Origin of the sequence: Bradyrhizobium macuxiense, assembly GCF_001542415.1 — a bacterium.
Classification (GTDB): Bacteria; Pseudomonadota; Alphaproteobacteria; order Rhizobiales; family Xanthobacteraceae; genus Bradyrhizobium; species Bradyrhizobium macuxiense.
The window spans coordinates 328,990-386,660 of record NZ_LNCU01000039.1 but is presented as its reverse complement, the minus strand read 5'-3'; the positions used below and the strand labels follow the sequence as shown (position 1 = coordinate 386,660).

Sequence of the window (57,671 nt, the reverse complement as noted above, 5' to 3'; positions counted from 1 at the left end):
GATGCGGTCGCGTTTCGCGCGAGCAATCGTTTGCTGGAACGAGCGTTCGAGAACTCGATAGAGGCGATCAAATACCTCCCCTTCCTCCCAGAATAACCTCTGGAGATCTTGCACCCACTCGAAATAGCTGACGATGACCCCTCCTGCGTTGCAAAGAATATCTGGTAATACAAATATCTCATCGCCCCGTTGCTGCAGGATAGAGTCAGCTTCGGGCGTCGTTGGGCCGTTGGCTCCCTCGGCTAGAACATGACATTTGAGGTGGGAGGCATTTTCGCCGGTGATAACCCGCTCGATTGCGGCGGGGACGAGAACATCGCACTTCTGGATCAATAGCTCCGATGGGTCGATGAGAACCTGAGAAGAGAATCCGACAAGTTGGCCACACTTGCTAACGTGGCGTTGTAGCCCGGAAATATCTAGACCCGCGGGATCGTAGTATGCGGCCGTGTGATCGCTAACGCCGACGATTTTGACGCCTCTCTGGGCGAGAGAATAGGTTGTCACAGACCCAACGTTGCCAAAACCCTGAACAATTGCTGTTGCGTTACCCGCGGCAATCCCAAGGCACTCAAGCGCGCGCCCCACGAGATAAGCTACGCCACGCCCGGTCGCTTCGCGGCGGCCGAGTGTTCCTCCCGTTGATATCGGTTTACCAGTGACGATCTCGTTGATCGTCTTCCCCTGATACATGGAGTAGGTGTCCATAAACCAGGCCATAACCTGCTCGTTAGTCCCCATATCAGGGGCCATGACGTCGGTGTGCGGACCGACGAAAGGAATCATCTCCTGCATGTAGCGTCGCGATAGAGCCTCAAGCTCGCGTGGTGATAACGTGAAAGGATCGACGGTAACACCGCCTTTTGCTCCACCATAGGGGAGTCCCGCGAGGGCGCATTTCCAGCTCATCCAAATGGATAAGGCGGCGACCTCGCCAATGTCCACCGAGGGCGCGAACCGCGTTCCGCCCTTGGTTGGACCCAAGGTCAGATGATGCTGTACGCGGTAGCCCTGATAAACTCTTGTGCGGCCGTCATCCGTATGAATCGGACACGACACGGCGATCGCGCGCTTTGGATACAGAAGTCGGTCTCTGTCCATTTCCAGGATTTGCAAATGATCGGCAACCCGCTCAAACTGCTCCCTGGCCATATCGAACACAGGACCATTGTATATAGATTTGCTCATGCGCCAGTCATCCAGGTCGATTTGCGTGTGTGTGTCCAATTGGGAGGTCCAAATCTGAAGAGGAAAAGCGGCCGCCCCGCAAAAGGGGGCGGCCCAGTGCCGTTCGTCGGGAGGGAAATTTCGACGAACAAAGTCAGAAGATCGAAAGGGGCACAACTCAGTCCGGCATTCGCGTCCGACCTTAAGCCAGCAGTCTGGATAGCCAATCGAAAGGGCGTACATCGATGTTAAGTTAACCTGCGCGCCGCAAGGGCAATCCGCCTGCAGGCTTCCTCGAGCTCCGAAACTGAAGTGGCGTAGGAAATCCGGAAATAGGGAGCTAGCCCGAACGCCGAACCTGGCACCACAGCAACGCCAACGCTACGCAAGAGATATTCGGCGAAATCGCTATCACTGCAGATGCGTTGCCCATCCGGCGTATGCCTGCCGATCAGTCCCCCACAGCCGGCGAAGGTATAGAATGCGCCCTCGGGCACCCGACAGGTGACGCCCTCGATCTTGTTTAGGGCGGCAACGACAAGATCACGCCGCGCCTGAAAGGAGCAGCATCGCTCCCTCACGATTTCCGCAGGTCCATCAAGCGCGGCAATAGCGGCAGCTTGGCTAATCGACGATGGGCACGACGTCGATTGGCTCTGGACGATTGCCATCGCTCGGATAAGCGCGCTAGGTCCTCCCGCGTACCCGATCCGCCAACCCGTCATGGCATACGCTTTGGAGACGCCGTTGATCGTCAGGCTGCGCTCACGAAGCGACGGTTCAAGCGCCGCGGGCGTCGCAAAACGAAAACTGTCGTAGATGATGTGCTCGTAAATATCGTCCACCATCAGCCAGACATGCGGATGCGCCATCAGCACGTCGAGGAGGGGCCGGTAATCTGCCTCCGAATAGGCTGCTCCCGACGGATTTGAGGGTGAGTTCAACATCACCCATCGCGTGCGCGGCGTGATTGCCCGCACGAAATCCTCCGCCGCCAACCGAAAGCCGTTGCTTTCCCGACATGGGACCAGCACCGGCTTGCCCCCCATCATCAGGACAATATCCGCATAGGTCACCCAATAGGGCGTCGGGATGATAACCTCGTCGCCGGCTTCCAGCGTCGCCGCCATCGCATTGAAAAGGACCTGCTTGGCGCCGGCCGACACCGTGATTTCGTCGAGCCCGAAGTCCAGGCCGTTGTCGCGCATGAACTTCAGGCGGATTGCAGCCTTCAGTTCAGGCGTGCCGTCGAGCGCCGTATACTTCGTGGCACCGGCGTCCATCGCGCGTTTCGCCGCGTCCTTGACATGATCCGGCGTGTCGAAATCGGGCTCGCCCGTCCCGAGAACGATGATGTCCTTGCCCTCCCGCTTGAGGTTGGTCGCAAGTCCCGTGATCTTCAGGATCTCCGAGACACCGATCGGTGCAAGACGGCTTGCCGGCCGGAACAGAGACGATCGCGCTTGAAGGGGAGCGTTCACGCTTGATCCTCCATCAGACCACGTCGAATCTGACGCCCTGGGCGAGCGGCAGCGTCCGGCCAAAATTGATGGTGTTGGTTGCCCGGCGCATATACGCTTTCCACGAATCGGATCCGGACTCACGCCCGCCGCCGGTCTCTTTCTCACCGCCAAATGCGCCACCGATCTCCGCACCGGACGGTCCGATGTTGACGTTGGCGATGCCGCAATCCGAACCACGGGCGGACAGGAAGGTTTCCGCTTCCCGCAGATCATTCGTGAAGATGGAAGATGAAAGGCCCTGCGGAACGGCATTATGTAGTTCGAGCACAGCGTCAAAATCATTGTACTTCAGAATGTAGAGGATGGGCGCGAAGGTCTCGTGCCCGACCGGCCCGGTCTGCGAGGGCATCTCGACCAGGGCCGGGCGGACATAGTAAGCCTCGGCTGCTCCCTCGATCGGCAAGCGCTCGCCTCCATGGACGATACCACCCAGGCCTTTTGCGGCCTCAAGTGTGCTTTGCATCGCGCGATAGGCCGAACCATCGATCAGCGGACCGACCAGGGTGCCGGCTTCGAGGGGATCTCCGACCGTCACCGATGCATAGGCCCGCTTCAGGCGCGGCACAAAGGTGTCGTAGACACTTTCATGGACAAAGAGGCGGCGCAGCGTTGTACAGCGCTGGCCGGCTGTTCCCATGGCCGCAAAGGCAACACCGCGCAACGTCAGATCGAGGTCGGCCGTCGGCGTAATGATCGCGGCATTGTTGCCCCCGAGCTCGAGAATCGCCCGCGCGAACCGCTTGGCAAGCTTCGGCCCGACGGCGCGCCCCATCGCCGTCGAGCCGGTCGCCGAAATTAATGCCACCTTCGGGTGGTCGACGAGGAGTTCGCCGATGTCGCGACCGGAAAGCAGCACCGAAGAGAGTCCATCGGGGGCCGTTCCGCCCTCCTCCCTGAAGCGCTTCATCGCGCGTCCAAGGAGCGCTTCAGTTGCAAGCGCGGTCAACGGCGTCTTCTCCGACGGTTTCCAGACGATGCTGTTGCCACATACGAGCGCGAGCGCCGCATTCCAGGCCCACACCGCGACCGGGAAATTGAAAGCCGAGATGATTCCGGTCACGCCAAGCGGATGCCAGCTCTCGACCATCCGATGCTCGGCCCGTTCGGTTGCGATCGTGAGGCCATAGAGCTGGCGAGAATGCCCGACTGCGAAGTCGCAGATATCGATCATCTCCTGAACTTCGCCAAGGCCCTCCGACGTGATCTTGCCAACTTCGATCGAGACCAGCCGGCCCAAGGCCTCCTTGTTGGCACGCAATTCTTCCCCAAGCAGCCGGACAAGTTCGCCGCGCTTTGGCGCCGGCACCAGCCTCCACGCACGGAATGCCGCGTAAGCCGCTTCGATCGCTGCGACAGACTCGCTCGCATTCGTCAGCCGGACATGTCCGATGATCTCGCCCGTAACAGGCGTATGCACCGTGAGCTCACCATCTCCATAGCGAGATCGGCTCACGCCGAGGTCGGTGAGCAGCCTGTCGACCTCACCTGAGAGATTGCGCCTATGGGATTGCGTTTGCACTTTGGTTGAAGTTGACATGACAGTTTTCCAGGTACGGGTTCGGGTAATGGCCGGCACGTGTTGAGGAGGATGGCAGGGAAGCGGTGATCAGGCGAAGCAGAGCCTCAAGCGCATTCCTCTCCTTGCGTGAACTCAGTCTGTGGACACCCAAGCCGCTCCAGCGCTTGTTCCAGCGAGATTCTTTCCGCCCGCGCGTACAACTCAAATTCATCGCGAACCGGTTCCCCAAGGGCCGCTTCGAACTGATCTCGGTTGGATCGTTCGCCGTAGCTCTTCCGCTCATCGGCGCCGAGGTTTGACTGGAATATGCCGGCCGCGCTGACAGGCAGAAAATCTTCATAAACGATCGGATCAAATCGCAGGAAACCTTGCGCGATCAGTTCGTCGATGGAGGTCGACGCACCAGCGCGGCGAGACGTCAGGCTGGCCGCCGTTGTCGAATAGCGGAAGAACGCAAGTCCCCTGGAACGCAGCTCCGCCCAGTCATCCGGAAATGACCGAAACCTCTCCGAGAGCTCGGATTCGTAAGTTATCGACCCCGAACCCACGGCGCCGGGCTGGATAGCACGACGGGCAGAGGCGAGCAGCCCGTCATATAATTTACGTCCCCTCGCCGTAAGCGCGACACCGCGCTGCTCGATCTCGCCGAAACGCGCAGTGTGTGTCCCCGACGCAGTTTCGCCCGCAGGCTGCCTGAAGCCGATCGACTCTTCCAGTGCCTTGAAACTGGTCTGCCGAAGGAGAATCGGACAGTTGCGCCGCGGTGGCCCTTCGATCATCGCCTTGGCCGCAATACCACATGCCGGCATGGCCGCCTGGACGGCGTCGATATCGAGAGTGCGCGGTGTGAGATGATTGATGTGCGGGCCCTTGAAGCTGACGATATCAGCGACCAGCCGGTGAGCGCAATGCAGCCTTCGATAGGTCGCAAGGTCGACGGTCGCATCACCGTGCCAACGAAAGGTTTCGAGTGCCTCGCAAACGAACTCTTCCGCTTCCAGGCGCGTCAGGCCGCCCTCCGTTTCAGAAAAGGTGACAAGCTCGAGAACACGCGGTGTGAAAATCTGGCGAGCGGCAAGGATCGCTTCAGCCTCGGCGCGCAGCGCAGGCTCTTCGATCAGGTCGAGGCGAAGCAGCGACGTAAACACCCGAAACGGATTACGGCTAAGCGCCTGCTCGGTGATCGGGCGAAAGGCGGTCGAATGAACCGGCACCCCGGCGAGCGACAGATCATAATAGCCGACGGGGTACATGCCCATGACCGCGAAGACGCGGCGAATGTCAGACAGCTCGCGCGGCGTGCCAAGCCGGATAGCACCGTGACGTTCAACGTCCAGCCTTTCGATTTCGCCGCCCTGTTCGAGCCGCGCACGTAACCGGGGATCGGCGCGCAATGTCTGGGCGTTTATGTCGGCAACAAGCTCCAACAGGGTCCCGTATTGCGGAACCTCCGCGCGATACATCTCGGACATCGCACACGAGAACAGGTCACGGATGTCGTCTGGTTGAGCATGCCGCCCGGCCATGAAATTACTCCGTTGCTAATCCTCCGGCGGCAAGGGGTCACCAGATCATACCAACCCGGTATGGCACCTGAGAGATTAGGCTTGTCTTTTCAAAGCCGGCAAACGATCTTTTATCAAGAGGTCATTCTCCAGCGGAATGCAGATGCACACACCCCGCCGATTTCTTCCATCGACCGCACTGCTCGCAGCTTTCGAGGCAGCCGCAAGGACTGGCAGTGTCACTCTGGCCGCGAGAGAGCTCAGCCTCACTCAGAGTGCGGTCAGTCGGCAGATCAGGCTGCTCGAGGAGCAACTTGAGGTGGAGCTCTTTACGCGTGAACGCCAGTCCATCCGCCTAACCGCTGCCGGCGACGCCTACGCGCGCGAAGTTCGCGAGGCGTTGCGCAAGATCAGCACGGCCTCGTTCAACATTCGCGCCAACCCCAAAGGCGGCACACTCAATCTTGCGATCCTGCCGACTTTCGGCACACGTTGGCTGGCACCTCGACTTCCAAAATTTCTGGCGCAGAATGCCGGCATCACGATCAATCTGGCAACACGCCTGACCTACTTTGATTTCCGGACCGAAGCGCTGGATGCGGCAATTCATTTCGGGCCGCGAGACTGGCCGGGCGTTGAGATGATGTTATTGCGTTCTGAAGAGGTTGTCCCCGCCTGCAGCCCCGAGCTAAAGAAGCAGTACGGATTTAGTGCAGCAAGTGACTTGCAGAAGTCACCGCTGCTCAGCATCTCAACGCGTCCCGATGCCTGGGACCAATGGTTCTCGATCCAGAACATAGCCGGCGAATCCGGACAGACAATGTACTTCGATCAATTTGCGACCGTCACTCAGGCAGCGATGGTCGGCATCGGTGTTGCGCTGCTGCCGACGTTCCTGATCCAGGACGAGTTGGCGAGCGGAAAGCTCGTTCGCGCCCTCAATCTGCCGATGGAAAGCACCGAGCGATATTACCTGGTATGGCCGCCCGAACGATCGACCCACCCGCCCCTCGCCGCGTTTCGCGACTGGCTGCTCGAGGAAATCGCCGCAGACCAATGATCATCCATGTCGTACTGAATGACCTTCTCGCACCGGATTTCGCACAGGTTTACCGGCACCGCCTAATCTTTTCAGCGTGGTCGCCGTTCGCTCGCCCCGTCCTCCCGGCTGTTCGCCAGATCATTGTTCCGCAGAATCGATAGGGCACACTGCTGGCCTCGACCGGCTCACATCGATGATTGAGGTAAGCCGGATAAGTCCCAGCGCAAAATATAGAGGCTATTTGCCAGGGGCTGGCGACTGAAATTGTTGCGCGAGCAAGTGACATGCGCGTGCCACGGCGCACCCTGCGCGTCTCGCTGAGCCGCAGCCCGGCCTCATATGATCCTAAGTAAGGATCCACTCCTTAAAACGCTTGTTGAGCCCGACGAAGCGTGGCTGGCTATTGAACACCAACGATGGCTTCACGTCTCGGTCGGAGACAACATGCCAGTCCGAGGCTTCTGATCAAAGCCGCGACATGAGCAAGCTGGCCAAGATCTCCAACAAACCCGCGTTTCCCCTTCACCCGACCTGCCGATGCTTGTGGCCGACACAATACCGCATCGAGAAGCACTGCAACCTCCCTCTGCGCGGAGATAACAGCGATCACCGCGCCCGCCCGGTCGATAAAGCGTCAACCGCGACTGCCTCAAACCTCCACAGAACCTTGCGCCGCACTTTACTGAATCCTGTCGAGACTATGGGAGCCATTGCGCATTCTCGCATCCAGCATTGCTACGATCGTTCTCCGCATATTGTCGGCGCACCATCGTGCCGGGACGTGGATCGCGGTTTGCGACATCAAACTTCGCGGGCATGTACGGATACGGCGCGCAAGGGTCTAAGTCTGACGCGTCCCGCCTGAAAAGCGGCGCACTCTGGAGGCGGCGCCTTGCCAAGGTTGCGCACGATTTACAACCGCAACAACAATTCGATCCTCATCAATACAATGAGCCGCTGGCCACCGATCAGAATCCCTTAGTTGCCGCATTCCCTGATTGCGAACGACCGGGCCAGTGGGCAACGCCAACCACCGCATGTCTCGTACGATCGCCATTCGCTTTACCTGATGACGCCACTGCCGATCGCTGGTTCATGCTGAAGGCTTTCGGCCTCGACGCCGATCGCAAGTGTCTCCTTGAGCGAAAGCAACGCCTTATCGCACATGCGTGCGTGGCTCACTTTGAGAAGCGCTCGCGCAGCTTGACTTTCCAAAACTTTCCGGTCGAGTTTCGTGGTATGCTATCGATGATCTCGTACCGCTCGAGCAATTGCCACCTTGCGAAGCTCTTCGCCAGCAGATGCTCGTTCAACTCACTTTCTTCGAATTGTTCGCCAGGCTCGAGTACGACACAAGCAAGCGGCCGCTCGCTCCATTTATCGTCGGGGATCGCGATCACCGCCGCTTCAGGGACTGCCGGATGCTCCATCAATGCATTCTCAAGATCGGCTGAGCTGATCCACTCACCGCCGGATTTGATGAGATCCTTCGTGCGGTCTGTGATGCGCACGAAGCCGAGCTGATCGATGGAGGCGACGTCACCGGTGCGCAACCAGCCGTCCTCCGTGAATTTGTCCCGCGTTACAGGTACCTCGTGGTAGGAGCCGGCAATGAAAGGCCCGCGCACCTGGATCTCGCCGACGCTCTTGCCGTCCCACGGACGTTCGCCTTCATCATCCCATAGGCGCAAGTCCACAAGCGGCAATGGCACGCCGGCCATGCGGCGCGGCGGTACTTCTCGTCTTCGTCCGCGTCGCGCAGTTCGGCCCGACGATATGACCTGGTGCAAACCGGCGATGTTTCAGTCATGCCCCATCCTTGCTCGAGCCAGACGCCGTGCTTGCTGAATTCGCGGATGAGAGACTCAGGGACCGAAGCGCCGCCTGTTATTCCATGCATTGCTTTGGGCAACTGCCATCGAGCCTTGTTGGGCGAACCTTCGGCTTGCGACGCCTCGAAGGTCTGCATCAAGGTCGTCCAAATGGTTGGCACGCCGATGGCCAGGGTAGGCGGTTCGAGTTGCATCAGATCAAGAAGGTCGTCCGCATGCAAATGCGGCCCCGGGAACACGAGTTTCGCACCAAGATTCACCGCGCCGTACGGGATGCCCCAGGCATTTACGTGGAACATTGGTGTGGCTGGCAGCACGACATCCGTGCTGCGCAAGGCCCAGAACTCCGCGAGGCTTGCCGCCAGCGTGTGCAAAACCGTCGAACGATGCGAGTATACGACACCCTTCGGCCGTCCCGTCGTGCCGGACGTGTAGCACGGATCCGCACCTCGCCGGCCGCGACCGTTACCGCCACGCGCTCACCAATTAGGCGCCACGTCACCGAGTAACTGTTCGTGTCGATCTCGATGGCGCAATCGTTGCCGACGACCCGGGTTAGTTCGCGCAATGATCCGAACGAGGGCTGCCCGCCGAGCGGTTTTAACCGGTGTGCCTCGTCACGCACGAAGCGGACGATCGGCGCCTCGCCCGTCGTGCCGTGGATACGCACGTTCGCCACCTCACGCTCCCACTTGGCGAGATGCGCCTCGAATGCCTCCCAACTTACGAAGCAATGCCCCGCGATCGCGTTCTTCTTCACGTAGCCGACGCCATTCTCCGTCTTGCCCTTCGTGGATGCCCGATACGGTGCGCAGGCGCGAGGACGGAAGCCCCAATGCTTCGCAAACGCGATGAGTTTGTCGTTGAACTGAACCGACCGGCTCACCGCGTCGTGACGCACGACGAGCGCGCGTGGATTGTCCATCAGCACTTCCTCCGGCACGCCGCCGAAGGTCGTAAATGCGCTCTCGAGCCCAGCGAACCAGTGCTCTTGCTTCTCCGTCCGGTACGCACGCACACGCAGCCGGCGCGAATGCCCGAGCGTTGCCACGAACACGAATGCTTTGACCTTCACCCTGCCGATCTCGACCAGACGCTCCCCGAAGTCGATCTGCAGCTGTCGGCCAGGGGCGTCTCGAACCTCGTCGTCGCCAGCGCCTCCGCTTTCAGCGCCTGGCGATAGGGCTGCACGGCGCGTTGCAGCGTTCGTCGGCTCACCTCCACGCCTTTCTCGGCCAACAGATCCTGGCGAACCACGTCAGCATTGCCGCGATGCCGACTGAACCTCTCGCGCAGCCAACCCTCAAGGCCGTCGAGCCGCTTCGGCCGCTCAGGCGACTCGAACGGCTTCCCCCCCTCCCGCCGCCACGTAGTGCTTCATCGTGTGATGGCTGCAGCCTAGCTGGCGCCCAATCCGCTTCAGACCCCATCCGCACGCCCTCAGGCGCAACATCTCCGCCACGTCATCCGGCGTCTTCATCACCTGCCCCCGTGGATCGCTCCACGGCGAGCCTCTAGTGATTCGTTCCTCGTTCATTCGCTCTCTCATCGGCTATCCGAGGAGGGGGCAATTCCTCATGACGCCGAAGGGGCAGTTTTCCATGGCGCGCGACACCATTGCTGCTACACGGATCGCAGGAGGATTCAGCGCGTCGACGAGGATACGCACGGCCGAACGCAGATCGAGACTGCAATCGGTTGAGCATCCCCGAGCACGCCGTTTTCACCAGCCCGATGTCGCGCCTTGGCTCCAGACTCCGAGCCCGTCCGGATGATTGTTGCGGTCAGTCATACGACCCTGGCCTGCTCCAATGTCTCGGTCAGAGATACTTCGAATATGTCAATGCCTTGATTTAATGTCTCCAGGTCGATCGTGAGCGCGGGCAGGAACTTTACGACCTGATCACTGGGGCCGCATCGTTCGATAACTAATCCCTTCTCAAATGCCTTGCGTGCCGTCGCATCCGCGATTTCAGCAATTTGGCAGTCAAATCCCAGTGCCATGCCTCGTCCGCGAACAGCAAAACTGTTTCCATGCTCGGATGCAATGGAATCAAGCCGGCGACGCATAAGATCTCCAGTGCGCTGGACCCCTTCTGAAAACGTCCGGCTGCGCCAATAAACGTTGATAGCTGCGGTAGCGGATACAAGCGCAAGGTTATTTCCCCGAAACGTAGCTGTATGTTCTCCTGGCCGCCATGCGTCGCGTTCCTCCTTGATCAATAGCATCGACAATGGCAAGCCGTAACCACTTAGTGACTTCGACAGCACAACGATGTCCGGCGACAACCCGGCGAACTCGAAACTAAAGAATTCGCCTGTGCGGCCGCACCCCATCTGGATATCGTCTACGATGAAAAGGGCACCAACGTCCTTTGCTATGGCCTGAAGTGATTGCAGCCATTCCTTGCCGGCTACATTTATTCCCCCTTCTCCCTGGACAGTTTCAACGAGAATGGCTGCTGGAGCATCGACGCCGCTGCTCTCGTCAAGCAATACCTTCCGCAGGTAGTCGGACGTATCAACCGCTGGCCCGAGATAACCATCATAGGGCATGAAAGTTGCACCGGACAAAGCCACGCCACTGGCTACGCGAAAAAGACGACCACCGGTCGCCGCGGCCGCCCCTAAACTGAGACCATGATATCCATGCGTGAATGAGATGACGTTCTGACGTCCGGTGATTTTGCGTGAGAGCTTTAAAGCCGCCTCAACCGCATTGGCACCAGTTGGCCCTGTGAACTGAAAGCGATAGTTCTGCAGACCTCGTTCGCGAAGTATGACAGAATCGAACGTCTCCATGAATTCGCGCTTTGCAGGAGTAGCCATATCAAGCCCGTGGACAACGGCATCCGACGCTAGATACTCCGCAATGGCCGCCTTGATCTCATGATTATTGTGGCCATAGTTCAGCGCTCCGGCACCGGAGAGGAAGTCAATGACCTCTCGGCCACCGTCCGTTAACATAATAGAGCCGCGGGCCCGACTGAAGACATCTGGAAGCGAACGAGAATACAAGCGGACGTTCGATTCTAACGCTGCGAAAGCTCGCAAGTTGGCCGGCTCGCCAATTGCCTCGCCCATCGTGTTTCCTTTCCAAGTGAGAGGTCATGCACAAGCGGCTTTCGTCAGATTGCGCTGACTGTGGACCAGCGATTGAATGCGCGCGGGTCTGGACCCGCGTCAGGATGTGTTGCGCGACGCATGGCCCCAAGCACATCCATGTACTTACATGAGAACTAAGAGCCGGGAACCTACCAGGGTGGGCAGTATCCCTGAGGAAGCCGCGCGCGGTTGACGCCACGGCCAGAACAAGATGCGGCGCGTCTACCGCAATGGTGTGCCAAAGCATACAAGCCTTGATCGATTCGATCGGCTTGGGTCTCAATGGCGCATCAATGGACCGCCTTCGACGAAGGCTCCCCAATGCACGCCTGACCGAGCGCGCTGGGAGTCCTATATTCGTGCACCCCCTATACCTAGCGGCTTCAGCACGAAACGCACGTTCATGAAGCGACTAGGATACACCGTGGAACGCTTACCCACGCTAGTCCGTTGCTACCAAGTTTGCACCCGGTATTGAACGCCATCTGTCAACGTGAGGTGCGAGGGACAGAATATTCCGGACCGCGATATCACGGGATCAAGCTATCAGCTGTCGTTTCGACTACTCCCATGAATTTTGATAGGAGGCTTTCCAGGCGGGAGCCTGCCGAATGAAAAATGCCCGCCTCGCGGCAGGCCCAATTCAGAAAGAAGCTGAATGATGAACATCACCGCACCAGTCCGTCACACCAATTATAGCTTGAACCCCGGGGACGAACTGAACGACCTTCGCATGTCTGAGCAGGTGCGGCCATTGTGTGACCGCGTGCGCAAGTTCATCCGCGAAACCGTGCAACCAATTTCGGCTGAGATCGAGAAGCTACCCGAGAACAAAGCCGACCGCTGGAGCTTCACCCCAGCGCATCTCGAATTGATCGAGAAGGCGAAGTCAAAGGCCAAGGCGGAGGGCTTGTGGAACTTCTTCTTACCCAATGCTCACACCGGCGAAGGAATGAAGAATTTGGACTTCGCCTACATCGCCGCCGAGCTTGGCAAGGACCTACTTGCACCTGAGGCCATGAACTGCGGGGCGCCCGACACCGGCAACATGGAGGTGCTGGAGCGCATTGGCACACCAGAGCAGAAGGAGAAGTGGCTGAAGCCGCTGCTCAACGGGCAAATCCGCTCGGCTTATGCCATGACCGAGCCAAACGTGGCCTCATCTGACGCCAAGAACATCTCGACAACCGCCAAACTTGTCGGTGACGAGTGGGTGATCAACGGCGAAAAATACTTCATCTTCGGCGCGGGCGACCCGCGCTGCAAGATCATGATCGTGATGGTGAAGACTAGTCCGGATGCACCACCGAGCAAGCAACAGTCGCAGATCCTGGTGCCGAAGGACACGCCCGGCGTCGAGATCATCGGGCCCATGCACGTTTTCGGGCAGGATCATGCACCGCGCGGCCACATGCACCTGCGCTTTAACAATGTCCGGGTGCCGAAGGAAAACATCCTGTTCGGAGAGGGCCGCGGCTTCGAGATCTCGCAAATACGCCTCGGCCCGGGCCGCATCCATCACTGCATGCGCATCATCGGCAAGGCGGAGAAGGCACTCGACATGATGGTACGACGCGGCCTCACCCGCGAGGCCTTCGGCAAGAAGATCGCCCGTCTCGGCGTCAATCTGCAAATGATCGCGCTGGCGCGCTGCGAAATCGAAGCCATGCGGCTGATGGTCCTGAAGGCGGCGAAAGCCATGGATGTGCTCGGTAACAAGGAAACGCGGGTCTGGGTCAGCATGATCAATGCTATGGTGCCGGAGCGTGCCTCTCGAATCATCGATCAGGCGATCCAGATGCACGGCGCAACCGGCATCTCGAATTGGACGCCGCTCGCCGAGATGTACACGGATGTCCGCCAGTTGCGCATGACTGATGGCCCCGACGAAGTCCACTGGATGGTCGTCGGCCGCCACGAACTGAGCATGGAGTAGGAGGACGAAACGCGCGGCCGAATTCGACCTGCTACGCGCCGTTCTCGGCAGGCTGCCATGGCAGGCGCAAGGAAGCCGCGTCCCTTCGACTCCCGCCAGGCAACAGAACTTCTCTGTCCTCGGATGGACGAAGAGTGACCCAAGTCATCGTCTTTGAGTTGAGCTTTCGAGGCATGTAAATCGGCCGAGCAAAGAGCAATTCAGGCTAAGTTGTTTTACCGAGGCGGATCGCCCTTGAACTACCAGCGCATGCGAGCCATCGATCCGAGAGATCGGCCAGCCTTGCCGCTGTCCGTTCGAGAGTTTGCGTGAGCTACGTACGCGGATCGACGTCGCATTGACGAGATCGTCGGTCGGCATTTGAAGCCGAGCCAGCCGTGGCCGGCGGCAGAAACAAGCAGAAACGCGTGACGCGTGCCCGGTAAAACAATTCAACCGTTGTCAGCCATCGTGACGACCGCACCTGGAGGTGGCGGCGCTTCAAGCCGAACCGCGGCAATCGCTCCGATGGCCGCAGGCGAAGTCCCTCGACGCGTTTCGGGGCGGCATCGCGGTATTTTCCTCATTCCGGCCTGTCGGGATCACGAGGCAGGTGCGTTACGCCTACCAGTGTAATGCGCTTTTTGCGCCGCGCGCCTCTTCCAATTTTGCTCGAGTGTCACCGGCAGACGGATGCCAGGCCCGGTTCGGGCCATGCCACGCGCGGGACGCCGCCTTCTCATGTTCGCTTACGGAAGATGCCGGGGCTGTTGGCTCGTGGAATGAGTCTCGACAACCCCGGGTGTTGGATGCCATGTGTTCTCTTATAGAAAGAGAGGATATAATGGCTTCACCACTTTCAGCGCACGAACAGCCGATCTCGAAAATTTTCGGTGGCGACTACGTTTTTGAGATTCCTGGTTTTCAGCGCCCCTACGCATGGACAGTCGAGCAGGCGCGCGATCTTCTGGATGACCTATGGGACGCCGCCAGGGCCAAAGACCCGGGCGAAGAGCAATCCCCCTATTTTCTGGGAAGCATCGTCCTGATCAAGCCCGAGACCGTTCCCGACTGCCAGGTGGTGGACGGTCAGCAGAGACTGACCACAATTACGCTCCTTCTTTCAGCGATCCGGGCAAACCTGTCTGCGGACGAGGGCCGCGACATAACGCAGTTGATCTATGAAAAAGGCAGTCAGATCCTGGGAACACAGGATCGATTTCGTCTGGCTCTGCGGTCCCGAGACCTCGAATTCTTTCAAACTTACGTTCAACGCGAAGGAGGGTTCACCAGTCTCGTCGCCCTTGGCGAACAAAACTCCGACAGTCGCCAGAACCTCCGCCGGAACGCCCTTTATTTTGATGAACGGCTGAAGGAAATGACAGTCGCGGCGCGCCTGACTCTCGCTCAGTTCATGGTCACACGATGCTTCCTCGTCGTGGTCTCGACCCCGGACCTTGACTCCGCTTATCGCATTTTCTCGATACTGAACAGCCGTGGCCTGCCGCTCGCACCGGGCGATATCCTGAAGGCCGAGATCGTCGGCGCGATCGAAGACAGCCAGCGCGACGCCTACACCAGGAAGTGGGAAGATTTGGAAGAGTCTCTGGGGCGCGATCAGTTCAGCGAGCTTCTGAGCCTCATCCGCATGATCTATCGCAAAGCGAAACCAAAAGGCACCGTCCTCAAGGAGTTCCGTGAACACGTTGCGCAGGCTTACAAGCCCAGGCAACTGATCGATGAAGTCATCGTCCCCATCGGCGACGTTTTTGCCGAGTTGACCGATTCCGCTTACGTCAGTTCGGAAAAGGCGGAAATCGTCAATGAGCATCTGAAATGGCTGAATCGTCTCGAATTTAACGATTGGCTGCCGCCCGCCCTCGCCTTCGCGGTGCGCCACCGCAGCCAGCCCAGGAAGATGGAGACGTTCTTCCGCGATCTGGAGCGCCTTGCGTACTCCATGTTGATCCGCAAGAGCAGCATCAATGACCGCATCGAGAAATTCTCACGGCTCACCAGGGATATCGAGAACGGCGACGATCTGAGCGGCACGAAGTCCGCATTGCAGCTTTCGCAGGCTGAGCAGGCGGCAACATACAAGGTTCTGAGCGGCCCCCTATACGATACTCTGGCGGCCCGCGCACGATCCGCAGTATTGCTTCGTCTCGATGCGCTCATGTCCGGGGGTGGCGCAAGTTACGACTACGACACCATCACCGTCGAGCACGTGCTGCCGCAGAATCTCAAGGCGGACAGCAAATGGGCCGAGTGGTTTCCGGACGCGCAGAAGCGGCTCGAAGTCGTTCACTCGCTGGGAAACCTGGCCCTCCTGACAAGAAAGAAAAACGCCTCGGCGAGCAATTGGGAATTCGATCGCAAGAAGAAGGCCTACTTCGCAAAGGACGGCGTATCGCCGTTCGTGCTCACGACACAGGTTCTCGAACACAACGATTGGACTCCTGCCGTCGTTGCCGCTCGCCAAAAGCAGCTTTGTGACAAGCTCGAAGCCCATTGGCGCCTGGAGAGCCGGAAAGCGGCGTGATCCAGCCGATATGTGCGATTAAGCGGAATGTCGTCCGGTCGGGCGTACTTGAGCGCCCAAAGAGCGGCACAGCGCGCTTTTCTCTTCCCGGCGGGCCCGCGTTCGAGCGCGGGCTCCCCGGCCGGGCCCTGCTCCTTCAAGGGGAGTTCCACTATTCCACGCCGCGTGGGTGCGAAGACGGCAACCCCCGTGGATTGCATTCCATCTGATATATCTCGTGCGTACCGCTTTTTCAAAGCGCTCTTCAATCAGCTCAGCCCAAAACCAAAACCGCGCATCGAAGCACCCTTTTGCGATGAGCCTCCAGACACGTCGCGGCCAACACGCAGCATGTACACGGCGCTGCCCGGCGCTTTTACCGCGGCTTCGAGATCGCCGCTGACGGCCCGAGGGCCCATGGTTGAATGGCATGCCTGCACGGCAGAAAGCATCGCTTTGAACGTCACGGCAAAGTTGCAGTCACTGACCGGCGGAAGACGAGGTTCATCCGGAGAAGATCGCCCTTCTGGTGGCCGCCGACGACCTTGTCCCGACGCTCGGCAGGCAGGCTGCGCTGTTCGCGGGGACTGCGGTGAGCATGTGCGTGATTTCAGGGAGCTTGAAAGGCATGCCGCTTGGCGCGGCATGGCCGACGTTCGCGAACTCGCCTATATCGCCGTCTCCAGGCCGCGGCTTCATCTGTCGATATTCGGAGAGTCTTTCCATGATTTCCCGGCTTCAGGGCGTGCGCTGAGAGCCAGTCCTTCGTCCGATACGGACAGAACGGCGTTTTCTCGTCTTGTCACATGCGTGTGAAAGATTTTGGAGAACGCAACACGCGGTCCTTGAATGCAAGCCCGCGGCAACCGTCGCAGCTTCAATGCCACTGTGCTTTTTGAATTTGCCTTGTACAATTGGCGTGCGCTGTTTTCCAGTGGTCCTATGCGGCAGGCGGGCAGCGCCGGCAGACGCCCGCCGGAGACGACCGGCACCGACCCGCGACTGCCCTCGGCGATCCCTGTAACGACACGATGGCAGCGCTCTTGACCATCGGAGATGCTCGTCGTTAAATTGAATATATCAAGTGACGTTTCTTGGAGTTGTAAGCAATCTTCGGTTGAGGTGCGTCGTCTTCAACAGCACGGACTTGTCGAAGGAAGTTGCGGGCCGCCAGCACGTGGAATCGCCGGTCCTCGGATTGTTGCCGCGTTTGCGATCAGTTCATAATGGAGATTTTAAATGAGCATCGGAGCAAAGAACCTGGGTGCTGAGCATCTCAATATGGCCGGAGAGCACCTTGAACTTGCAGCCAAACAATATCGTGATGCAGCCAAGTGTTACGATGCCGGAAATGGCGAAAAGGCTGCACACCATGCGCTCGTCGCGCGTGGTGAACTGATACTCGCTCAAGATCACGAAAAGGAAGCGAGCAAGTATCACGCCTCGGAGCACGGCTGACAGCAATGGCAATGGAGGCGCGGCCGAAAGCCGCGCCCCGCAAGCACGCTCTGGCGTGTCATCGGGCGGACGCCTCAAGGCAGACTTGAGCAATGGGAAGGTCAATTGCAGCCTTCGCCAAGGAACGTTGTCTGCATCCCGATGGTTTGCAAACGCGAAGCCCCGGGACGGCATCGTCGCAGTGCTTGAACCGGGGTGGAAGAGCAGTTTCCCGGTGAACGGGACCGCTGACAATGATCGCTGCGAGCAAGCCCGATCCAAGTTTTGGGGAGAGCGATGCGGACCCGCCAAGCTTCATGCAGGTGTGTGCCGCATCGTACATTACGTACCGGATAATTGCATGCTTTGGCTCCGGCAATGGCGGGAGGAAGAGATATGTCTTTGAGCGCGCCAGTTTTATTCCCGGAGGTCCTGCCGCCACAACGCTGTGCACAATTGATTGCGGAAATGTCGGGACGACTGAGCCCAGCGATGTTCTGGACCAAGGGAGAACGCGTCTACGATCCCAAGGTCCGCGAGGCTTACAACTGCAAATGGGTCGATGAAGATCTCGCCGGGCTCACGTGCGGGCTGATCGGTCGGCATGAAAAGACGGCCATCGCCCGGGAGCGCGTCGAGCCGATGGAGATTGTCTGCTACCCGCCGGGAAACGGCAGCGAACGTCACCTTGATGGCCCGCACCGCTCGCACTCGATCGTTTATTTCCTCAACGGCGGCTACGGTGGCGGCGAATTGGCGTTCGACAGTGGTGAGGTGTTTCGCAACCTGCCGGTGGGCAGTGCGGTCGTCTGGCAGAACGGGCCTGAGGCTTGGCACGCCTGCCTGCCCATCACGAGCGGGTTCAAGTGGATAGTTGTCAGCTGGGTGCGTCATGCGCACGCCCTGGGCGCTGAACGCGAGATTCACGCCCAGTTCCGGCCAAAGGTCGAAGCGGAGTCGGCATGACACGGGGCTCCACAGGGATTGACCGGGTTAGTTATTTTCAAAGGTGAAAGATGCGAGCTCCTGATGTCCTGACCAACATCGATGCGGACGGCTTCCTGCGCCGGCTGGATAGGTCGATCTCGGCTTTGTACCCTGACCACCCCTTCGGCAGCGGCATAGACCGGGAGAGTTTCGGCGCGCTCATGGGGCAATATGCGGCGATGTCTGTTGCCTTCCCTTATATTCAGAGCGGCGCAATTTACCGGGCCTACCGCGGAGGCCTTAGTCACCCCGCATGGAAGGACAACATTCAGACCAGCGCTGCGGTCGGAGCGTTCCTGACGTGGGACGAATTTGGCGGGCATGAGCTCGTCATGCGCAACGGGCCGAATGGACTGCTGGACCTGACCGAAGTGAATCGCAATTTTCACTCGGCGATGCTGATCAGTGACGTGCGGAAACTGATCGGAGCCGGTTTCACGGAAGCCCTGCCCAACCGAAGGACGGCCGACTATCTGGACCGGCTCTACGACGGACTGTCCGATCCGGACGGAAACCGTAATATCGCCCATATGCTCGCTTTCGAGCGGCATGCCTTCGCAATGATCACGGCGCTGCATGAAACAATTCAGTTGCTGTTCGGTGCGGACGCTTCAAGAGGGCTGGACTATTTCGAAGCTCACATCGGAAACGACAGCAGCGGCGAGGCCGTCCACGTGGCAATGACCGGCAGAATGATCGAGAAACTGATCAAGCCTGATGAGGAAGCGGGCTTCCTTGAGAAATGCCTCAGTGCTTACGCCATGAACCACGAATGGTGTGCCGGTCTCGTGGCAGCTTCGCCGGTCCCCGCCTAACCGCAGGGCATCAGGGATGCCGACTATCATCATCATGAATAATGCGACCGAGCAGATGCTCGGTCAGCGGCTTGACCAGCAGCAGGCGCTGTTCGCGGCACAAGCGGCAACGCGGAACGTCTGGCTCGCGCGTCCGGGCGATGTTGTGGTGGCAACCAAGCGACCCGGCGACGATTTTCTGTCCTATATGGCCAGGATCCTCGGTTGGCAGACACAGGACGGGAAAGCGCCCGTCCGGTTCGTAACACCCGAGACGGGCGCGGCCAGTGTCGTTCTGAACGACGAAGTCCTGCTGGATCAACGGACGATCCAGGCACTTCGTCGTGCGATCGGCGCACCTGAAGAATGGTCGATGCTCGCTTGCTATCAGACGGCCGGCACCGCCCGATTGCAGGAGGAGTTGCGCCTGGGCGCTTCGGGCGGTCAGGCGATCGCCCGACGCCATGCCGCACATTTTGGTACCGACCTGCTCAACCGAAAAAGCCATTTTCGCCAGTTCGCGGTCGGCACTGGGTTGCCGATACCAGAGGGCGCGATCGTAACCGGGGAGTCAGATCTCAAGCGTGTCATCGATGCGCTTTTGCCCCTGACGGGGAATGTGATGGTGAAGCTCGACAATGGCGCGGGCGGAACCGGCAACATTGTGCTGAGCGAACTGGAAACCGGCCCGTTCCCCGGCGCCTTCCGGTCGATTCGGCTCCCGGTCACAAACAGGGACGACCGAACGGAGATGCTCTCTGCGCTATGGCAGACTTTGCAAGGACGCAATTCCGGTCCGCTCGTTGTCGAGGCCTATCACCGGGCCGACGCCATGTTCTATCTCGAGTTTCTGATCAGGCCTGACGGACAGGCCGAGTTTCTCAACTCCGGCTCAATCCGCCTGCGCCGCAGCGCTGACCCGGCGGCCACCAGCCTGTTCTGGGTAGGCCTTCAATTGCCTGCCGTCTTGCCGCCTGCGCGGCTGGCGGAGGCAACCCTGCATTGCGGCCGATTGCTGCAGCTTGCCGCGATGATGGGCTATCGGGGCCACATCAATATTGACGCGATCATCACCTCCGACAACCAGTTGCTGTTCAACGAGGCCAACGCCCGCTGGGGGGGCGGCACTGTTCTTCACGAAGTCGCAAGCCGGCTGCTCGGCTCCGGCTTCACCGCATCGCATGTCGCAGCCTCGTTCCGCGACGTGCCGTCACCTGGTTTCGGACGACTTGTGGCCCTGCTCGAACGAAGCGGCCTTGCTTTCAGTGCCGGCAATCGTTGCGGTATTGTCGTGCTGGCGTGCGACGATGTGAACACGCATACCTTTGAGGCGCTTGTCATCGCCAAAGGCAGCAATGAGGCGCGTGCGATGGAGCAGCGTCTGCTCGAAATGCTCCGGCACGAGCTGGATGTCGCGGCATGAGCTTCGCTTCCGGAACAGCTTCGGCGCGCGATTTGAATCCGCGAACACCGCTGCCGAGCCCAGTGCGGACCTTGGCGCGGGCAACGGTGATCCTGGCTGCCTACGCGATTCTTGCTTCGGCAGCGCTGGTAATCTCGCCTCGCCCGTGGGCGGCAGTGCCCGTCCTCGGCTGCGCCTTCATCCTGTCCGGCTGTCTCAACGCCGGGCATGACTGCATTCACCAGACCCACTTCGGCGCAGGCCGGTGGGATCGCGTTGCCGGTGCCCTCTGGTGCATGCCAATTCTGGTGAACTTCACGATCTATCGTCGCCAGCATCTGATACACCATCGCTTTTCGGCGACTGAGGGAGATTCCGAGCCGCAGATCCGGTTCGCGAATTTATCTGGCTATCTTCATGCTCAGTCGGGGCTGGGCTTCTGGGGGGCGATCTTCCGCCGCATGGTCCTGACCTGGAGGGGCGAATTTCCGGCAGGCATCAATAGCAGGCGCTGGGCACGTGCCGCCCGACGCGACAATCTTGCCATCTCGCTCTGGCTGGCGGCCTGCGGAGCGGCGACGGTTTGGCAGACACGGACCATGTTCATCGTCTATTGGCTGCCGCTGCTGTTCTATCCGGCGTTCGCGCTGTTCTTCAGTCTGGCCGAACATTTCGACCTGGCCGAAGAGGGAAAGCCGTGGCCCCGGGCGCGCAACATCCGCTCGAACGCCGTCGTCCGGTTCTTCCAATGGCACGCGAACTATCATGCGGTCCATCATCGCCAGCCAGCGCTGCCCGCCTTCGCACTCCATTCAGCACATCGCGCCGACACCGGGCGCGCAGATCCAATGGAGACGTCGTATCTGGCGTTTCATCTTCGGCTCGCCCTTCGTCTCATCCGGCGCGAGCAGTTGTAAGGCGAACTTGCCTCGTTACGACGGAGACTGCAATTGATCGACCTGCCAGCCGAATTCGTGGACGAGACGGGCGTCCGGCGCTTCTGGTACCACGGCAGCTGCCACTGCGGAGGCGTAGCGTTTTCGGCTGCAGCTACAAGAAACCTGACTATCACCCTTTGCAATTGCAGTATCTGCCACAAATCAGGCCATAGGGAGCTGATGGTACGTGAGGAGCATTTCCGGCTTCACCGGGGGCAGGAATACCTGAAACAGTATCGCTTCGGTGAATTCCTCGCCGTTCATACGTTTTGTGTCCGCTGCGGCATCAAGCCGTTTTATCAGCCCCGATCGCATCCGACGGGGTTTCGCAGCGTCAATGCCCGCTGCGTCGAATTCCCGCCCGATGTCGTGCTCGAATACGTCGAATTCGATGGGAGGAACTGGGCGGCGAGTATCGCGGCCGGGACGCACAAGACCACGGAATAGACGTGAACCGCAGCGCGATGGACCAGGGGGTGGATGATGCGCGAAGTAATCGAAGAATCGCTCGCCAATCAGTTCAGGCAGACCGGCTACCTGGCGTTCGGTTCGCATGACTGCCCGTTCTCCCCGGAGGAACGAGCCCGCATCCGCCATCTTGCCATGAATGATCCCGATCGCTTCGTCGTCGTCTCCACCGGCGACACGGACGAGGCTGTATCCGTACGCGTGCACCGCTTGCTCATCGATGGCGACAGGCCGCGCGCGACCGACGCGGTGCTGGTTGATGCGCTGCTCGCCATTGTCGCGGCACCCGGCAAGCTGGCGCTGTATGAGAAGATACTCGCCAGCGAGCCAGTCGTCGTGCGCCGCATGCAGGCGCATGTCCTGGCCGAGGGCGAATTCATCGGCCGGCATCGTGACAGCGAATCCAGCAAACGGTATCTGGCAGCGGTAATCGTCCAGCTCAATCCCGCCGAGGCAGGCGGCGGGTTCGCCATCTACCCACCTGACCGTCCCGCGCTGTTCCTGCACGACTTTACGGTCCTGGTGACAGATGCCGAACTGGAGCACGAGGTAATGCCGGTCATGGCCGGACGACGCTGCACGCTGGCGTTCTGGCTGGCCCGCGCCGAGACATGCTGATCAAGTTCAGCGCGCGGCAGTGGCGATCCCGCGGCATGGATCCTGCCCGCCGGATGGGCAAAGCTCTCTTAGAGGTTGGAGATCGCAATGGCGCTTACGAAACGGCACAATTACTTTCCGTTCGATCTCTTCGAATTCTCCGAATTGCCAGGACAGCTGGGTAGCGATATTCGCTTGCTCGCCCGCTACAGCATGTTTCCCCCGTTCCCCTGGGGGCAATGGCTGTACGGACGATTGATCGAAGAGAACATCAGGCAGATCGAGGGTGACTTCATCGATCTAGGCGTTGGAATGGGTGGAATGTCACTCTTCCTCGGCCTGCGGGCACGCGAACATCGGCGGAAGATGTATTGCCTGGACAGCTTCACCGGCCTGCCGGCACTTCACCCCGAGCTGGACAATCCGGTGTTTCGAAAAGGCGACTACGGTCCCCCTGACGGACGCCCTGTTACACAATGGAAAGAGCGCCTCGAAAAAAGGATCGGGAGTTTTGGGCTCCAGGACGTCGTTGAGATTGTTCCCGGTTTTTTCGACGACACGCTTCCCCGGATTTCCTCTCAGGCGACGTTTGCGTTCGTCCACATTGATTGCGATCTTTATACAAGTGTTCGACCGGTGCTGGACGCGCTCTATGATCGGGTTTCGGACGGGGGTTACATCGTAATCGACGACTTCTTTCATCCGGCCCAGGGACCGCTTCGCGCGGCAGTGGGCTTTTTCAACGCGAGACAGATAGTTCCGCTTTTTCACATCTCCTTTCCCTACACCGTTGTGATAAAGAAGGGAGAGAAAGCCGACATTGAGAGCACACTCTCCAGCGTTGACGGAAACATTTACAGCCTGGATTATCTTCGAAGCGATCGCTTCTTCATCGATACGCTGGAGGGATGCTGGCGCCGCGCAAGGGACAGTGCCGACGCTCACGAGCCGGCCGAGAATGCCGGCTTGCTGCTCTCGCTTTTAAGAGCTGGCGAGAATGCCAAGAAGTCCGACATTTACGGGTATTGGTACGCCCTGCGCGATTTCTGGAACGGATTTCAAGATCACCGCCATGACAGGCCGGTTTACACCATATAGATTTCCACTGCCTGTCGGCTCCTGTGGTCTTTCCCGAAGTCGATCTGGGTGACGCCCGGCGTCGAGACTCCGTTCTTTTCGAAACGAACCAGATGAAAAACTTCTATTGGATCGATTCATTCGACGGATATCCACAGACAATGGATGAAGTCATCAGGACATCCCTTGATGTCTACAACGGTCTGTACGCCACGTATACAGAAGCTCTGGGCTACAAATTCCGGTTGATCCATCTGGAGGATATGTACATCGCGAGCGGCGAAGCTCCCATCGCCTGGCATGGTGAATTCGGGAACATACTGACCCAGGATGGAGCCGCCTACGTCGGTCTGATACACCCCGATCTGCAAAGGGAAAGAAAGCAGGAATCGCTTTATCGACTGATCGCGAATTCGACGAACGTACGACTGCTTAATTATACGGCAAAGTTCCCGATGGTCTGTAAAGACAAGTTTCGCGGAGTTGATATCGCGCGGAAACTTGGGCTGCACGCATTGACTACGGCACTGCTCGGGGCGGAGTGCTCCACTCGTTCACAACTGGACTTTGCCGAGCAGACCGTAGGCTCCTATCCAATGTTCATCCGGCCACGCGATCTGACATCGGGGCTGGGGAAGAGAACGATAAACGACCGGGCCGGGCTGCAGAAGTACATTGAAAACCCTCCGTTTCCAGGGCGATTGCATATCATTCAGCCCTGCATTTCGATCGAAGCCGAGTATCGCGTTTATCTCGACCGCTGCGAGATTGTCGCGTGCCGCAGGCGCGAACCCTTGAAGGAAGGAGAATTGTGCGCCACGCCGGATGCGATACTGGAAGGCTCCCGAGCTCTCGCAGAACACCTGGAAACGACATACCTGTGCGTTGACTGGCTATGGACCGGCTCCGAGTTCTGGTTTTGCGAGTTCGAAACGGGCGGGGGATTTAGCGAACTGAGTGAGCCTCATCGGAGCCGTGTTGCTGCAGCGTTCTTTCGGAAGCTCGCAGCATAGCTGTGGCTACGAAACTTCAACACCATGGCGAAAGAAGTCGGCTCGTACTGACCTGCCACTGCGTTTTCATCCGGCAGCGGCAAGAGTCGTGGAGTTTTGTACGCCAAGTGGTGCGACGGACGATCGGCGAAGCTGGTCGGGGTAGCGCAGCCGATCGTCCGTTGCGAGAGGCAGGCGGCACAGGCCGCCGGCGTGAAGTATCCGGGGAGTGAGGACCGTCGCACAAAGCAGCCGGCGCCCCAGTTGGCGACCTGGTCCGGTTTCGCTTGGTCTCGCCGTTTCAAAGATTTGATCATTTGCTCGACGACAGAGCACTCGAGCTTATGCCGATCGATCGAAGGAGTGATCTTGCCAACAGGCATCTTCTCGATCCTGCCGATCAGCGTCACGATGTGGCCGCCTCCACCCGCACCGACGCCGGAGCGCATTCAGGCGACCATTTGCCGATTGCGTCTCCTGCTCGACAGCATATTTCGAAATCCGGTGAGCGATCATGTGATGAATGTCCGACAGCGCGGAACGGCTCCAGATGGCGCGCTGCAGAACAGAACAGCAGTCTTTCGCCGTTGAGCAGATTTGTAATTTCCGCATCGGGGCGCACTTCCCGGACGGCGCAATGACTTCGGACAGCAGCGGCCTTCAGAAATCGCCGCCGCGACAGCGGACCGGCCGGTTCGCCTGGTATGGCGCACAATCAAAATATGAAGGCCCCCGGCGGGCATGCCGGAGGCCTTCCTGGAGGTTAACCCGGATCAAAACAGAGCCGTTTCGTCTTCTCCTTCGCTGGTGTGACTTGACACTTACCAGTTGCGCTGAGCGCGGAGCAGAAGCGTGAGGCTGTTCTGGTCCTTCAGCTCATACACAGTACCTGGTTTGGCGATACCTGACTGCACCGGCAGAGTAACCGTGCTTCCGCCCGCATACTTCTGGTCGAGCATCGAGTAGGCCACGTCGGCCGAGAACGTCAGGTTCTTGACGGGAGTCCAGCCAGTCGTCATGCCGACAACCGAATAGTTGAAGTCCGGGTTGCAGCCGGCAGCGCCGCTTGATAGCGCAAGCGTTGCGACGAACGCGCCGCAGATATAGCCTTTGGCTGTGTTGTTATATCGCACAGCGGCCCACGCACCGTAGACGCTGGTGGCCCAGTGCGGATCCCAGTTGTGGGTGTAGCCGCCCCGGAAGCCGTAGGTCGTGGTCAACTCCTGGCCGGAGCCCGCGACGAACACGGCGTCAGAGAGACTACCAAGTCCGACGGTCTGATAAGCACCCGCAAGGCCCGTACCGCCGTACATCGCGTAGGTGGTCGACGTATAGTCCTGGAAGTTGTAGCGGCTTGCGCCGTTCGTATAAACACCTGTCAAGTTGATCGTGTCACCCGGACCAGTCGGGATGTTCTTGATCGACAGTGCCAGCTGGCCAGCCCAGCCCCATTTGTCGGCGGGATGCCCTGTCGTTTCATCGGCGCCGTAGTAGGCGGCGTGATTGTCGTGCGCGGCGACCGCCGCCTGGAAGAGGCCCCAGGCCTGGTCGACGCGAAGCATGGCAATGAAATCCGGAGACGCCGTACCGGCGATATCGTTCCCACCATACGCGCCGGTCGCAAGACCCGCTGCGGTTGCCGCACTCACGTTCCAGATGTTGGTTGTGTCATGCTGAACTTGGTCCTGGGCCGAAAACGAGGCGGTGATGCCTTGGCCGAAGTCTGCAGTATAGGTGAACTGGTTGACCGGGTCCCAGCCGCCGCCGCCCGGCAAGCCGTCAAAATTGTTGCCGGGATAGTTGGCCCACGGAGCGGAGAATTGTGACTGCGCCTTGCCGATCGTGAAGCCGGCGAACTGAATGAAGGCGTAGTAGACACCCAACGTACCACCAGCGACGGTAGCTCCACTGTAAGCGGTCGAACCATTCACTGCAGCAGTACCGGCACCGGCATAGCCACCCGCGTTCCAGGTGAATACGCTATCGAAGAATGTGCGGACCACGCCGTAGTCTGTCTGCGTGCGCGTGTCGATGGTCAGATCTTCACGCGAGCCCGTGCTGTAGTAATTGCGTAGACGATTTTGCGCGCCGGCCACTCCGCTATTGGCCGCATCATAGAGCGCGTTGGTGGCCAGCCCCACCTGGACACGCAGATACCCGCCGAGCTTGATGCAAGTATCGGTGCCAGGAATATAGTAGAAGCCGGCTCCATACAGGGAGCACGTCTTCACGTACTCGACCGCTTTGGCCTTCACGGGAAGATCGGCGGCCTGCGCTCCAGCGCCAAACATTGCAGCAGAACAGAGGACAATACCCTTCGTCAGTTTCATCGATGACCCTCCAGGTTCGAAAAACGTGGGTCCCGTGCCCCAAAGATCCGTCGCTGCTGATCTCACTGCGACGGACTGTGCTTGACGGAACGACTCGAGGCCCCCCTCGATGTCTGACAAAACGTTACCTAGGTACCGAAGTCGGGGTTCATCAATCCGGCCCCTCCCAACTTCCAAATTCTGCGCGTGAGCGGGAGCATTCGCAGCTTTTGTGCGCTGAAGCGGTCAGCGTTACCTCTACCGTCCTGGTCGACCATGAACTCGGCCGACTGCGCGATTCACACGGACTACCGATGCTTCAATGAAGCGTTGTCAGTGGGCGGCGCGTTGCTGGCGGCGTGGCCGGATTGATTCAGGCGTGCCGCCAGGGGCACCGGGACCTCCCGGCGTGGAGCACGCCGATGAGAGGTTTGCCTTTGCAAGCCTGTGATGGATACAGAAATGCGGAGGATCGAAAATCGTTTGGTCGAACGGCTCGAAGCCTCTGCCCTGAAATCGGCCAGGCGGCAGCCGATGAACTCGGCTACCGAGGCCTGGACGGCTCGACGCGCTTACACTGACCCGCTTCCGCTGGCGGCGCTCGAGGAATCCGGACGGTCCGCCGCCGGGCGCCTTTAACGACCATATCTTCTGAACGGCGACGACCAGTTCGGAAGCCGTCCGGGCCGCATGACGTACGACGGCTCGACATTCGTGATCCATCCGGGACGCGTCCGTCGCAAGGCGTTCCTTGGGCGAATGTCATGCGCGGTTCGCCATTGGAAAACTGGATTGGCCATGACTGGGTGTGAGAGCAGACGGTCAAGAAAATCTGGTGAGGGCCTTTCCCCTCCCGCAGGGGCGACCTCAAATTCGTCGCGGCTTCAGGATCTCGTTCGGACCGGGCGAGCAGATTGAAACGAACGATCACGCTGCCTGAAAATGCAGACTGCTTCACTTTCGGCTCACTCGAGGACGACACCGAACGAAGAGCCGGCAAAGAGCAGGCTGCGAACAGTACGGAATGGACCAAGTAATGCAGGCCAGTCGCAACTAAAGATTGCAGTCAATTGCTAGCTATGGCAGATTTACACCGCGGGCTTTGAAATCAGTTTATTTGAACCAGACGATATTTTATCAGCGGGGATGTGCTTTCGCATTCCTTGCGAGCCAAGACGGGCGATAGTGGATGACCGTTCATTGCGCAACTCCACGCAAGGAAGCCCCGGCAATTCCGGACGTTGGCGATGTACTGCTGGATGAACTGAAGGCGATTCACAGCCGGCGGGGTCTAACCCCGGACCCAATGGCGGAAATCTCCACCGCAGGCTCGACCACGGATAAGGTCAAAGCCTATCAAGATGGCGTCCAGAAACTGCCGGACCTCTCCGCGTTGTGTCTGTCGGGTGGGGGCATTCGCAGTGCTGCATTTGCGCTGGGCGTTATTCAGGGACTTGCCGACCGCAGGATCCTTTCGAAGTTCGATTACCTGTCCACCGTCTCCGGGGGCGGTTATGTCGGCTCGTTATTGACTGCCTGGGTACAGCGCGCTGGTTATGATGAGGTCGAGGCTGAACTCCGGGGCGGCTTGCCGGCCAGGGCGAGGATTTCACCGCTGCAGCATCTGCGCCGATATACAAGTTATTTGACGCCGCGGGCCGGCCTTCTGTCCACCGACACACTTACTCTCTTTGCGCTGTTCGTGCGGAACCTGCTGCTGAACTGGCTTATTCTGATCCCCGCATTGATTGCCGGCATTGTCGGAGTAAAGCTGTTAGTCCAACTCTGCCTGATCATTCCACGCGACAGCCCCTCCTGGATCGCCGCTATCGGCGTCTTCGGAATTGCCATGATCGGAGCCGCCGTGCTGGACTCTGTCCAGCAACGTCCAGGGTGGGGCGACGAGTCGTCTGGCCGGCAGCGCTTTATCTGGTATGAGATGCTTCCAGTCCTGATAGGCGGAAGCCTCATCAGCATTGCTGCACTGAAGTTTTATCAGTTTTCGTCAGAATCTGCGATTAACGGAACTGCTGCCGTGACCATGATCGGCGGTAGCGTATTTCTGATCGCGGCCGTGCTGGCATTGTCCTTCACACGGCCCAGGCACAGAGATGACACTTCGACATTTGAAAATATTCGCACGCTGTCCGCGATACATTCGTGTGCAATAATTGCAGCCTTCGCGGCGTCCGGTGCCCTGACGGGGTACATTCTGGCTGTCATGGTCGGTGCCGTCGTATCATCACAGATGTCGGTCAGCCATCTGTCCTTCGTGCCGTTCGTACTGATTTGCCTTGGGCCACCGCTCTTCGTAGGGGCGTCGTTTGTCGGCGAACTGCTGTACTGCGGTGTTACGAGCTATGTGCGATGGGGGGACGCCGAACGGGAGTGGCTGGCGCGCGCTGCCGGGTATCACGGACGGGCCGCTGCGGGCTGGGCGATCGCGATGCCGCTGATTTTCGGCGGCGCTTACGTGATCCTGCATTTTCTTAACAGCGATGGTGGGAAGTTGCCTACCATCACGACTTTAGCGGTTGGGGGTGGAGGTGCAGGTCTTGTTGCGAGCCTGATTGGGAAGGCTTCATCGACGGCAGCAGTTATCAAGAAGGGCTATGCGACCATCAAGGACAGATCAGCGGCCCTGATTCTGGCGGTTTCGGTTCCGCTGTTTTTTGGAGTGCTCGTCAGCACACTCTCGGCAATCGTCGACGCAACAATCCACGATGGCCAATTCATCAGTTTCGCAGCACCGCTCGAAAGCAAGTCGCTGAACCAGCTGATGACATTTTTTGCCGCGGCGTTTGGGCTCGCTGTTGTCGCATCATGGGCGATCAACACAAACCGGTTTTCCCTGCACGGCATCTATCGCAACCGCCTTATCCGAGCTTTCCTTGGCGCATCGAAGGCCGATCGAAGTCCAAATCATTTCACTGATTTCGACCAATGGGACAACATCCGGCTGAACGAACTATGGCCTGCAGTAAAAGGCAAAGGCAAGCCGCCGCATTTGCACGTGATCAACATGGCGCTCAACGTTGTCGCCACCCGTGAACTCGCCTGGCGCGAACGAAAGGCGTTGTCTTTTACAGCGACGCCCCTGTCCGTTGGCTGCGGTGATCTGAGGGATCCCGCGGAGCCGCCGGCAACTGATTTGCGATGGGCGAGAGGTTATTACCGATCTGCCGAGAAGTACGGGGGTCCAATGGATCTCGGCACTGCGATGACGATCTCAGGCGCGGCCGCGAGCCCTAACATGGGCTATCATTCGTCCCTCGGCCTCAGTTTTTTGCTGACGTTCTTCAATGTGCGGCTGGGCGCATGGCTGGGCAATCCTGGTCCGGCCGGGAACCACACGTTCGAGCATCGCGGTCCCGTGCTTGCGGCCAAGCCGATGTTCGAAGAGGCGCTCGGGCTCACTGACGAAGGCAAGGCTTACGTCAATCTGTCCGATGGTGGTCACTTTGATAATCTCGGTCTTTATGAGATGGTGCGCCGCAGATGCCGTCTGATTGTTGTCAGCGACGCAGGAGCAGATCCCAATTGTGCATTTGAAGACTTGGGCAATGCCTTGCGGAGAATCTCGATCGACCTTGACGCCGAAATCGATTTCCAGTCTCTTAAAATAGTCAAGCGTACGAATCCTCCGACCGCGAGCGGATCCTACTGCGCAGTTGCAGACATTTCTTATCGTGAAGGCGGAGCCGGGCTTCTCCTCTACCTGAAACCGGATTTTCAGGGAATCGAACCGGCGCCTGTTCGAAGCTACGCGATCAAGAACACTCAATTTCCTCACGAACCGACGATCGACCAATGGTTCGGGGAAACTCAGTTTGAAGCCTATCGAGCGCTCGGGCGATTCGTTGTCAACAGCATCGACGGCAAGCCGGCCACCCCTTATTCCGATATCGGCAGCTTCATCTCGGCGGTCGCAATACGGAACTCGCAACTGGCCGCAGCCTCGAGTGACACTCGCAGCCTGATCGAGGCAGCAGTGAAACGGGCGACAGACGCGGTGACCGGATTCCGGACTGACCTGCGTGATCTCGCTGAAAAAGCGGCCGATGGTTTTGTCGACGTAGTTCCCGGCGAAACGGCTGAGAAGTAGGAATGGAGGCTCTATGATCGGGTCAAGGCTTATTTTTGCTCTGTCGGCTTGTATTCTTGGACTGCCTGCCCAAGTTCACGCGCAATCGGTTGACGCTGATCAGCTTTGTCCGCGATTGCAAACATCAGGTCTTTATTATGCCTACATAGGTTCCGACGGACAGGTCGTCGCGCGCCTCGTAGGAAGCGGCAAACTGCACTATGCGGTCAACAGCAGGTTCATTTACTCGCCGCCAGGGCCCCCGCCCGGGGACGGTGACGAGGGCGTATGGCACATTCGGACGCAGACTACTGCAGCCGCCGCGCCTCGTGCAAACAAGGTTTATGTCTACCGGCCCTCAATCGTCTCGCGCTGCTCTGGCGGAAACCAGTTGCTCTCATTTAATCGCGATGACCGTTTCGTTGAACTCAACAGATACATCGACTATCACGCCGCGGATAGAAGCCGCGAGCAGGAACGTCCGCTGCACGATTATTTCCACTTCAAAATGCAGAATCCGGAAACCCGCGATTGTGCTAGAGGCATCCGAACGGACGATGCCAGCCTACTGGGGCACTATGTCTTCCAGACAGTAAGAAGAGAGGATACGCCGACGGACTATGAGGTCGCGAGCACCATCGTGCCTCCAGCAAGTGCCGCTCCGAAGCCAGAACTCACCAGCCGGTACCAGGGACTTTCGTCGGAATTTGCGTACCGTGAGACATCTGGAATGGCTTGCGTCAGCTTTAGTCCACCTCTGCCTACAGGACCGGTCCGGGCACAGGGCTGGTTCTCCGACGCCGAGTCCAATGCCATCGAAGCTGCCACGGTTTGGAAGCCGAGAACCACATCGGTTGTTCTGAAGAGACTTCGTGGCCGCAGGGTTGTTGAGTTGATTAACCAGGTTATCAACTGGGATGGACAATGAGTCCTGTCGCGACGATCTCCAGAGGATATGCCGAACTGCTCTCGTGGTCGCATTTCCCGGTCAACCTGCTGGTGGCCGATTACGGGCTTCGCCGGTGGGTGCCCAAGTTGATTTGGTTGGTCATTCCGCTTGAATATTACGTGATCACACGTTTCTCTGGCGGCGTGTCGACCGAAAGTTACCTGTCCGCGGTGATCTTTTCCGTGATCTGTGTATTGAGTTTTCTTCTGGCCGGCTTCGTTCTGGCGGGGATAATGCCGGTCAGAGCTGATTTGCAGAGTCGCCGTCGAGGGGCCGTTGCTGCGTTACTGATTGTTTGGGGTACCTCTCTGCTCTTGATAGCCTTGTCTTATTGGCTGACGCATTTGTTCTATGGGTATCCCAAGGATATTCTGGCAGACTTGATTTTTGACGTGTGGCCCTCCGGCCATTCGCCCCATAAGCCCAGTTTTCAGAATTTCATCTCGCACTTGGGATATGCGGCTCTCGCCGCCATTATTGACTCGTTGGTCATTCGCGGGATTTCGAAGCTCCGCCTGTCCGGCGGCTCTGCATCCGAGACGGCAGAAGAGCCTCCGGCGATCGAATGGATCTATGAACCCAATCTGGCTTTCATTGCGGTTGTGGTCGCTCTGCTGATGATGCTTCTCCACGCCACGACAATAGCAGAATTCACTGGCGTTCTGAAGGGTTGGGGCGCGTAGTCGAGCCTTCCAGCGACTTGTAACGGAGAGACACTAACGCAACTCTGCACGATCGTCGTGAAGATGCTGGGTTGGGACCTGCTTTCGCCGGACGCGACACAAAAACCTGTACATGAACAGGTTCAATGTTCATCTCGCGATCTGTGCGGTGACACGCTGCGTCGCCAGCATTCGCTTCTCGCCGGCGGAGAACAAGAAGACGGATCGCGCTCCTGCGCCTGTCTGTCAGCGACAAGGCACCGTGCGCGCGAGCGGCCAACTCCAAGTCTGATTGGCCGATGACAGCCCGTCCGGGCAGCGTGCGCTCCCGACACCGGCTGTGCGGTGGACTGCAACGAAGTTCCGCAGTTTTGGAGCGATCTCCGGGACTAGTCAGGCGGCCTTCCGCAGATCGCAGCCATGGCGATCGCGTGTTCGAAACGATTGACCGCGGCCTGCTCCCACATCTTTCGACATCATCAAAGAGACGGCCAACTACGATCCTGCCGCGTATGCGATTCTCTTCTTTGAGAATCCCCGGTTTCGCTTTTCGCTCCCTTTCTTCAGGCGAGCTTTACTCCACGGGTGAAGAATGTCCTGGCGTCGGCAGCGGCAGCACCTCCGGTGTGCGACCATTCTCCAGCGTTCACCGAAACGCTCCGCGAGAACTCCCAACGACCTACCGCGGCGTTGGAATCAGCCTTCAGGCAAGCGCCGACTCCTTCGAGAGCTCATCGAGCACCTGCTTTGTCGCTCCGTGCGCGAGTTCGACGATTTCATCGATCTCGGCTTCAGAGACAACAAGGGGTGGGGCGAAACCAAGAATATCTCCGTGCGGCATCGCGCGGGCAATAAGCCCTCGATCACGGGCGGCTTTCGAGATCCGGGCACCGACCTTGAGCTTGGGATCAAAGCGCCGTTTCGTCTGGCGGTCTGCAACGAACTCGATTGCGCCGAGCAAGCCTACGCCTCGCACTTCGCCTACGATCTCGAGCTGCGCGAACCGCTCCTTGAGCCTATTCTGGAAATGCGAGCCGACGGTCCTGGCGCGGTCGCTTAGTCGTTCCCTTTCGACGATATCAAGAACCGCGTTGGCAGCTGCGGCCGCAATCGGGTGTCCGGAATAGGTGTATCCATGCGAAAATGCTCCCACTCGATCCGCAGCTTCCTCCATGACCGCGTAAACCTTTTCACCAACGATGGCTGCCGAAAGCGGCACGTAGCCGGAGGTCAGACCTTTGGCGACGGTCACGAGGTCAGGCTCGATCTCGTAGAGCGTGCTGCCGAAGTCCGCCCCGGTTCGTCCGAATCCACAAATCACCTCATCGGCGATCAGAAGCACGTCGTAGCGCCGGAGCACCGCCTGAATTTCGCGCCAGTAGTCCGTCGGCGGCGGCGTGATACCGCCCGTCCCCAACACCGGTTCAGCGATGAAGGCGCCGACTGTGTCGGGCTCCTCCCGCAGGATCAGCTCTTCGAGCTCGGCAGCACGCCGGCGGGAAAAGGCCTCCTCCGTCTCACCTGGTTCAGCGCCCCAATAATGGTGCGGTGCGCCGGTGTGCACGATGCCTGGGAAGGGAAGATCCATATGGTCGTGGTAGAACGACATGCCGGTCATCGAGCCAGAAACGACCGAACAGCCGTGATAGCCGCGATCACGCGAGATGATCTTTTTCTTCTTCGGCTGGCCACGAAGGTTATTGTAGTACCAGACGAGCTTGGCCTGGGTTTCATTGGCGTCCGATCCGGACAAGCCGAAGAACACTTTGCTTGGCTTACCCGGTGCCATTCGCACGAGACGATCAGACAGCCTTGCCAGCTCTTCCGTCGTGTGAGCCGCATATGTGTGGTAGTAGGCCAGTTTGTAAGCCTGCCGCGCGATGGCCTCAGCTACCTCGGTCCGTCCGTACCCGATGTTGACGCAGTAGAGGCCGGCAAAGGCATCGATATAGCTGCGCCCCTCAGCATCCTGGATGCGAATGCCCTGGCCGCCTGTGACGATCGTAGGATCACCGCTGTTTCCCGTAGCGTATTTCTTGAGCTGAGTGAATGGATGCAGGACACTCGAGCGATCTCGTTCAGCGATGGCTTTTATGTCAATCATTTCAGTTCTCCTAGGCTACCAAATCGCCGAAGCAGACGTATTTGAGTTCCATGTATTCCGCCAAGCCGTGTCGCGAGCCCTCGCGGCCGAGGCCTGACTGCTTCCACCCCCCAAATGGAATCGGAGGCCCCGTAAATGAGGCCGTATTGATACCGAGCATGCCGCACTCGATCTGCTCAGAAAGCCGGAGCGCTCGACGTAGATTGTCCGTATAGATGTACCCAGCCAGCCCCATCTCGTTGGCATTGGCTCGAGCGATGACCTCTTCCTCAGACTCGAACGAAAGTACGGCAGCTACCGGCCCAAACGTTTCCTCACGCGCAATGAGCATGTCTTCAGTGACATCGCTCAGAAGCGTTGGCGCAACGAAGTTCGGACCTAAACTTGAGCCTTGATGAGTACAAACAATGCGGGCGCCCTTTTTCAGTGCATCATCGATCTGAGCTCTGCACTTGTTGGCGACCGACAATTTGGTCATCGGTCCGACGTCTGTTGCAGTTTCGAGACCATGCCCGACCTTCAGTTGAGCCATCGCCGGAACAAAAGCCTCGACGAAGGCCCTGTACATGCCTGCTTGAACATAGATGCGGTTAGCGGCAAGGCAGTCCTGGCCTGACGTCGCAAACTTTGCGGCCATCGCGCCCTTGACGGCCTTCTCAAGATCAGCATCATCAAAGATGATGAAAGGGGCATGCCCCCCCAGCTCCAGCGAGATCTTCTTGATCGTGTCGGCGGCGCCCTCAAGGAGGAGACGACCGACCTCGGTAGAACCAGTGAATGAAAGGGCGCGTATCCTTGTATCGCGCAGCAGCGGCGTCGAAAGTTCGATCGGGTGACCAACCAACACTTGGAACACGCCGCGCGGGACGCCGGCCTCTTGGGCCAGCCTGGCCACCGCAAGAGCTGACAGCGGCGCCTCAGGTGCAGGCTTCACGATGATCGGGCAACCGGCCGCAAGGGCGGCCCCCGCTTTTCGCGTGATCATCGCGACAGGAAAATTCCACGGAGTAATCGCCGCAGTCACACCGATCGGCTGCATTCGCACCTGAAGCAGACTTCCGAGCTTATGGCTGGGTATTGTCTCTCCGTATGCGCGCTCCCCTTCTGCGGCGAACCAATCGAGAAATCCAGCGCCATATGCAATTTCCTGGCGTGCCTCTTGGAGTGGCTTGCCCTGCTCGCTCGTCACCAGAACCGCGAGTTCTTCCGAATGATCAAGCATCAATGACGCCCAGGACCTGAGGATCGCCCCACGCCTTGCTGGCAACAGTCTTCGCCAGGCAGCAAACGATTGATCAGCTGCCGCGATCGCAAGACTCATATCCGAAGGAGAGCAACGAGCCACATCGGCGATTTCCTCCCCGGTCGCGGGATCGACCACCACGTCTCGTTGGGCGCTCGCAACCCAGTGTCCGTCGATCAGCGCATCTCCCGCCAAAAAATCACGACGGCGCAGGTTCTGCAGGTGGCTGGCCGCAAGACCAAGCAGACGAGGGCTTCTGTGCCGGATAGTTTCAAGGGCCATTCGAAGGTCCGAAGCGGTCATTTTGTTGAAATTTCCTGTGCATTCAGGATACTGGTGTCGCACAAGACATTTGCATCGCATTTCCTGCCGCTCGGATGATTTCCTGCATCACGCAGGCATTTTGCGGCGAAATCCACCTGTAGGCTGGAGACGACCATGCAGTACGATCGGATAGACGCCAAAATCCTCGAGATCGTGCAAAAGAACAATCGTTTGACATCCGAGGTGATCGGCGAAATGGCGGGCCTTTCCGCGACCGCCTGTCAACGACGGCTGAAGAGGCTCCGTTCAGAAGGCATCATCGAGGCCGATGTCTCGATTGTTTCTGCGAAGGCCGTGGGAAGGCCTATTCAGATGCTCGTGCTGGTAAATCTGGAGCGGGAGCGTTCAGATATCATCGACAGATTCAAAAAGGCGATCAAGTCGTCCGTTGACGTCGTCAATGGCTTCTACGTCACCGGTGATGCAGATTTTGTCTTGTATGTTACCGCGCGGACCATGGAAGAATATGAGCAGTTCACCCGGCGATTTTTCTATGAGAACCCGGACATAAAGGGCTTCAAAACCATGGTCATAATGGACCGCGTAAAGGCGGGCTTTGCTGTTCCAATTGAGGCACCAGAGGATTGATGTGGCGGTCCCGTCCCGCTGATCGATCAGTTGAGTGCTCTTCATCGCCTGGTCGTGCTGCCCCCGGGACAAACCGCAGATCATTTGGCCGTAAGCGACAAGTCATATTGCTTCGACCAGTCCTTTGAGCCGCTGAGAGCAATGACCATCCGGTTTCCACCTCCAGCTTCGCGACATGCCAGTCGGCGTGGATAGCGCGAGGGATGCTCAGCTGGTCGCCATTCAAGGACGACCTTCCGTCGTTTCGTCTGCCTGCGGGAACCGACAGGCAGTCGGTGATCGGCTTCCAGCCGATCTTCTTTCCGTTTTCGACATCCCCCGCTCTTCGGCGTGGATCACAGTCAGGCTCAGAGCGGGATAGCGCTTCCGCTTTCCGGTCGGCGATAGGACGCGTATCTTGCGATACCGATCTCAAGACGGCCGGAATCGCTGTGCTGCCTCTGACTTCAATATGATGGAGCCGTTCGGCAGCGACCTGATCCATTTCGCCGGCGATGGTGTGATCGCCGTCTCCAGCCCGGCGGGCAACGCAGGGCTTGGTCCGGAAATGAGATCCGATCTCCCGCGCGACGCAGAAAGTTCGCAGATGTCACTCTTGCGATCACCGATATGAATGCATCGTCTCGGATGGTCCAAGGTTTCCTTCATTGCTGGAGATTTTCCAACCAGGCACTTTTCCTTTTCTCAATGGGAAGCCGAGTCGGATTGATCTTCTTTTTGAGCGCTGCCGTTCCCCTGAATTTCCTTCCGGGTCCAGTACTTGACAGCCGCCCCTCCGCTGTTCGGCATCGAGATGTCGTTGATCGCGGAAGAAGATTACATTCGCCTTTTGGCCGCGACGCGCTGGGTGCGCGTGTCACATCCCAGCGTTCCGCCCCTGAATTGCGCATGGTTGGGCGCAGTGTGTACCGTCAATGCCAACAGCGCGATTGTCGGGTTCAAGACCAATGTTCAAGATTTGACGCACACACCCGATGCGAGGCGACAAGAGAACCGCCAATTTTCAAGCGGCACGCTGTTTGCTTCATTCATACCGCCGCGCCGATGTACCAGTTGCATGGCGCTTGGCTGAAAACCGAGAAGCCGCAGTGGAGGATTTGACGTGATCTTGAGTTCGTCCTTGCGGAACCCACAATGATTGCGCCCATCGCAAGCTGCGAGGTCAATTCGGCGGGCTTTGGCCCAGCAGTGAAGCCGCCGACCGTTCTGTGGGTTAGAGAATATATTGGCGCGCAGGCCGGCGGTGGTTACGACGGGAGGTTATTCAGTGTTCCTTCGCCAATGTAGCGACGTCGTCGCCCCCCGTTCCTGGCAGGTGACTTTTGCTCGACAAGATGATGTCGTGCGCGGTGCGCATCTTTTGGGTACGACCTGATCCGAAGTAGCACTGCCACTCGCGCCCGGCCCCTTGGCAACCGACGCTCCGATCCAGCCCAGCCCCCTGCCGCCGATTTGACCTAGCTCGGAAGCCTCGATCGAAAGGACTAGCGTGCAGGTGTTTTCCTTATCAGCGCCGGCCCGGCGGACTTCATTGTTTGTGGTGGTTCGCCCTCGGCGCCGGCGCCGAACAGCAATGTTGCGGCCAATTGCGCCTGCACGGAAGCGCGTCGGGCACCGCAACCTCCAAACACTCGGCCCTGACCGCGGCTGAGGGGACAACGTTGCCCGCTCCTGAGCCGAGCAATCGAGAAAGCGCAGCGGTGATATCGCGTCAGGACCTAGGGGTGGCAAGACCGGCTTCTTTCTGCGCGCAAACGGACGACGTTGCAAGGTGACCTCGAGCAGACGATTGAAACGGACAAGCAGCTTCCGGCTTCATCGCCTGCTCGACATTCTCAGGAGTTGCAGAACCTGCGCTGAGGCGCTGCTGCCCTAGAACGATCCGCCGCCTGTTCAAACCGAGCTATCGAGGCACATGTGAAACTGCTCTTAAGGAAGAGACTGATGGGAAGCCGTTACATGCCGCATATCGGGATGGTTGCGTTGGCCAGTCAGCAGTATCTGGCGATCGCGTTCATCTATTCGGCCATTCCAGTGGTCCTTCGGGCCAACGGCGCCAGCCTGCAACTGGTTGGCTTGTATGGCATGGCGCTCTTTGCCTTCACCGTTAACTTTCTTTGGGCCCCTGTCGTGGATCGATGGAGCCTCAATCGTCTCGGGCTGAGGCGGTCATGGATCCTGATGACTCAAGTCGGCACTGCCACTGTGCTGACAGTAATGGCATTTTTGAACCCAAGAACCGATTTCGTACCGATTTTTCTTGTTTCTCTTGCCCTTGCGGCCATTGCCGCCACGCAACGGATCGCAACGTTGGGCTACATAGCGGAAGTTCTCGATTCCGGCGAGCGTCCGTTGGGGGCCACACTGCTGGGCTGGGGTCGGGTCATCGGCCACGTGATCGGTGGCGCGGTCTGCCTCCAACTGATCGGAATTTTCGGCTGGCGTCCAGCTTTGCTGGGTCTGGCGCTGCTGCTGGCCGCTTTCGCTGCATGGGTGTTTGGGATTCCTGAACCGCTCGTCCGCAAGGACCGACGGCGCCAGCCCGAGCGCCTGTCTATTCTCACAATCTTGCGCAACAATGGCCTGTGGTCGACGGCCGCAACGATCGCGCCCGGCGTTATCGGGATTGCTGTGGCGTTTGCAATGATGCAGTTGCGGCTCGTTGACCTCGGCTTTGCCGCGGCAGAGATCGGGTGGATCGGAGCGTTGTCGGACGCATTAACGTATACCATCGTTGCGCCACTGACCGGCGCGATCCTGAAGCGAATGGCGCCGCACCGAGGCGTGATCTGGGGCTGTGCAGTCCTGGCTATCAGTTTTGGAGCGCTTGCAATTGTCGACCGCTATGTCGACGTTCGCGTGAGCGCCGTCGTAAGCGTTGGGATCGTGTTCGTGGCACTCGCAGTCCAGCATGTTACATTCACGAACTGGTTTCTCGGGCTTGCCCGGCCGGGCAAGGCTGGGACAGATGTCACGTTCCTGACTTCGGTGATGGCGGCGTCTGCATTGGTGGGCTTCGCGGTGAGTGGATTTATTGGGGCGAGATTAGGCTACGGCGTCACGCTACTACTGCCGGGCCTCGGCTATGCTCTCTCAGCCTTGCTCGCTGCGACATTCCTGCGCTCCGCCGATCTGACAGCGCAGCGCGTCGCGGCGGACTAATGATCGGGTGCACAGCAAGGCTAGGCCGACTTATCGCTGCACATCAACATTTCATCTCGCTTCTCAGCCTGGTACGGCATGCTGGGCACGGCTGTTGGAATCGGACCGCGCGCCGTCACAAGGACTAACTGAAGCAACGATGCTCTCGATGCGCGCTTCCAGTCACCACTGGTTACGCCAAGGTCTTGGCGCGCGTCGTAAAGAGGACGACTGGCTTGGTATCCGCACCCGGCCAATTCCGCTTCCTCATCTAGATCAGCGCCCCTGGGCAGGATCAGCCTACGGCAGAGCGGTGCGGCTGCGCTGAAAATGTTCGGAACAGTCGGACCATCGAGCACATCAGCTGAAACGAGGATGCCCGTCGTTGGCTCTTCGTGACAAATTGCGCTAGCCGCGAGACGTCGGTGCGGAGCAAAGGCGTTGCAAATGCGCGGCGACATCACCGGATCCCGCAGCTTGCCTTCGGCATCAGCAATCAACAAAACTTATCAATCAGAGTCAACTATATTTTTTCGTTTGACTAATTTTTTTCATAATCGATAGTACTCGAGGATGGATATCCCATTCTTCCTTGATCAGCATTTGAAGTCATCATGACCGTGCGCGAAACGATAAGGCGTGAAAGCGCCAACCTAACCGCCAGCGAGCGCAAGATTTCTAATGCCGTGCTTGCGGATTATCCTTTCGGCGCGCTCCAAACCATCCAGGAATTGGCCGAGCGTACAGGCGTCAGTGCGCCCTCGATCACGCGCTTTGTCACCAAGATCGGCTTTGCCGGCTATCAGGAGTTCCAGCGCCAGTTGATAGCAGAATTGCGGGAAAGCCGACGCTCGCCGCTGGAGCTCAAGGCCACTGAAAAGCTCGGCAGCCGTCGTGCATTTCTGGCCGACTATGCGCGGCGGGCCTCCGAACGAATACATGAGATGAGCGCCAGCGTTCCGCAGGAACAATTCGATCGGATCTTGGGGCTCATCGCGGATCCCGCCCGAGCCGTGTTCGTGCTCGGCGGCCGCGTCAGTGACAGCATCGCTCGTTTCCTCTCGGTGCACCTCAAGCAGATTCGACCGAAGGTCTATCATCTTCCACCCAATCCGGAGCACTGGCCGGACCAGCTGCTGGCGATCCGCAGGCAAGATGTTCTAGTGCTGTTCGACTTTCGCCGCTACCAGCCCGACCTGCAGACGCTCGCCGATATCGTCGCAAGGGAATGCCGACCGTCAATTGTGTTGATCACCGACAAGTGGATGTCGCCAATCGCCCGTCACAGCGACCATGTTATTGCCCTGCCGATCGAAATTGAAACAGCGTGGGACACGCTGGTCTGCGCACTCACGCTCGTCGAAGCCTTGATCGTCAAAGTATCGGAATCAAACTGGTCCACGACCAAAAAACGGCTCGAGGCCTGGGACCGGCTTCGCCTGGTGCCACCGGGTCAGCCTTCGGAGGAAAAACAATGATCGCTGAGGAAATGCTCATTGCATGCTGTACGGATCTTGCCGGCAAGGTTCGTGGCAAGGCGTTTCCTGCTACGCAACTCGACAAGCGGACCAAGCGGGGCATCGGCTGGACGCCAACCAACGCTCAGATCACGTGTTTCGACACCATTGCCGAAAGCCCGTTTGGTTCGCTTGGTGACCTCGTCCTCATTCCCGATGAAACTGCAAGGGTCCGCGTACAATTAAGCGACGATTTGCCGGCAGAGCATTTCGCGCTCGGTGATATCCGCCACACTGATGGGCGACCGTGGGAATTCTGTACCCGGTCGATCCTCAGGAGTGCTCTCGACCGCTTCAATCGGGTCACCGGCCTGACGCTGCTGGGGGCTTTCGAACACGAGTTCCAATTCCGCAATGACGCGGGTCGCATTGGGGAGGCGTATAGCGTTAACGGCTTCCGTATCGAGCGACGCCTGGCTGAGACACTCGTAGCAGCCATGCGCGCGGCGGGCCTGGAGCCGGACACGTTCATGAAGGAGTTCGGTTCTGGCCAGTATGAAGTCACGATGGGGCCGTCGCGCGGGATCGCCATAGCGGATCAGTCTACAATCCTACGCGAACTGGTGCACCTGGTTGCGAACGCTTTTGGGAAAGAGGTTACGTTCACCCCGATCCGGGACCCAGCCGGCGTCGGCAACGGCGTTCACATTCATCTCAGCTTCCTCAATAGCGACACGCCGGCAACCTGGGATCCGAACGGCAAACATGAACTTTCCAAAACCGCTGGCCAATTCGTCGGTGGTATCCTCAAGTACCTCCCCGCGATCGTCGCGATCACAGCGCCGAGCGTCATATCCTACCTGCGACTCACACCGCATCGCTGGAGCGCGGCCTTCAATAATCTTGGCTTCCGCGACCGCGAAGCTTCAGTACGCATCTGCCCCGTTTCTGATTTGAGCGATATTTCCAAAGCAGCTCAGTTCAATTTTGAATTCCGCGCTGCCGACGCGACGGCGAGCCCGCACTTGCAACTCGCCGCTATCGTACACGCCGGGGTCCAGGGCATCGAAGAGGAGCTGGCGACACCGGACGCAACCACCGAGGACCTCTCTCTTCTTGATACATCTGCTCTGGCCGAGCGTGGATACTGCCGCCTGCCGACATCGCTGCCCGAAGCTCTTGATCGCTTGCTGGCGAATTCCACGGTAAGCGGCTGGTTTCCCGCCGGCTTCACCGAGACATACGCAAAGCACAAGAAGGGAGAGATGGCATTCCTCGAGGGGAAACCTCAACTGGAAATCTGCAGCTTGTATGAGCAGGTTTACTGAGGGAGGAAACTTCAACTTTCGCTCCGATCGACGATCGGGCTACTGCTTCGGAGCACAAACTCGTCCCATCAGCCGTCTGGACAGGAATGCCCTAACGCATCCCTTGCGTACTTTTTGCCTCCTCGCTCAAAAATCAGTTGCCTAGAAGACGTGGGGTTCGGGTCCCTCTACTCCACGCCCTTTTTTGGCAAGCCTGCTCGAGGCTTCTTTCGAAGCCACACTCTGCCCTCTTATAGGGCAAATCTCGCCTTCACCACCGTTGGTTTCAGCGACCATGTTGTCTATATAGGCAAGCACAACCATTGCTAGTGGCGAGATCAACCCCTATGTGGAAGTCTAGACTGGTCCTTGGCGTCGTCGCGCTGACTTGCGTGACGCTCGCCGTTGTCAGCGCACTGCTGTCGCTATTTGACATAATCACTCAGATCACGAAACCACTGAACGAAGTGCCGCCTACGGAGTTCCGCATTTGGATCATCTTATCCGTTGCCATAGGGATCATCTCGAAATCGCTTTTCGACTTTTTCTCCTCCACCAACTCCGACGACTTCTACAAGCTGTCAGCCAACTCGATCTTTTTCAATTCTCTGAAATCCGCCATTCTGGCCAGTATAGCCAGCCCGATCGTTGTCTTGTCCGTCATTCAGCTCTTGCGCGACGTGAACGACGTCTATTTGACCTGCTTGGTCGGCTTCCAAAACGGGTTCTTTTTCCAGACGGTATTATCTATTCCTAAAAAAGGGCGTGCGGCGAAATGAACTGGGTCGGTTACGCCCTCGTCATTGTCAGCCTTGTTACATGCTTGCATCCTTGGAGTGCCATTGGCTCAGGCGCCCTCGCCGGGGATATCGCTTCGTCAGACGTCATCGATCACAGGTTCTCTTTTTTCAAAGCTGATTTTGAATACATGCTCTCCGACCAGTCCGGATCGAAAGCGACGATCGGATTAAACGAGCCTTGCGATAAAACGATGCAGCTATGCATCTTTTTTGTTGACGTACGAAAAGCGCTGACGAGTTCGGCACTGCGAAGATACCAACGCACGTTCGAAACGTCCTACCATAACATGCTCGCCGTCGGTCCCAATACGATCATCATCGACAGCGGGTTCGCCGAGATGCTTCTCTATTGCCTGCACGTCGACGGGGAGGCGTACACGCACTTCCTATTCGATGTCTACCACGAACGAGAGCAATCAATTAACAGTCACTCTGCGCGCCGATACCATCAAAGCTCGAGTGACGTTCTTTCCAAATCGCAGCACGACAAAATTCTCAATGACCTTGAGAATTACCACACGTTCTCGATATTCAGAAAGTTGCAGGAAATTGAGTACCGGCTCGTATTCGATCTTATCATCGACCCAGTGGACGACATTGAAACCCTTGCCGCAAAAAGACGAACTGACGGCAATCTGGCTCCGCTAGCAGCGGTATTTCTTTGGCCACTTGCGCACGAGTCCGAACACATCAACCAGTTCAGAAATGCCACGATCCTCGAGCGGCTTTCTCGCGTTCTATTCTCATCTGGAGGCGATCGAACTGCAGAAGAGTCTGCCGATCTACACGCGGAAGTTGCCGTAAGAGCCTATCTTCAACGGATAAAGCTTTCACAATCGAGCGAAAACCACTCTGCACTTTGGGGGTTGGATACATCCTTGGTATCCCCACTCCAGTTTGGTGAACTCGCTGTTGCGTCATCCCTGTCGACTTGGCGCATCATCGGACTTCGCCAAGCCCTGCATCACATCCGCGGACTACCCTTCCGCGATCTGCTGTTTGAACTGGAGCGCAGGCCATGTGAAGCGTATACGAATCACATTCGTACGTCAGGGCAATCCATTCCAGATCGTCGGAGAAGCTTGTACGAAACAAATCTCGACGACCTCATTCGGGCTCGAATCCGTCCGGACTTCCTTATAACTGAGCAGGAAGAAAAGGTTCTCCGCGCCCGCGTGCAGGATGATTTCGTACCCTTGTCTCACCCCTTCAACTACAGCCGCGTTGAAGCGCTACTGGAAGGATTCTCCAACAGCGAACATGGCGCAGCGTCATTTTCTGCATCTAAAGCGCAACTCGAAAAGGGGCTTCTTGCTCGCTTGTTCTCGGATTCGCAACCGACAGAGCCGGACAGCAACTTTTTGCCCAGCCATGTCCGGCTTTCAGAGATTGAGGCAAAACTGGCGCTGTTTCCTCAACTTTCGATATCCACAAGGGTTGCCGGACACTGTGTGAGCGCTTCATGCAAAATCATCGAAGTCCGGCAGCAGAACGAGCGGTTTGCGGTTATCGAAGCCGCCATGGATACCAAGGGCACGCTTGTCTATTTGAACTATCATCAAAGGTTCTTTGCCGCACTATCGAAGAATCCTGGCGAGTACAGATCGTCAACAGAGTATTTTCTTCTGGAAGAACTCCTAGACGCCTTGATACCGCAGCGTTCCAACATCGTGGTCAACGCTACGGCCGGAGAGTTTGTCCCGAGGGCGCAACGGCTGTATAGCGAGCATGAGACGCACTACGAGGCAAAGGCCGTGATTGAAGAAGTTGTCGCGCAATCACGCCTTTGCGAATGGGGGAATGTATCGTTCGCGATGCAAACGCCAAACGGGCGTGATAGTCACCTGCTCCTAACGAGCAGCATCGATTCCCCCTTCTTCGGGGTACGGTTCACCACTCCAGTGCAAGCGCTTGACGCGCGTACCAGCAGCGGCTCCCGATAGCACCTCTTGACTGCGAAGATCACCACGTTCGATCGCACGAACTGCTGCGAGATCGGGCGAGTGCCGTTATCGCTTTTGCTCCGCGCACGTCGCATCATATGGCACGGATCAACAGCCGCGACCGATCCTCGCGCCTGCGCCATAGGCAGGAGAGCGTACCGCTCACATGAGCGCCGGCCGACAGTCATTCTCGATGTAACCAAGGCGTCGCGCGGCAGCGCCAAGGGCCTTCTGTCCGGAAGCCTCCCTTTTAGCCGTCACGAATCTGCCAATACGTCGCAAACGCGACAATCGCCGGCAAGATTCTAAGTAATTTTCGCCACCATATTTGGCCCAACTCATGCACCTAAGTGGTACAGCACAATGCAACATCATCGGGAGCGCTGCAGCCTTGAGGCTTGTCCCTGGCACCAGTTCTACATTCGGTCCCCTCATCGATGCGTCCCTTCCTCGCATGTGTCCTCTTCCTGCGACCACAGATCCCCCGCAGCGAACACTCTCGCGCTGAGCCAGCATCGCCGACGTTCACCGTCGACAATAGAACGACTGCGGTTCAAAGAACCTGGAGTCATGGCAACTCCTACAGACGCGCATCCGGATCATCATCATCAGCGATGGCCCTCCTTCAGGATAGTCAGTGGATCCCAAAGTCAACCCAATCGACGTGGACTTCATTCCCGCTCAAGGCCGCGCCGACTACCATCGGCGGTCGTTACTTAGGCTATGGCGCAGAGCGATCAGACATCCTGCCACGCGCCATCAATTCCCAGTCGGGCGCAAACAACCGACGTTGGCCGACATCAAGTCGGCTTGGGCAACGGTGGGCATAAGGGACATTTACGATCACTCTGAGCATCTGCATTCATCTCCGCCCTCTGAAGCCGGTCGATCATGTCCCGGCTCAGACATGATCCTTTGCATAGGAAGAGCGAGGAAGCCGCGGACCCTCATCGGAACGCATGAGGAGTTGCTGTACAACGCATGCTTCGACGGAAAAGCGTACTGTCTTTCAGGCATCGCCAGTGATGACAGGGTACTCGTACTGGGAGGGAGCGGGACCTATTACGCCGAATATTGCAGCTTCTATGCCTTGTCACGAACGGCATGCACCGTCATCCCCATCGGGGATTACAAGAGAGGGCGGGAGAATGCGGACATCATGCGAGAGTTGCGGGCAACCGCAATCCTTGGACCTCTGAGTGCTCTCCTTCCACTCCTGTCCTACTTGGAACTTGGCGATCTGACTTACGCTGGGATTAGGCGCATTATTAAAGGCGCAGAGCCCTTGTCACGGCAGCTTCGATCGAGACTCGCGCAGCGATTCGGAAAAGATTTGTCCTTTCACTCTGTATTTCAGACGCCGGACCACGGTGCGGTAGGCTTCCAATGCTCCTCATGCGGCCCTGGCGAGTACCACCTTCATGAAGGCCTTATCTACGCGGAGCTCAGTTCAAGGAACGATGAGCGCGCGACAGAACTCGTCATTTCCAACCTGTACCGTTCCCGCATGCCCGTTGTCCGACTTCGGACCGGCCATTACGCGGAATGGGTCGATCCAGAAGGAACGTGTTTATGCGGGCTAACCTCCAGGAAAATACGAATTCTGGAAGAATTAAGCGACTTTTGAGAAACTCAAGGTGGCGGTCATCCATCGTAGCCTGGGCCCGGCGCACTCGATTTGGGTCAACTGCCGACAGGCTGTCTTGATCAGTATCGATCTTGGCCCAGCTCAGGGGCAAAAATCGTCGCCATAGAGCGCATCGCAACCGCACGCGTCGCCTGGCGGGTCCTGTTCATCACCGTGAGCGCCTACTGCCGGGAGCCGCAGCTTGGGAAGCTGCCGTTCTACCATTGAACTACGCCCGCGAAATCAACGACTTACTTGTAACCGAGAACTGTAGTTTGCTCGTTTTTTTGCTCGACACTAGCCGTTATAGCCGAGCCAATCGAGGAGCGGCCGGACCGCCGAATATTCCTCATCCTCGATGATCGGCGTGTAATAGAACGCCCGCAGCAGTGTGCCGCGGCGCTGAAATTCCCCTAGCAGGCGCTTTGTAGTCGACCTCGAAGCCGAGCACTCTAGCCGTTGCGTGGAGGTTGGGGCCATCGATGAAGAGCGCGATCTTGTCGAAGGTGACATGCTTCAATCCACGCTCTTCATCTGTCGTCTCCGATGATTCTTCATGGCTGGTTGCCCTTGCCGTATGCCTGATGTTGGGTTTCGCATAATGGCTGGGTCGCTAACGGATTCCGCTTGACTGTGCTCGCCACTCATTCGCAATGAGCAGCTTGTGCTCTAGCCATCCAAGAAATCCGATCGTCGAAGACACGAAGTTTCGATCTTCCCGGCAGGAGTCCCGATCATCTGCGGTATGACCAACTCCTCGTCGATGCAGGCTGCCAAACATTCAGCTTGAAGTGTGATTGCCTCCGATACGCTGACGATGCTGCTTCCCCCGGCGACCACCAGAGCCGGGCATCTCAAGTGTCGCACCAATCGCGAGCGAGGCTCCGAACATGAGGCCAAGCAGTGCTCTCAACTTCACGAATATCCTCCAAACAGTTTCAGCCCAAACGCTCAAACTGAGCTGTCTCAAAAAAGAACTGAAGAGGTGAGGCAGAACGCCTGGCGATTTTGCTAGCTCGCCGGCGCTTCTGAAATTGCGGCCCCCCGACGTGACCGAGCCTCCATCAAACGCCGCTACCACCGCCGGCCTTCGACCGCTTCAAATCCAAAAATATCCGGGATACACTCTGTCTGCATCGGGGCTCTCCTCGAATCAGAAGAAGTCGTTCTCGCAAAACAATTTTCTCTGATTCGGAGCCCCGATGCGCTTAAACTCCGTGAGATATGCTGGCTAAAGCTTATCGTCCTCGACTTGAGCGTTCTCTGCTTCTCGTGGAAGACGCTAAATCCGCTCGTGCGTTACTGTCGGCCAGCAAAGGCTGCTGGTCGGCGATGAGGGTGTCGAGGTGCGGCGGCCGTTCCGCTTCACTCAATGGTGCCGCCGGCGCCCGGATGGTTTCCACGACGCCGCCCCCGCAATCGTAGCCGTTGTGATGATCATCGTGCATGCGCTACGCTATTGGGAACATGCTGATGGCGGTGCCGGAAGCACCGGAGACATGTGATATCTCGGCAGCGGGCAGAGCGGCTTCTCCGTCGCTGCACAGGAAAGCGTAGAGTTCCTTTACGCAAATGCGGGCGTCCTTCTTTTCTTTCTGAAAGGGCGGGACGATGGGCAACCTGATATCGGCCTTTTGGTAGAACGGACTGCGCTCTTCGTGCAGCTGGTCAACCTTCTGCTCGATGTCGACGCCTTGCAGCAGCGGCCGGCTGGTGTCCCCTTTCAGGCGCCTGCGGAGCTCTTTCAGCTCGGTGTCGAGCCAGATCGACGTCGCCTTATTGAGGATCAGGGCTTGATTGGACTCCTTGCTAAAGCAGCCGCCGCCGGTTGCGATGACGATGGGCCCTCTCTCCAGCTGCTTGGTGAGCTCTTTGGTCTCCAGGTCCCTGAAGTGTGCCTCGCCCCGGCCAGGGTCAGCGAACATCTCCATCAGATTACCGTGCTCGGCGACGATACGCTTATCCATGTCGACAAACTCCACCCCCAACTCCTTGGCAAGCTGGGCGCCGATGCGCGACTTGCCGCTCGCCGGCATGCCGACGAGCACGACCGGCCGCGTACCGAGGGCCGCGAGGATCTCGCCGGCTTGCGGCGAGCGAGCGACGGCAATCTGTTGTCTTGCGACGGTGGTCGACCTGTGGGTCACTGCCGCCCTCGACCTGCTTTCTCCTGACGGGCCCCAGGGCAATATGTCCCAGGCGCCACAGGGAACGGGGACCAGCTCGCCTTCGCTCTGCGCGAGCTCGGCCCGGTAACTGGCCGGCGTATGGAACTCGATCTCGAAGCGATAGTTCTGCGCGGTTCTGAACGTCGTGTGAACGCCACGTAACCTCGGCGTGTCCATCCTGATGAACCAGTTGGTGGTCTCGACCTCGCTGCAGTCCCGCTCCTCGAAGGCCAGTGCCGCCTTCCTGAAGGCGCGCGTAAAAGCCTCGTCCGGGATCTCGAAGACATGGCGCACGGCATTGGTGACCACTTGGGCCTCCGGCGCTGCACTCACGCTCTGGCCGGTCAACTCGTCGGCTATCCAGACCTGCCCGAGCGACCGTTGGTCAAGACGCGGCACCTTCACCTCGATGCCGTCCTGCTGCAAAAGCTCGGCAACCGCATGCACAGTTTCGGTGATCGCGCTTTCTTGCGTGGCGCGCTCCAGGGCCTGTTCGCTGCTCAGCGTTATCCTGCTGGCGGGGTCGTCGTCGGCCGAGATTGCTAAGGCGCTGGGCAGGATGCGCTTTTCGACGGCGAGTCTGATCGAGGCCTCCATGACCGAGGCTGCCAGCGTGGGGTTGTCCTTCAGATCCGCCAGGCTGCCATCGACGTCAAATCGGCCCTGGTGGAGCTTTGCCGCCTGCCCCTTGACATAGGACGCCGGCTTGAAGGCCGGCCTCCGCTCCAAGAGCCGCTGCAATTCGTTGGCTTTTTGCGTGAACACCCGCGTACCGGTATCGGACTTGTAGGCGTCCGTGCCGACCTTGATGCCGACGCTCAACAGATTGATGGCGCTTTCACGCAGATCGTCCGGGTTGTAGCCGTCGGGCCGCGGATCGATGCGCGGCTGGTAGTGGTTGAGCAGGAAGTCGATGCGCGTCCTGGCGTCAGCGGCTGCCGGATAGGATTCGCTGAGTTTCGGGAAGAGCGCGCCGGCGTCGGCGCTGACGGCAGGCTTCGCGCCGGTTGAGGCCACGGATCGCGCTAACTGCTGCTTGACGTCCGACTGCTCATGAGCCGGCTTGCTATTGAGCTGCAGGTTCCAGTCCTGGAGCTCGGCCACTAGCAAGGCGGCCAGTTCGCAGGCCACCGGATGCCTGGCGACCTTGCTGTCTTCCACCGCGCTGGCGATGAGCTCATGGAGGGTCTGGCCATCCGGCCGATCTTCCTGCAACAGTGCGCGGATGTCGGCCTTGAGCTCAGGATGAATGCCCTCGTAGGTGCCGAAGATGGCACGCTCGGCAAACCAGCGTTGCGCGTCCAGCGGCTGCGCCAGCATGTTGCGCTGCAGGCAGCTGTAGGTCTCCAGCACCAGCCCGGAGGCCGACAGGATCTGCTTGGACCGGCTGAACTGGTAGCCGCCTTTCTCAATGGCCGGCGTGTGCGACTTCGGCGGCTTCAGCGAGGCGATGCCGCGCGCCTGCAGCTGCGCGTCGAACTGGCTCACATGCTCGTAAAGGCGAGGTCGGTCGCCGATGATGATGACGGCGTCCCCGTCAAAATCGCCGTCGAGCTTTTTTTGTTCAGCGCTCGGAACCGCAACCAAAGAGCCGGGCGCGAACACCTCCGTCGCCTGCAGGATGCCGACGCACTCGAGCGCGGTGTCGGCCTTGACCCGTTGCTTTGCCTCCAGCCAGCGCGAATGGCACTTTACGTCCTCGGCAGACATCACCACCCCGCGCTCGGCGAAGTCCGCCGGCCACATTTCGTCGGGCACAACGATCAAGATGCCTTTGGCAAAGAAGGTCGGATCGTCGGCGGCAAGCCCGGCCCCCGACCTGTGCGCGACGTTGAAGCTGTATTGGAAGGCCACGCACCGATCCAGGAACGCCGCGGTCCGATCGCCATCGCCCGCCGACCTGACCCGGTCGGCGGCGAACGGGCGCAGGTTGGGCTTGTCATAGGGGGAGCGTCCTACAAGCACGCCCGCGTCACGGGTCAAGGTCTTGCTCTTGCCCGTCGGCACATGCAGGTATTCGTCGCTGGACGGCACGGCGATAGCGCCCGAACCCTCGATATGCCCGCCCGTGACCGTCCGGAACAGCTCCTCGGCGGTGAGGCTTTGATGGGTTTCGAGCCAAGCCAGAGCCTTCTCGCGGGTCTCCTGTGCCACCTCGACGCTGCGTGGATAATGTTGCAGCGCCGAGGGCGGTACCGCCGATTGCCTTTTATCGGCAAAGGCCGGCATCCGCTCGGGAGCGTCGTGGCGAGTTCGGGCAATGGCCGGCATGCGCTCGGCCAGTGAGGCCCTGATGAAGCCGCAGCCGTCATGCGGCCGCAAGGCGATCTCGCCGTCTCGCCCCTCGATCCGGAAGGGATGCACTGCGCCTGCGGGGCGGTCGGGCAGAAGGGACAGCTTGAAGCACCCTTCCAGCGCATAATCATGCGGACCAACGTCGGGGATGCTCGGCGGCGAGGCAAATCCGCGGCGCTGGGTATAGTAATAGGCTTCCTTGAACGGCGCCCAGGCCCGCGACAGCTGCTCAAAGGCCGTCCCCGGAGCCGTCTCGGCATAGGGGATCGCCAAAAGCTTGCCGCTTGGGACCTCTTCGGCCGCGAAGGGCAGCTGAGAGGCAAGCTGGTTCAGGCTCTTTTCCGGCGGCCTCAGTTTGCTGCCGCCGAACAGGTCCATGCGGTAGGGCACGCCCTCCACGGTGAGCGTGCGTGTGAGCATGGCGCCAGTCGGAGTTCCCTTTAGCTGCACCGCCACCACCTTCACCGCGCCCGAGGTTAAGCGGTGGAAAATGGAATAGCGCAACTCGGCTTCGCTGCCCAGCGGCCGGCCTTGCATGTCAACCACCGGCAGCCGCGTCAGTCCGGCATCGCCTTGCGGCGGTCTCGGCTCGTGGTCCATGGCCTGAAGGACCCGATGGACATCGAAGCTGGCGGCTGCATGCTGGGCCTGGATCATCGATGCGTTCTGCGCCATGAAGGTGTCGAGCGCTTCGAGTGGCTCCTTCGCCTCGATCTCGGCGATCACGTTCCAGCTCTTGTAGGAAAGGTCGGCGTAGATGAGGGCGCGGGCACTGTCCAGGATCTGCCTGGTCTTGCCGTGCAGCTCTTGCTGCCTGGCCTGCAAGGCGAGCTCGTCGCCGTCGACATAGGGCCGCCGGTAGAGCGTCTCCAGCACCGCCCGGCTCTTGAGCACCTGATAGATCGAAAGCGCCGGGAAGCGGCTTGCATTGGCGCCGCTGGTGCGCTCGGCCTGGCCTGACTTGAGATAGGCATCGATCTTGCGTTCCACCACCGGCTGGATGGCGTTGAGCAGGTTCAGCGCCGACCTGCGGTGCCAGCGCAACACCGGCTTCGGGCTGCGAGCCAGTGGCAGCAGGGAGGCGCAAAGATTGCCCATCGTCTCGAGATTGTTGTCGCGCTTAAACTCGGGCGCGGCACGTAACACCTCGAGCCTGTCCAGCCCCGGCTGTGCCAGCGCACCGAGATCGTCCAACAACTGCGCCTTGCCGAACGCCTTGAATATACTCGCGATGGCATGGACATCGGCCCGCTGCAGCCGATCCTCGGCATATTGGAGGTAGTGCGCCAGCCGATGCAGCCGGTCCTTTAGCAAGGCCGGTTCGGCGACCTCGCCGGCGGTCTCTCCCTCCTCGATACTCCGCGACAGACCGTTGGCGACCCTGACTAGCGCAGGCGTGCTGAAAGTGGCGAAGCGACGGCCCTTGGAACCGAGCTCGCCGGCGATGGCAACGATCGCCTTGCGTGCTTTTTCTTCTTCCGGCCACTTGCCGAAACCGTTCACCAGATTGGCCAATTCTTGATCCGAGAATCCGTCGAGATTGCCGGCGCGGGCAGCCACCGCGCCGGCGATGGCAAGCGTCGCTTCACGCGTCTTCTGCTGGTCCGGCCATCTGCTGAAGCCGTACACCAAATCGGCCAACTCTGGATCCGAAAATCCGTCGAGATTGCCGCCGCGGGCAACCACCGCGCCGGCGACGGCAAGCGTCGCTTCGCGCGTCTTCTGCTGGTCCGACATTGCGTCGGAGATACGGTACGGGCCTCCTTCGCTATCAGGACGCCCTGCTTGTCCGACCAACTCTCCGCGATCCAGCAAAACGCATCTCAGGGTCTCGGCATCTTGATCACGCACGGGCTCGACGGAACGTGATGAGACGGCTTGCTGAACCGGGATGGTCAGTTCACGGCCATCATCGCGCTCCGTCGAAGCGGCGGACAAGGTCAATGGATTGGCTTCCTGCCCGCTGCTGGCCCCCCGCTCGAGGCACCACAGCCGATAACTGCGAATGTCCATCTCCGAAGCGATACCGCCCGAGGAATCCAAGATGGCGTTGCGGTCGATGATCCCTGTAAGGCCGTCAGTAGCGCGCCCCTGTGACGGAATTCGCAAAAGGCGAGGGCTGTCAAGCAATGCGGACTCACGATAGGGGCGATTCAAGCGAGAATTCGGGTGACGTTCAATCTCGGCCAGCACCGCGCCCAGCTGCGGCGACATACTGCCCACCGAATTGTCTTCCCCATCGGATGATTCCACCCAGCTCACTGCGCTTGGCTGCTCCAGATGGTCAGTTGCTGACGGAGAAGCTTCCGTAATCGAATGCTGGATTTCCTCATCTTCTTCGATGATGGTATACAAAGCACGATCAGCCCGGCCTCGCTCGACAAACTCCATGCCTAGTCTCCCGTTTTAAAAGGCCGGCCGCCGGTTTCTGATCACGGGATATTGCGGAGTCCAGCTTACGAGATGCTGACGATCGCGACGAGAACACCCGCGTCAGGGTGTCGCGTCATAAGCCCGCCAAGCTCGCCGATTAGCAACTATGGATATCAGAGTGAGAAAGCTTGGAAGCTCGAGATTTCCAAATGCGGCAAGACCACAGCATCCTTTCTCCAGTTCGGAGGTGGCCCCTTAGCAGAAAGTAACGCGTCCGGCTAAGCTACCATCGCGTCATTTGCCGGCCACTGAGGCCGCCTTCTTCCAGTTTCAGTTCCCGAGACTCGACCCGCACCGTTGTCTGGACAGCGGGAGCACGGGCTCTTTCTCCGTCCAGGCAAATACCTAACCAACCAAGAGCCACTGATCCGTACGAGTGGAAATCAAGCAGCTACGCGAGGCCCGCGCCAATAAGACAAATTGAGCGATATCGATCAAGCAGCGCTCGAAATCCAGTTCAAAAGAGCTGTCTTCGGTTTGGTGCCGACCGAGAAATCGGACACCTCGCCGCCCTTGAAGATCGCGAGCGCCGGAATAGAGCGCACGCCCAATTGGGCGGCGAGTTCCGGGTTTTCATCGATGTTGAGCTTGGCGACCTTGACCTTGCCTTCCATCTCGACGGAGATTTCCTCGAGGCTCGGAGCAATCATCTTGCAGGGATCGCACCATTCGGCCCAGAAATCGACGACGACGGGTGCTGCGGATTCCAGAACTTCCGACTGGAAGTTATTGATATCGACTTTCACGGTAGCCATCGCTGCTCCTTTGACCGAAGAAGATGTTGAACCACATGTGACGGTGTGGTGCAGAATTTTCAGTTGTCAACCCGACGATCAGCTTTTCTATGCTCTAAGACACGCCAACGACGCTCATCGTGCCAAGGTGGAGCCTTCGCGCTTGCGGGATGCCCTCAACTCTGCTCGCGCGACTGTAGGCTTCGCTGATGGACTTTCCGATCGGGCGAAGGGCCAACATTTGCTCACATGCGCTCATGTTCTTTTCGTATGGACCAACTGCCACATCCAGAACTGATCCGTAAGCGGCAAAGAGACCCCGTCTGGCGGAGCGGGTGAGCGATCGGCTAGGCGGCGCCCAATGCTTTCTATTGACCCCTTCTTCTATAATGCTTTCGATAAGCGGAGCATCAGCCTCGGTTGGGGCGACAGGTATACGCCCAACGGATGCCGAATACGCGCCACGTATACACCCAGCAGTCGCGCCACGTTTACGCCTTCTAAGCCCGCCACGCTGCTCCTGGAGAGCCTGCAGTGCAATACCCACATGCTTGTTGTTCTTGAACACCGTCTCAAAAAGCTCATTTAACGTCTTGTCATCAGTTTCTTCGGGCGATTGGCGTCTCTCGCCCAGGTACGCTGCCACCTTGTAAAGCATCTGGATATATTTCTCGGCCGTCGCGTGTGACAGCTTTCGGCGCTTGCCGACGGCCTCAATCATGGTCCAAATGTAATCGCGATCCGTACCAGACACATTGGCCGGCGGTTTAGGGCCGGGACGCCGGTGAAGGCGGGCGGTATCGGCCATCCGCGCTGCATCCAGCTGCTGCTCAAAGGCCTCTTGTTCGGCCCGAGCTTGCTGCTCTTCCAGATCGGCGTTCTGCACCGGCACTGTGCAGCACCAGATGCATCGAAACCATGCGAGCCCACGCCAACCTCATCTCTAAGCCTATCCACGTTGGTTCGTATTCGTCCAAGCTTTCGAGAAGCTGTCGAAATCGCTGTCCGCATATGGATTTGGATGTGCCTCGAATCCTCGTTTTGGCATCCGCGAACTCAGGTGATTGCCATTATCAGCCCCTGCTCGAGAACCTACCCTGAGGAACATAGTCGGGCAGCTCTCATAACATCCAGGCGATGCCCAATGAGGCTGGTCAGCTTTCCCGATCACTGCCCAGGTCGTGGCGTACCTCGATCTTACCGAGCAATCACGGCCGATTAAGCACTCCGGTTTAGCTCTCTAACAATAGAGTTCGAAGACCTCTGCGTGAGCGGCCCAATCCGGAAAGATGATGTCCGGTCGGAATCGCGGATGATACGCCCCTGTCTGCGTCATCAATCTAACGCGCGTCCGCTGGCCAACGCTCCGCAAACAACAGAGAAACGGAGTCGATAGAAGTGCCGCATCTAGACGTCCATTTCGGCCGTCGGTTCGCAACACGATAGATATTGAAGGCTTTGCTAAGTCTGAAGAGACTCCGCGTTCACGAGCGTCCGTCGTTTTCAACGGTCCCAGGACTGACTCGTGAACATGCCAGCCAGCGGGTCGACAGGATCATTGACGCTCTGGGATTTGCGTGGCGCGCATCTTACGCGCCGGAAGTGTTTGCCGCAGATTTCCGCTCCTGGCGTTCATCGATCGGCGACGAGACTGATCGACGCTCAAGCCTCCGCTCGAGCTCCGCCAATTCTGCCTTACATTCGGCTATGATCGATTGGGCACGAAGCAACTTGACCTTGAGCTCGTCCCGTTGCCTGAATAGTTGCTCAGGATCCCAATCGTCCTGCATCAGCTCATTCATCATCTGCCAGCACGAGCCCTGCTGCCTGGTCGTCGCTCAGCTTCAAGGGAAATGGCTCGGCATCTCGCCGTTGATCGATGCTCGCGCCTGAGGTACCGATGAAAGGTCAGGCGAGAGATCGCCTTCGGGTGCAACACCCGCAATCTGGTATGCAGATTCCTGCCGTGCTCCTTAGAAGCTGATTGGTGGCGACCGTCAAATCGAACCACGATCTGAAGGTGACAAATCGTCGCAATACAGGCGCGCGCTGTCTGAAATCGAAAGGATCCTGCAATCTTCATTTGAAAACCCGAATGGGTTCCTGGAGAAACATCATGGTCACATAAATCTCCTCACGTCTTTCAAGCAATCGACATGCTAATCCCGCTTGAGAGTTTTCCAACGAGGAATGATGCGCCTCTCGCTGCATCAGCTCGCTGCAAACGTCGTGTTGTCGCGCTTGAGACAAGCGGCGTCTGACGGGAAACAGCCGAAGTCGCAAGTACAACATTCATAACAGCGACTGCTTTCCTTGCCGGCGAAAACGCTCTCACCATTTTTGAGCGGAGCGTCATCGATTGAGAACATGCTATCAGCAATTACGTTGCCCATGACGCGCCCCGTGATCGGAGCGCGAATGTCGTGTCAGCAGGGCAATTGGCTGAAGCGCGCAATCCGGAGCGGCGGCATTCAATGAGAAAGATAGGGGACGACACGCACCGATCATCCTGACGTCGCCAGTTGGGTGGATTCACACTCGAAGTGCAACACTTGACGGGCAAAGGACTCGCAGGCGTTCTGTAGTCAAGGCATTTGCGCGGGGTGTTGTTGTAAACCGCGATGCATTGGCGGAACCGGGTTGTGGACAGGGTAGCCAGATCGGTCTTGCGAGGGATCAAGC

Annotated in this window: 39 protein-coding genes and 4 pseudogenes (2 of these 43 only partly in view); 23 read left to right on the top strand and 20 right to left on the bottom strand. The window is 58.6% G+C overall.

Annotation, left to right across the window (positions count from 1 at the left end):
- The 4 genes from AS156_RS12650 to hglS all read right to left on the bottom strand — a co-directional run.
- A protein-coding gene (locus AS156_RS12650; protein ID WP_066504167.1) for a Glu/Leu/Phe/Val family dehydrogenase crosses the window boundary here: on the bottom strand, positions 1-1,188 show its 5' portion. The gene continues 78 nt to the left of window position 1, outside the view; 1,188 of the gene's 1,266 nt are visible here — the first part of the coding sequence; it begins with the start codon at positions 1,186-1,188; its stop codon lies off the left edge, out of view.
- Between the two features lie 227 nt (positions 1,189-1,415).
- A complete protein-coding gene (locus AS156_RS12645) occupies positions 1,416-2,648 on the bottom strand; it encodes a pyridoxal phosphate-dependent aminotransferase (protein WP_082747478.1) in 1,233 nt (410 codons plus the stop codon).
- 13 nt (positions 2,649-2,661) lie between these two features.
- Complete coding sequence (amaB, locus tag AS156_RS12640) at positions 2,662-4,227, bottom strand: L-piperidine-6-carboxylate dehydrogenase (RefSeq protein ID WP_066504098.1); 1,566 nt, start codon at positions 4,225-4,227, stop codon at positions 2,662-2,664.
- Positions 4,228-4,313: 86 nt separating this feature from the next.
- Positions 4,314-5,735: a 2-oxoadipate dioxygenase/decarboxylase HglS gene (gene hglS / locus AS156_RS12635; protein WP_066504096.1), complete on the bottom strand. Its 1,422-nt coding sequence runs from the start codon at positions 5,733-5,735 to the stop codon at positions 4,314-4,316.
- 136 nt (positions 5,736-5,871) lie between these two features.
- Here hglS and AS156_RS12630 point away from each other — a divergent pair, with 136 nt between their 5' ends.
- The gene (locus AS156_RS12630) at positions 5,872-6,774 is read left to right on the top strand and encodes a LysR family transcriptional regulator (protein ID WP_066504095.1); all 903 of its coding nucleotides are present in this window, start codon (positions 5,872-5,874) and stop codon (positions 6,772-6,774) included.
- Between the two features lie 1,160 nt (positions 6,775-7,934).
- Here the strand turns inward: AS156_RS12630 and AS156_RS45610 are convergent.
- From AS156_RS45610 to ectB, 5 genes and pseudogenes are all read right to left on the bottom strand, one after another.
- Complete coding sequence (locus tag AS156_RS45610; RefSeq protein ID WP_066504093.1) at positions 7,935-8,477, bottom strand: AMP-binding enzyme; 543 nt, start codon at positions 8,475-8,477, stop codon at positions 7,935-7,937.
- A gap of 38 nt (positions 8,478-8,515) precedes the next feature.
- Positions 8,516-8,965 (bottom strand): annotated as a pseudogene (locus tag AS156_RS45985) (AMP-binding protein); the annotation flags it as partial.
- Complete coding sequence (locus tag AS156_RS45980; RefSeq protein ID WP_430641793.1) at positions 8,875-9,213, bottom strand: Mu transposase domain-containing protein; 339 nt, start codon at positions 9,211-9,213, stop codon at positions 8,875-8,877. The gene AS156_RS45980 and the pseudogene AS156_RS45985, both read right to left, overlap by 91 nt.
- Positions 9,214-9,240: 27 nt before the next feature.
- A pseudogene (istA, locus tag AS156_RS45975) lies at positions 9,241-9,711 on the bottom strand (IS21 family transposase); the annotation flags it as partial.
- A gap of 665 nt (positions 9,712-10,376) precedes the next feature.
- A complete protein-coding gene (gene ectB / locus AS156_RS12610) occupies positions 10,377-11,672 on the bottom strand; it encodes a diaminobutyrate--2-oxoglutarate transaminase (protein WP_066504091.1) in 1,296 nt (431 codons plus the stop codon).
- 682 nt (positions 11,673-12,354) lie between these two features.
- Here ectB and AS156_RS12605 point away from each other — a divergent pair.
- A complete protein-coding gene (locus tag AS156_RS12605) occupies positions 12,355-13,629 on the top strand; it encodes an acyl-CoA dehydrogenase family protein (protein ID WP_201456034.1) in 1,275 nt (424 codons plus the stop codon).
- Between the two features lie 823 nt (positions 13,630-14,452).
- The gene (locus tag AS156_RS12600) at positions 14,453-16,150 is read left to right on the top strand and encodes a DUF262 domain-containing protein (protein ID WP_066504164.1); all 1,698 of its coding nucleotides are present in this window, start codon (positions 14,453-14,455) and stop codon (positions 16,148-16,150) included.
- Between the two features lie 248 nt (positions 16,151-16,398).
- Here AS156_RS12600 and AS156_RS42020 read toward each other — a convergent pair whose 3' ends face one another.
- Positions 16,399-16,596 carry a hypothetical protein gene (locus AS156_RS42020; RefSeq protein ID WP_136626183.1) on the bottom strand — a complete coding sequence of 66 codons (198 nt, stop codon included), beginning with the start codon at positions 16,594-16,596 and terminating at the stop codon, positions 16,399-16,401.
- Positions 16,597-16,658: 62 nt separating this feature from the next.
- Between AS156_RS42020 and AS156_RS42015 the strand changes: the two genes are divergently transcribed.
- The 10 genes from AS156_RS42015 (at position 16,659) to AS156_RS12550 (ending at position 24,842) form a co-directional block, all read left to right on the top strand.
- Positions 16,659-16,883 carry a hypothetical protein gene (locus tag AS156_RS42015; protein ID WP_136626182.1) on the top strand — a complete coding sequence of 75 codons (225 nt, stop codon included), beginning with the start codon at positions 16,659-16,661 and terminating at the stop codon, positions 16,881-16,883.
- A gap of 485 nt (positions 16,884-17,368) precedes the next feature.
- Positions 17,369-17,587, top strand: a complete 219-nt coding sequence (locus AS156_RS42010; protein WP_076862101.1) for a hypothetical protein — start codon at positions 17,369-17,371, stop codon at positions 17,585-17,587.
- Positions 17,588-18,058: 471 nt separating this feature from the next.
- A complete protein-coding gene (locus AS156_RS12585) occupies positions 18,059-18,532 on the top strand; it encodes a 2OG-Fe(II) oxygenase (protein WP_066504078.1) in 474 nt (157 codons plus the stop codon).
- A gap of 50 nt (positions 18,533-18,582) precedes the next feature.
- On the top strand, positions 18,583-19,368 hold the full coding sequence (locus tag AS156_RS12580) for a hypothetical protein (RefSeq protein WP_066504076.1): 786 nt from the start codon (positions 18,583-18,585) through the stop codon (positions 19,366-19,368).
- A gap of 16 nt (positions 19,369-19,384) precedes the next feature.
- Entirely contained in the window at positions 19,385-20,770 is a 1,386-nt protein-coding gene (locus AS156_RS40610) for a preATP grasp domain-containing protein (protein WP_082747473.1), read from the top strand.
- Positions 20,767-21,666, top strand: coding sequence for a fatty acid desaturase family protein (locus AS156_RS12570; protein ID WP_066504074.1), 900 nt, complete (start codon positions 20,767-20,769; stop codon positions 21,664-21,666). Before AS156_RS40610 ends, AS156_RS12570 begins: the two co-directional genes overlap by 4 nt.
- Before the next feature lie 33 nt (positions 21,667-21,699).
- Positions 21,700-22,134: a GFA family protein gene (locus AS156_RS12565; protein ID WP_201456033.1), complete on the top strand. Its 435-nt coding sequence runs from the start codon at positions 21,700-21,702 to the stop codon at positions 22,132-22,134.
- Between the two features lie 36 nt (positions 22,135-22,170).
- A complete protein-coding gene (locus AS156_RS12560; RefSeq protein ID WP_160331089.1) occupies positions 22,171-22,773 on the top strand; it encodes a 2OG-Fe(II) oxygenase family protein in 603 nt (200 codons plus the stop codon).
- An 87-nt stretch (positions 22,774-22,860) separates the two neighbouring features.
- Positions 22,861-23,850, top strand: a complete 990-nt coding sequence (locus AS156_RS12555; RefSeq protein ID WP_066504070.1) for a TylF/MycF/NovP-related O-methyltransferase — start codon at positions 22,861-22,863, stop codon at positions 23,848-23,850.
- A 92-nt stretch (positions 23,851-23,942) separates the two neighbouring features.
- Positions 23,943-24,842 carry an ATP-grasp domain-containing protein gene (locus tag AS156_RS12550; RefSeq protein WP_136626181.1) on the top strand — a complete coding sequence of 300 codons (900 nt, stop codon included), beginning with the start codon at positions 23,943-23,945 and terminating at the stop codon, positions 24,840-24,842.
- On the opposite strand, the gene AS156_RS43715 is transcribed toward AS156_RS12550, so the two are convergent.
- Together AS156_RS43715 and AS156_RS12545 are read right to left on the bottom strand one after the other, a co-directional pair.
- Complete coding sequence (locus AS156_RS43715) at positions 24,794-25,231, bottom strand: hypothetical protein (RefSeq protein WP_136626180.1); 438 nt, start codon at positions 25,229-25,231, stop codon at positions 24,794-24,796. The two genes, AS156_RS12550 and AS156_RS43715, sit on opposite strands and share 49 nt — an antisense overlap.
- A gap of 411 nt (positions 25,232-25,642) precedes the next feature.
- On the bottom strand, positions 25,643-27,151 hold the full coding sequence (locus AS156_RS12545; protein ID WP_066504066.1) for a porin: 1,509 nt from the start codon (positions 27,149-27,151) through the stop codon (positions 25,643-25,645).
- 1,168 nt (positions 27,152-28,319) lie between these two features.
- On the opposite strand from AS156_RS12545, the gene AS156_RS12535 reads away from it, so the two are divergent.
- From AS156_RS12535 to AS156_RS12530, 3 genes are read left to right on the top strand one after another with little or no spacing between them, the layout of a single operon-like run.
- Positions 28,320-31,235: a patatin-like phospholipase family protein gene (locus AS156_RS12535; RefSeq protein WP_082747472.1), complete on the top strand. Its 2,916-nt coding sequence runs from the start codon at positions 28,320-28,322 to the stop codon at positions 31,233-31,235.
- Between the two features lie 13 nt (positions 31,236-31,248).
- Positions 31,249-32,142, top strand: a complete 894-nt coding sequence (locus AS156_RS42000; RefSeq protein ID WP_136626179.1) for a hypothetical protein — start codon at positions 31,249-31,251, stop codon at positions 32,140-32,142.
- Positions 32,139-32,846, top strand: coding sequence for a hypothetical protein (locus tag AS156_RS12530; protein ID WP_066504063.1), 708 nt, complete (start codon positions 32,139-32,141; stop codon positions 32,844-32,846). The genes AS156_RS42000 and AS156_RS12530 overlap by 4 nt, the downstream gene beginning before the upstream one ends.
- Before the next feature lie 682 nt (positions 32,847-33,528).
- Here AS156_RS12530 and AS156_RS12525 read toward each other — a convergent pair.
- Positions 33,529-34,929 carry an aminotransferase gene (locus AS156_RS12525; RefSeq protein ID WP_066504058.1) on the bottom strand — a complete coding sequence of 467 codons (1,401 nt, stop codon included), beginning with the start codon at positions 34,927-34,929 and terminating at the stop codon, positions 33,529-33,531.
- A 10-nt stretch (positions 34,930-34,939) separates the two neighbouring features.
- Positions 34,940-36,418, bottom strand: coding sequence for an NAD-dependent succinate-semialdehyde dehydrogenase (locus AS156_RS12520; protein WP_066504156.1), 1,479 nt, complete (start codon positions 36,416-36,418; stop codon positions 34,940-34,942).
- A 192-nt stretch (positions 36,419-36,610) separates the two neighbouring features.
- Between AS156_RS12520 and AS156_RS12515 the strand changes: the two genes are divergently transcribed.
- The 3 genes from AS156_RS12515 to AS156_RS12510 all read left to right on the top strand — a co-directional run bounded on the left by AS156_RS12515 (position 36,611) and on the right by AS156_RS12510 (position 40,246).
- Positions 36,611-37,084, top strand: a complete 474-nt coding sequence (locus AS156_RS12515; RefSeq protein ID WP_066504057.1) for an Lrp/AsnC family transcriptional regulator — start codon at positions 36,611-36,613, stop codon at positions 37,082-37,084.
- 760 nt (positions 37,085-37,844) lie between these two features.
- Positions 37,845-38,156, top strand: coding sequence for a hypothetical protein (locus tag AS156_RS41990; protein ID WP_160331088.1), 312 nt, complete (start codon positions 37,845-37,847; stop codon positions 38,154-38,156).
- An 872-nt stretch (positions 38,157-39,028) separates the two neighbouring features.
- The gene (locus tag AS156_RS12510; RefSeq protein ID WP_136626177.1) at positions 39,029-40,246 is read left to right on the top strand and encodes an MFS transporter; all 1,218 of its coding nucleotides are present in this window, start codon (positions 39,029-39,031) and stop codon (positions 40,244-40,246) included.
- 20 nt (positions 40,247-40,266) lie between these two features.
- On the opposite strand, the gene AS156_RS12505 is transcribed toward AS156_RS12510, so the two are convergent.
- The gene (locus AS156_RS12505) at positions 40,267-40,725 is read right to left on the bottom strand and encodes a hypothetical protein (protein ID WP_136626176.1); all 459 of its coding nucleotides are present in this window, start codon (positions 40,723-40,725) and stop codon (positions 40,267-40,269) included.
- Positions 40,726-40,839: 114 nt separating this feature from the next.
- Between AS156_RS12505 and AS156_RS12500 the strand changes: the two genes are divergently transcribed.
- The 4 genes from AS156_RS12500 (at position 40,840) to AS156_RS12485 (ending at position 45,732) form a co-directional block, all read left to right on the top strand.
- Complete coding sequence (locus AS156_RS12500) at positions 40,840-41,703, top strand: MurR/RpiR family transcriptional regulator (protein ID WP_066504054.1); 864 nt, start codon at positions 40,840-40,842, stop codon at positions 41,701-41,703.
- Positions 41,700-43,010, top strand: coding sequence for a type I glutamate--ammonia ligase (locus AS156_RS12495; RefSeq protein WP_066504053.1), 1,311 nt, complete (start codon positions 41,700-41,702; stop codon positions 43,008-43,010). Before AS156_RS12500 ends, AS156_RS12495 begins: the two co-directional genes overlap by 4 nt.
- 326 nt (positions 43,011-43,336) lie before the next feature.
- Complete coding sequence (locus AS156_RS12490; protein WP_066504051.1) at positions 43,337-43,768, top strand: hypothetical protein; 432 nt, start codon at positions 43,337-43,339, stop codon at positions 43,766-43,768.
- Positions 43,765-45,732, top strand: coding sequence for a hypothetical protein (locus tag AS156_RS12485; RefSeq protein WP_066504049.1), 1,968 nt, complete (start codon positions 43,765-43,767; stop codon positions 45,730-45,732). Before AS156_RS12490 ends, AS156_RS12485 begins: the two co-directional genes overlap by 4 nt.
- A 1,927-nt stretch (positions 45,733-47,659) precedes the next feature.
- On the opposite strand, the pseudogene AS156_RS44295 reads toward AS156_RS12485, so the two are convergent.
- The 5 genes and pseudogenes from AS156_RS44295 to AS156_RS12450 all read right to left on the bottom strand — a co-directional run.
- Positions 47,660-47,879 (bottom strand): annotated as a pseudogene (locus AS156_RS44295) (NYN domain-containing protein); the annotation flags it as partial.
- Between the two features lie 718 nt (positions 47,880-48,597).
- Positions 48,598-53,637 (bottom strand): annotated as a pseudogene (locus AS156_RS12470) (shikimate kinase).
- A gap of 1,052 nt (positions 53,638-54,689) precedes the next feature.
- Positions 54,690-55,010 carry a thioredoxin gene (trxA, locus tag AS156_RS12465; RefSeq protein ID WP_066504046.1) on the bottom strand — a complete coding sequence of 107 codons (321 nt, stop codon included), beginning with the start codon at positions 55,008-55,010 and terminating at the stop codon, positions 54,690-54,692.
- 94 nt (positions 55,011-55,104) lie between these two features.
- Positions 55,105-55,881 carry a hypothetical protein gene (locus tag AS156_RS12460; RefSeq protein ID WP_136626175.1) on the bottom strand — a complete coding sequence of 259 codons (777 nt, stop codon included), beginning with the start codon at positions 55,879-55,881 and terminating at the stop codon, positions 55,105-55,107.
- Positions 55,882-57,369: 1,488 nt separating this feature from the next.
- On the bottom strand, positions 57,370-57,671 hold the 3' portion of the coding sequence (locus tag AS156_RS12450; RefSeq protein WP_066504044.1) for an IS30 family transposase. The gene runs 577 nt beyond the window's last position; 302 of the gene's 879 nt are visible here — the last part of the coding sequence; the start codon falls outside the window, past its right edge; it ends in the stop codon at positions 57,370-57,372.

Bases quoted from the DNA above. Each gene is read 5' to 3' on its own strand.
- AS156_RS12530 (WP_066504063.1), top strand. From the start codon at position 32,139: ATGAGTCCTGTCGCGACGATCTCCAGAGGATATGCCGAACTGCTCTCG.
- amaB (WP_066504098.1), bottom strand. From the start codon at position 4,227: ATGTCAACTTCAACCAAAGTGCAAACGCAATCCCATAGGCGCAATCTC.
- AS156_RS12490 (WP_066504051.1), top strand. From the start codon at position 43,337: ATGTGGAAGTCTAGACTGGTCCTTGGCGTCGTCGCGCTGACTTGCGTG.
- AS156_RS12500 (WP_066504054.1), top strand. From the start codon at position 40,840: ATGACCGTGCGCGAAACGATAAGGCGTGAAAGCGCCAACCTAACCGCC.
- AS156_RS42010 (WP_076862101.1), top strand. From the start codon at position 17,369: ATGAGCATCGGAGCAAAGAACCTGGGTGCTGAGCATCTCAATATGGCC.
- AS156_RS12585 (WP_066504078.1), top strand. From the start codon at position 18,059: ATGTTCTGGACCAAGGGAGAACGCGTCTACGATCCCAAGGTCCGCGAG.
- AS156_RS12580 (WP_066504076.1), top strand. From the start codon at position 18,583: ATGCGAGCTCCTGATGTCCTGACCAACATCGATGCGGACGGCTTCCTG.
- AS156_RS12555 (WP_066504070.1), top strand. From the start codon at position 22,861: ATGGCGCTTACGAAACGGCACAATTACTTTCCGTTCGATCTCTTCGAA.
- AS156_RS12485 (WP_066504049.1), top strand. From the start codon at position 43,765: ATGAACTGGGTCGGTTACGCCCTCGTCATTGTCAGCCTTGTTACATGC.
- AS156_RS12600 (WP_066504164.1), top strand. From the start codon at position 14,453: ATGGCTTCACCACTTTCAGCGCACGAACAGCCGATCTCGAAAATTTTC.
- AS156_RS12605 (WP_201456034.1), top strand. From the start codon at position 12,355: ATGAACATCACCGCACCAGTCCGTCACACCAATTATAGCTTGAACCCC.
- AS156_RS40610 (WP_082747473.1), top strand. From the start codon at position 19,385: ATGCCGACTATCATCATCATGAATAATGCGACCGAGCAGATGCTCGGT.
- AS156_RS12535 (WP_082747472.1), top strand. From the start codon at position 28,320: ATGACCGTTCATTGCGCAACTCCACGCAAGGAAGCCCCGGCAATTCCG.
- AS156_RS12515 (WP_066504057.1), top strand. From the start codon at position 36,611: ATGCAGTACGATCGGATAGACGCCAAAATCCTCGAGATCGTGCAAAAG.
- AS156_RS45610 (WP_066504093.1), bottom strand. From the start codon at position 8,477: ATGGCCGGCGTGCCATTGCCGCTTGTGGACTTGCGCCTATGGGATGAT.
- AS156_RS12560 (WP_160331089.1), top strand. From the start codon at position 22,171: ATGCGCGAAGTAATCGAAGAATCGCTCGCCAATCAGTTCAGGCAGACC.
- AS156_RS12550 (WP_136626181.1), top strand. From the start codon at position 23,943: ATGAAAAACTTCTATTGGATCGATTCATTCGACGGATATCCACAGACA.
- AS156_RS12510 (WP_136626177.1), top strand. From the start codon at position 39,029: ATGGGAAGCCGTTACATGCCGCATATCGGGATGGTTGCGTTGGCCAGT.
- AS156_RS12570 (WP_066504074.1), top strand. From the start codon at position 20,767: ATGAGCTTCGCTTCCGGAACAGCTTCGGCGCGCGATTTGAATCCGCGA.
- AS156_RS12545 (WP_066504066.1), bottom strand. From the start codon at position 27,151: ATGAAACTGACGAAGGGTATTGTCCTCTGTTCTGCTGCAATGTTTGGC.
- trxA (WP_066504046.1), bottom strand. From the start codon at position 55,010: ATGGCTACCGTGAAAGTCGATATCAATAACTTCCAGTCGGAAGTTCTG.
- AS156_RS12525 (WP_066504058.1), bottom strand. From the start codon at position 34,929: ATGATTGACATAAAAGCCATCGCTGAACGAGATCGCTCGAGTGTCCTG.
- hglS (WP_066504096.1), bottom strand. From the start codon at position 5,735: ATGGCCGGGCGGCATGCTCAACCAGACGACATCCGTGACCTGTTCTCG.
- AS156_RS12495 (WP_066504053.1), top strand. From the start codon at position 41,700: ATGATCGCTGAGGAAATGCTCATTGCATGCTGTACGGATCTTGCCGGC.
- AS156_RS12630 (WP_066504095.1), top strand. From the start codon at position 5,872: ATGCAGATGCACACACCCCGCCGATTTCTTCCATCGACCGCACTGCTC.
- AS156_RS42000 (WP_136626179.1), top strand. From the start codon at position 31,249: ATGATCGGGTCAAGGCTTATTTTTGCTCTGTCGGCTTGTATTCTTGGA.
- ectB (WP_066504091.1), bottom strand. From the start codon at position 11,672: ATGGGCGAGGCAATTGGCGAGCCGGCCAACTTGCGAGCTTTCGCAGCG.